Annotated in this window: 55 protein-coding genes and 2 pseudogenes (1 of these 57 only partly in view); 37 read left to right on the plus strand and 20 right to left on the minus strand. The window is 70.0% G+C overall.

What is annotated here, in order from left to right; genetic code table 11:
- Positions 1-231: 231 nt before the first annotated feature.
- Positions 232-1224: a porphobilinogen synthase gene (hemB, locus tag KCH87_RS39130; RefSeq protein ID WP_210592649.1), complete on the plus strand. Its 993-nt coding sequence runs from the start codon at positions 232-234 to the stop codon at positions 1222-1224.
- 28 nt (positions 1225-1252) lie between these two features.
- On the opposite strand, the gene KCH87_RS39135 is transcribed toward hemB, so the two are convergent.
- Positions 1253-1975, minus strand: coding sequence for a DUF4232 domain-containing protein (locus KCH87_RS39135; RefSeq protein ID WP_210592650.1), 723 nt, complete (start codon positions 1973-1975; stop codon positions 1253-1255).
- Between the two features lie 213 nt (positions 1976-2188).
- Here KCH87_RS39135 and KCH87_RS39140 point away from each other — a divergent pair, with 213 nt between their 5' ends.
- Complete coding sequence (locus tag KCH87_RS39140; protein ID WP_210592651.1) at positions 2189-3523, plus strand: helix-turn-helix transcriptional regulator; 1335 nt, start codon at positions 2189-2191, stop codon at positions 3521-3523.
- Here KCH87_RS39140 and KCH87_RS39145 read toward each other — a convergent pair.
- Positions 3520-3714 carry a hypothetical protein gene (locus KCH87_RS39145; RefSeq protein WP_210592652.1) on the minus strand — a complete coding sequence of 65 codons (195 nt, stop codon included), beginning with the start codon at positions 3712-3714 and terminating at the stop codon, positions 3520-3522. The two genes, KCH87_RS39140 and KCH87_RS39145, sit on opposite strands and share 4 nt — an antisense overlap.
- A gap of 476 nt (positions 3715-4190) precedes the next feature.
- Here KCH87_RS39145 and KCH87_RS39150 point away from each other — a divergent pair.
- Positions 4191-4848 (plus strand): annotated as a pseudogene (locus KCH87_RS39150) (arylamine N-acetyltransferase).
- A gap of 1 nt (position 4849) precedes the next feature.
- On the opposite strand, the gene KCH87_RS39155 reads toward KCH87_RS39150, so the two are convergent.
- Positions 4850-5638 carry a DUF4253 domain-containing protein gene (locus KCH87_RS39155; RefSeq protein WP_210592653.1) on the minus strand — a complete coding sequence of 263 codons (789 nt, stop codon included), beginning with the start codon at positions 5636-5638 and terminating at the stop codon, positions 4850-4852.
- Positions 5639-5834: 196 nt separating this feature from the next.
- Here KCH87_RS39155 and KCH87_RS50860 point away from each other — a divergent pair.
- Both KCH87_RS50860 and KCH87_RS39165 read left to right on the plus strand, forming a co-directional pair.
- Positions 5835-7748, plus strand: a pseudogene (locus KCH87_RS50860) (P-loop ATPase, Sll1717 family).
- A gap of 48 nt (positions 7749-7796) precedes the next feature.
- Positions 7797-7958, plus strand: a complete 162-nt coding sequence (locus tag KCH87_RS39165; protein WP_210592654.1) for a hypothetical protein — start codon at positions 7797-7799, stop codon at positions 7956-7958.
- A 275-nt stretch (positions 7959-8233) separates the two neighbouring features.
- On the opposite strand, the gene argS is transcribed toward KCH87_RS39165, so the two are convergent.
- Positions 8234-9988, minus strand: coding sequence for an arginine--tRNA ligase (gene argS, locus KCH87_RS39170; protein ID WP_210592655.1), 1755 nt, complete (start codon positions 9986-9988; stop codon positions 8234-8236).
- A gap of 244 nt (positions 9989-10232) precedes the next feature.
- Between argS and lysS the strand changes: the two genes are divergently transcribed.
- On the plus strand, positions 10233-11975 hold the full coding sequence (lysS, locus tag KCH87_RS39175; RefSeq protein WP_210592656.1) for a lysine--tRNA ligase: 1743 nt from the start codon (positions 10233-10235) through the stop codon (positions 11973-11975).
- A gap of 65 nt (positions 11976-12040) precedes the next feature.
- On the opposite strand, the gene KCH87_RS39180 is transcribed toward lysS, so the two are convergent.
- Entirely contained in the window at positions 12041-13303 is a 1263-nt protein-coding gene (locus KCH87_RS39180) for a DUF2637 domain-containing protein (RefSeq protein ID WP_210592657.1), read from the minus strand.
- Positions 13304-13503: 200 nt separating this feature from the next.
- Between KCH87_RS39180 and argG the strand changes: the two genes are divergently transcribed.
- Positions 13504-14919, plus strand: a complete 1416-nt coding sequence (gene argG / locus KCH87_RS39185) for an argininosuccinate synthase (protein WP_210592658.1) — start codon at positions 13504-13506, stop codon at positions 14917-14919.
- Between the two features lie 163 nt (positions 14920-15082).
- On the opposite strand, the gene KCH87_RS39190 is transcribed toward argG, so the two are convergent.
- Together KCH87_RS39190 and KCH87_RS39195 are read right to left on the minus strand one after the other, a co-directional pair.
- Positions 15083-15937 carry a DUF3558 domain-containing protein gene (locus tag KCH87_RS39190; RefSeq protein WP_210592659.1) on the minus strand — a complete coding sequence of 285 codons (855 nt, stop codon included), beginning with the start codon at positions 15935-15937 and terminating at the stop codon, positions 15083-15085.
- A 107-nt stretch (positions 15938-16044) separates the two neighbouring features.
- Entirely contained in the window at positions 16045-16893 is an 849-nt protein-coding gene (locus KCH87_RS39195) for a DUF3558 domain-containing protein (RefSeq protein ID WP_210592660.1), read from the minus strand.
- A 215-nt stretch (positions 16894-17108) separates the two neighbouring features.
- On the opposite strand from KCH87_RS39195, the gene KCH87_RS39200 reads away from it, so the two are divergent.
- Positions 17109-18302 (plus strand): RtcB family protein, encoded by a 1194-nt coding sequence (locus KCH87_RS39200; protein ID WP_210592661.1) that lies wholly within the window; start codon positions 17109-17111, stop codon positions 18300-18302.
- Positions 18303-18324: 22 nt separating this feature from the next.
- Here KCH87_RS39200 and KCH87_RS39205 read toward each other — a convergent pair whose 3' ends face one another.
- A complete protein-coding gene (locus tag KCH87_RS39205; protein ID WP_210592662.1) occupies positions 18325-18483 on the minus strand; it encodes a hypothetical protein in 159 nt (52 codons plus the stop codon).
- Positions 18483-19250: an SDR family NAD(P)-dependent oxidoreductase gene (locus KCH87_RS39210; protein ID WP_210592663.1), complete on the minus strand. Its 768-nt coding sequence runs from the start codon at positions 19248-19250 to the stop codon at positions 18483-18485. The genes KCH87_RS39205 and KCH87_RS39210 overlap by 1 nt, the downstream gene beginning before the upstream one ends.
- A 163-nt stretch (positions 19251-19413) precedes the next feature.
- Here KCH87_RS39210 and KCH87_RS39215 point away from each other — a divergent pair, with 163 nt between their 5' ends.
- Positions 19414-19848, plus strand: coding sequence for an ester cyclase (locus KCH87_RS39215; protein WP_210592664.1), 435 nt, complete (start codon positions 19414-19416; stop codon positions 19846-19848).
- 24 nt (positions 19849-19872) lie between these two features.
- Here KCH87_RS39215 and KCH87_RS39220 read toward each other — a convergent pair whose 3' ends face one another.
- Complete coding sequence (locus KCH87_RS39220; protein ID WP_210592665.1) at positions 19873-20208, minus strand: YnfA family protein; 336 nt, start codon at positions 20206-20208, stop codon at positions 19873-19875.
- A gap of 116 nt (positions 20209-20324) precedes the next feature.
- Between KCH87_RS39220 and KCH87_RS39225 the strand changes: the two genes are divergently transcribed.
- Positions 20325-20795: a hypothetical protein gene (locus tag KCH87_RS39225; protein ID WP_210592666.1), complete on the plus strand. Its 471-nt coding sequence runs from the start codon at positions 20325-20327 to the stop codon at positions 20793-20795.
- A 43-nt stretch (positions 20796-20838) separates the two neighbouring features.
- Complete coding sequence (locus KCH87_RS39230) at positions 20839-21312, plus strand: MarR family winged helix-turn-helix transcriptional regulator (protein ID WP_210592667.1); 474 nt, start codon at positions 20839-20841, stop codon at positions 21310-21312.
- Here the strand turns inward: KCH87_RS39230 and KCH87_RS39235 are convergent.
- Complete coding sequence (locus KCH87_RS39235; RefSeq protein WP_210592668.1) at positions 21309-21716, minus strand: helix-turn-helix domain-containing protein; 408 nt, start codon at positions 21714-21716, stop codon at positions 21309-21311. The genes KCH87_RS39230 and KCH87_RS39235 overlap by 4 nt on opposite strands.
- 124 nt (positions 21717-21840) lie before the next feature.
- On the opposite strand from KCH87_RS39235, the gene KCH87_RS39240 reads away from it, so the two are divergent.
- Positions 21841-22725, plus strand: coding sequence for an NADP-dependent oxidoreductase (locus KCH87_RS39240; RefSeq protein ID WP_210592669.1), 885 nt, complete (start codon positions 21841-21843; stop codon positions 22723-22725).
- A 6-nt stretch (positions 22726-22731) separates the two neighbouring features.
- Here KCH87_RS39240 and KCH87_RS39245 read toward each other — a convergent pair whose 3' ends face one another.
- Positions 22732-23565, minus strand: a complete 834-nt coding sequence (locus KCH87_RS39245) for a helix-turn-helix domain-containing protein (RefSeq protein WP_210592670.1) — start codon at positions 23563-23565, stop codon at positions 22732-22734.
- A gap of 62 nt (positions 23566-23627) precedes the next feature.
- Here KCH87_RS39245 and KCH87_RS39250 point away from each other — a divergent pair, with 62 nt between their 5' ends.
- The 5 genes from KCH87_RS39250 (at position 23628) to KCH87_RS39270 (ending at position 28174) form a co-directional block, all read left to right on the plus strand.
- Positions 23628-24239: a TIGR03086 family metal-binding protein gene (locus tag KCH87_RS39250; protein WP_210592671.1), complete on the plus strand. Its 612-nt coding sequence runs from the start codon at positions 23628-23630 to the stop codon at positions 24237-24239.
- A gap of 71 nt (positions 24240-24310) precedes the next feature.
- On the plus strand, positions 24311-25396 hold the full coding sequence (locus KCH87_RS39255) for an LLM class flavin-dependent oxidoreductase (protein WP_210592672.1): 1086 nt from the start codon (positions 24311-24313) through the stop codon (positions 25394-25396).
- Complete coding sequence (locus tag KCH87_RS39260) at positions 25393-25980, plus strand: FMN reductase (RefSeq protein ID WP_210592673.1); 588 nt, start codon at positions 25393-25395, stop codon at positions 25978-25980. The genes KCH87_RS39255 and KCH87_RS39260 overlap by 4 nt, the downstream gene beginning before the upstream one ends.
- Before the next feature lie 73 nt (positions 25981-26053).
- The gene (locus tag KCH87_RS39265; RefSeq protein ID WP_210592674.1) at positions 26054-26770 is read left to right on the plus strand and encodes a response regulator transcription factor; all 717 of its coding nucleotides are present in this window, start codon (positions 26054-26056) and stop codon (positions 26768-26770) included.
- Positions 26771-28174, plus strand: coding sequence for a HAMP domain-containing sensor histidine kinase (locus KCH87_RS39270; protein ID WP_210592675.1), 1404 nt, complete (start codon positions 26771-26773; stop codon positions 28172-28174). It abuts the gene before it with no gap.
- 29 nt (positions 28175-28203) lie between these two features.
- Here KCH87_RS39270 and KCH87_RS39275 read toward each other — a convergent pair whose 3' ends face one another.
- A complete protein-coding gene (locus tag KCH87_RS39275) occupies positions 28204-29076 on the minus strand; it encodes a helix-turn-helix transcriptional regulator (protein WP_210592676.1) in 873 nt (290 codons plus the stop codon).
- Positions 29077-29178: 102 nt separating this feature from the next.
- Here KCH87_RS39275 and KCH87_RS39280 point away from each other — a divergent pair, with 102 nt between their 5' ends.
- From KCH87_RS39280 to KCH87_RS39300, 5 genes are all read left to right on the plus strand, one after another.
- Positions 29179-30108 carry an SDR family NAD(P)-dependent oxidoreductase gene (locus KCH87_RS39280; RefSeq protein WP_210592677.1) on the plus strand — a complete coding sequence of 310 codons (930 nt, stop codon included), beginning with the start codon at positions 29179-29181 and terminating at the stop codon, positions 30106-30108.
- 213 nt (positions 30109-30321) lie between these two features.
- On the plus strand, positions 30322-31530 hold the full coding sequence (locus KCH87_RS39285) for an ArgE/DapE family deacylase (protein WP_210592779.1): 1209 nt from the start codon (positions 30322-30324) through the stop codon (positions 31528-31530).
- 175 nt (positions 31531-31705) lie between these two features.
- Complete coding sequence (locus tag KCH87_RS39290; protein ID WP_210592678.1) at positions 31706-33007, plus strand: phytase; 1302 nt, start codon at positions 31706-31708, stop codon at positions 33005-33007.
- A 104-nt stretch (positions 33008-33111) separates the two neighbouring features.
- A complete protein-coding gene (locus tag KCH87_RS39295) occupies positions 33112-33705 on the plus strand; it encodes a DinB family protein (RefSeq protein WP_210592679.1) in 594 nt (197 codons plus the stop codon).
- 187 nt (positions 33706-33892) lie between these two features.
- The gene (locus KCH87_RS39300) at positions 33893-34219 is read left to right on the plus strand and encodes a hypothetical protein (protein ID WP_210592680.1); all 327 of its coding nucleotides are present in this window, start codon (positions 33893-33895) and stop codon (positions 34217-34219) included.
- 83 nt (positions 34220-34302) lie between these two features.
- On the opposite strand, the gene KCH87_RS39305 is transcribed toward KCH87_RS39300, so the two are convergent.
- Positions 34303-35544, minus strand: a complete 1242-nt coding sequence (locus tag KCH87_RS39305; RefSeq protein WP_210592681.1) for a DUF418 domain-containing protein — start codon at positions 35542-35544, stop codon at positions 34303-34305.
- A gap of 247 nt (positions 35545-35791) precedes the next feature.
- On the opposite strand from KCH87_RS39305, the gene KCH87_RS39310 reads away from it, so the two are divergent.
- Together KCH87_RS39310 and KCH87_RS39315 are read left to right on the plus strand one after the other, a co-directional pair.
- Entirely contained in the window at positions 35792-36466 is a 675-nt protein-coding gene (locus tag KCH87_RS39310; RefSeq protein WP_210592682.1) for a response regulator transcription factor, read from the plus strand.
- Between the two features lie 76 nt (positions 36467-36542).
- A complete protein-coding gene (locus KCH87_RS39315; protein WP_210592683.1) occupies positions 36543-37664 on the plus strand; it encodes a sensor histidine kinase in 1122 nt (373 codons plus the stop codon).
- Positions 37665-37741: 77 nt separating this feature from the next.
- Here KCH87_RS39315 and KCH87_RS39320 read toward each other — a convergent pair whose 3' ends face one another.
- From KCH87_RS39320 to KCH87_RS39330, 3 genes are all read right to left on the minus strand, one after another.
- A complete protein-coding gene (locus KCH87_RS39320; protein WP_210592684.1) occupies positions 37742-38464 on the minus strand; it encodes a dienelactone hydrolase family protein in 723 nt (240 codons plus the stop codon).
- Positions 38465-38843: 379 nt separating this feature from the next.
- Positions 38844-39695: an alpha/beta hydrolase gene (locus tag KCH87_RS39325; RefSeq protein WP_210592685.1), complete on the minus strand. Its 852-nt coding sequence runs from the start codon at positions 39693-39695 to the stop codon at positions 38844-38846.
- Positions 39696-39900: 205 nt separating this feature from the next.
- Positions 39901-40512: a hypothetical protein gene (locus KCH87_RS39330; RefSeq protein ID WP_210592686.1), complete on the minus strand. Its 612-nt coding sequence runs from the start codon at positions 40510-40512 to the stop codon at positions 39901-39903.
- A 347-nt stretch (positions 40513-40859) separates the two neighbouring features.
- Between KCH87_RS39330 and hemL the strand changes: the two genes are divergently transcribed.
- From hemL to KCH87_RS39380, 10 genes are all read left to right on the plus strand, one after another.
- The gene (hemL, locus tag KCH87_RS39335) at positions 40860-42176 is read left to right on the plus strand and encodes a glutamate-1-semialdehyde 2,1-aminomutase (protein WP_210592687.1); all 1317 of its coding nucleotides are present in this window, start codon (positions 40860-40862) and stop codon (positions 42174-42176) included.
- The gene (locus KCH87_RS39340) at positions 42173-42853 is read left to right on the plus strand and encodes a histidine phosphatase family protein (protein ID WP_210592688.1); all 681 of its coding nucleotides are present in this window, start codon (positions 42173-42175) and stop codon (positions 42851-42853) included. The genes hemL and KCH87_RS39340 overlap by 4 nt, the downstream gene beginning before the upstream one ends.
- Before the next feature lie 208 nt (positions 42854-43061).
- A complete protein-coding gene (locus tag KCH87_RS39345; protein ID WP_210592689.1) occupies positions 43062-44294 on the plus strand; it encodes a hypothetical protein in 1233 nt (410 codons plus the stop codon).
- Between the two features lie 66 nt (positions 44295-44360).
- Entirely contained in the window at positions 44361-44951 is a 591-nt protein-coding gene (locus tag KCH87_RS39350; protein WP_210592690.1) for a TlpA disulfide reductase family protein, read from the plus strand.
- Position 44952: 1 nt separating this feature from the next.
- A complete protein-coding gene (locus KCH87_RS39355) occupies positions 44953-45723 on the plus strand; it encodes a cytochrome c biogenesis protein CcdA (RefSeq protein WP_210592691.1) in 771 nt (256 codons plus the stop codon).
- A gap of 3 nt (positions 45724-45726) precedes the next feature.
- The gene (locus KCH87_RS39360) at positions 45727-47451 is read left to right on the plus strand and encodes a cytochrome c biogenesis protein ResB (protein WP_210592692.1); all 1725 of its coding nucleotides are present in this window, start codon (positions 45727-45729) and stop codon (positions 47449-47451) included.
- Positions 47448-48527, plus strand: coding sequence for a c-type cytochrome biogenesis protein CcsB (ccsB, locus tag KCH87_RS39365; RefSeq protein WP_210592693.1), 1080 nt, complete (start codon positions 47448-47450; stop codon positions 48525-48527). The genes KCH87_RS39360 and ccsB overlap by 4 nt, the downstream gene beginning before the upstream one ends.
- 76 nt (positions 48528-48603) lie before the next feature.
- Entirely contained in the window at positions 48604-49209 is a 606-nt protein-coding gene (locus tag KCH87_RS39370) for an RNA polymerase sigma factor (protein ID WP_210592694.1), read from the plus strand.
- Positions 49206-50093 carry a CU044_5270 family protein gene (locus KCH87_RS39375; protein WP_210592695.1) on the plus strand — a complete coding sequence of 296 codons (888 nt, stop codon included), beginning with the start codon at positions 49206-49208 and terminating at the stop codon, positions 50091-50093. Before KCH87_RS39370 ends, KCH87_RS39375 begins: the two co-directional genes overlap by 4 nt.
- A gap of 39 nt (positions 50094-50132) precedes the next feature.
- Positions 50133-50534: an SRPBCC family protein gene (locus tag KCH87_RS39380; RefSeq protein ID WP_210592696.1), complete on the plus strand. Its 402-nt coding sequence runs from the start codon at positions 50133-50135 to the stop codon at positions 50532-50534.
- Here KCH87_RS39380 and KCH87_RS39385 read toward each other — a convergent pair.
- Positions 50521-51498: an isopenicillin N synthase family oxygenase gene (locus tag KCH87_RS39385; RefSeq protein ID WP_210592697.1), complete on the minus strand. Its 978-nt coding sequence runs from the start codon at positions 51496-51498 to the stop codon at positions 50521-50523. The two genes, KCH87_RS39380 and KCH87_RS39385, sit on opposite strands and share 14 nt — an antisense overlap.
- Positions 51479-51928, minus strand: a complete 450-nt coding sequence (locus KCH87_RS39390; protein ID WP_210592698.1) for a nucleoside deaminase — start codon at positions 51926-51928, stop codon at positions 51479-51481. The genes KCH87_RS39385 and KCH87_RS39390 overlap by 20 nt, the downstream gene beginning before the upstream one ends.
- 99 nt (positions 51929-52027) lie before the next feature.
- Here KCH87_RS39390 and KCH87_RS39395 point away from each other — a divergent pair, with 99 nt between their 5' ends.
- Complete coding sequence (locus KCH87_RS39395) at positions 52028-53317, plus strand: PucR family transcriptional regulator (RefSeq protein WP_210592699.1); 1290 nt, start codon at positions 52028-52030, stop codon at positions 53315-53317.
- 10 nt (positions 53318-53327) lie between these two features.
- Here KCH87_RS39395 and KCH87_RS39400 read toward each other — a convergent pair whose 3' ends face one another.
- Complete coding sequence (locus tag KCH87_RS39400) at positions 53328-53855, minus strand: MarR family winged helix-turn-helix transcriptional regulator (RefSeq protein ID WP_210592700.1); 528 nt, start codon at positions 53853-53855, stop codon at positions 53328-53330.
- Between the two features lie 72 nt (positions 53856-53927).
- On the opposite strand from KCH87_RS39400, the gene KCH87_RS39405 reads away from it, so the two are divergent.
- Together KCH87_RS39405 and KCH87_RS39410 are read left to right on the plus strand one after the other, a co-directional pair.
- Positions 53928-54797, plus strand: coding sequence for an alpha/beta fold hydrolase (locus KCH87_RS39405; RefSeq protein WP_210592701.1), 870 nt, complete (start codon positions 53928-53930; stop codon positions 54795-54797).
- 39 nt (positions 54798-54836) lie between these two features.
- Positions 54837-55449 carry the 5' portion of an NAD(P)-dependent oxidoreductase gene (locus KCH87_RS39410; protein ID WP_210592702.1) on the plus strand. The gene runs 293 nt beyond the window's last position, so only the first 613 of its 906 coding nucleotides appear in the window; it begins with the start codon at positions 54837-54839; its stop codon lies off the right edge, out of view.

Genomic DNA, 55449 nt, shown 5'->3' on the forward strand with positions numbered 1-55449 from the left:
AGGGGGGGGAGGGGGAGGGGGTGGGGGGGGGGGGGTGTCCGTCCTCGGAACGGCGCGGAATCGGTCTCTTACCAACTCGCCCGCGTTGACGCGCCAACCGCTGCGGGCGGACACCCCCGCCACGGCCCCTTGCCGCCGTGGGCCGCTGCGGGTGCGTCGTGGCTTTTCGTCGTGGGGTCTCCCGACGGCTCGTCGGCAAAGGCGGGGGGCGGTCGGGCGTAGCCTCGTTGCATGACGAAGTACGGTTCTTTTCCCGGTGCGCGTCCTCGTCGGCTGCGGACCACGCCTGTCATGCGGCGGATGGTTGCCGAGACTCGGCTGCATCCGGCCGACTTCATCCTTCCCGCGTTCGTGCGGGAGGGAGTGAGCGAGCCGGTGGCGATCGCGGCCATGCCCGGGGTTGTGCAGCACACTCGGGACAGTCTGAAGAAGGCGGCTGCCGAGGCTGTGGCGGCGGGGGTGTCCGGGATCATGCTGTTCGGGGTGCCGGAGGAGTCCAAGAAGGATGGGATCGGGACTCCTGGGACCGATCCGGACGGGATTCTCCAGGTCGCCCTCCGGGATGTGCGGGCCGAGGTCGGCGACGAGCTGTTGGTGATGTCCGATCTGTGTCTGGATGAGACCACTGATCATGGGCATTGCGGGGTGCTTGATGATCAAGGGCGGGTGGACAATGACGCCACCCTTGAGCGGTATGCCGAGATGGCTCAGGTGCAGGCCGATGCCGGGGCGCATGTGGTGGGGCCCAGCGGGATGATGGACGGGCAGATCGGGGTCGTCCGGGACGCTCTTGATCAGATCGGGCGGGAGGATGTGGCGGTTCTTGCCTACACCGCCAAGTACTCCTCCGCTTTTTATGGGCCGTTCCGGGAGGCTGTTGCCTCGTCGTTGCAGGGTGACCGGAAGACCTATCAGCAGGATCCCGCCAATGTGCGCGAGTCGCTGCGGGAGCTGGCCCTTGATCTGGAGGAAGGGGCCGACATGGTGATGGTGAAGCCTGCCGGGCCCTATCTCGACGTTCTGGCGCGGGTCGCGGATGCCGTGGATGTGCCGGTCGCCGCCTATCAGATCTCCGGCGAGTACTCGATGATCGAGGCCGCCGCCGAGAAGGGCTGGATCGACCGGGACCGGGCGATCCTGGAGACGCTGACCGGGATCAAGCGGGCCGGTGCGCGGAACATCCTCACCTACTGGGCGACCGAAGTGGCCCAGAAGGTGAGGTAGTTGGCCGCCTTCGCCTTATCGGGGGCGGTCAGCTCAGGGCGCCCGCCATCTCCTGCTGCCAGTAGGTGACGGACATCGAGCTGTCGTAGAAGACGTCCTTGGCCGGCAGCGTCGGAGTTGCGGAGGCGCCGCCGGAGCTGTTCGGGGTCTTGCCCTGAAACGCGACCGTGAGCTTCTTGGCGGTGGTGCCGCCGTCGCCGCTGCCGTCGGCCGAGGCGAGGAGGACGCCCGCGTAGCCGGAGTCGCCGGGGTTGAGGGTCGGCACGGCCTGCGGCTTGCTGGCGTCCGTCGGCTGGGGCACCCACTGCATCTCGTCGAAGCGGATCACCGGGTAGTACATCAGCGAGCAGGGCTTCGAGCCGGTGTTGGTCACCGTGAGCAGCATGGTGTTGAGCGGCCGGGAGACGGGGCGGGCGGTGGTCCTGGTGTTGGAGCCGTTGCAGATGGTGAGGTTCGGCGAGGACTGCTCGGTGGTCTTGTCGCCGTCCTGCTGAGTGGGCTGCTCGGTGTGTGAGGTGCTCCCGGAGTTCGAGTCCGAGTCCGAGTCCGGGTTCGAGTTCGAGTTCGGGTTCGAGTTCGGGTTCGGGTTCTGCGTCGACTGCTGGGAGCCCGAAGACTTCGACGTCGCCGTATTGGGCGTCGATGCACCCTCGTCCTTGGTGCCCGTCCCGTTCTCGCAGGCGGTGAGTGCGAGGGTCGCGACGGTGATGCCTGCGGCGGCCAGGAGGCGGGCGTGGCGGAAGGTGCGCATGGTTGGTTCCTTGTCCGTATGAGCGGGTTCGGTGCCCGCCGCCTGTCCCTTGCCGGGGGCGGCGTGCTGTGGATGAGGAGAGCCTGTGGGATATTTCGTCCCAGCCGCAGCGTTCGGCGGGCGATCAGGGACACTGGAACGCCTGTAGGGGTCTGACGTGGGGAAACGTCCGTTCCCTGGAACGGGGAACGGGACGATGGGGTTGGAGGAACGGTGTCGGAAGGCACTGCCGCGGGCGGTTTCGCGGCGCTTCTGCGGGGGCTGAAGGACCGCTCCGGGCTGAGCTACGGGGTGCTGGCCAAACGGCTGCATATGAGTACGTCGACGCTGCACCGGTACTGCAACGGGGACGCCGTACCCACGGACTACGCGCCCGTCGAGCGACTCGCCCGCCTCTGCAAGGCGTCGCCCACGGAGCTGGTGGAGCTGCACCGGCGGTGGGTGCTGGCCGACGCGCTGCGGGGCTCCCGCAAGGGGGCGGAGGACGCGATCGCGGGGGTGGCCGAGTCGGAGACGGTTCCTGTGGGTGATGCGGCCCCTGCGGGTGGTGCGGTGGAGGTGGCTGCGGCCGGTGGGTCCGCGGGCGGCTCTGAGCATCGCGAGGGCCCCGATGAGAGCTCCGGCGGTCCTGCGCGGTGGCCGTCGCCCCGACGTCTCCGTCGCCGTACGGCCGTCCTCTCCGGCGTCGCCGTGGCCGCCGTCCTCGGTGCCGTCGCCTTCGCCGTGAATCCTCTGTCCGAGGGTGAGGGCGACGACGGCCGGCGCAGTCCCGTCGGCTCGGCGTCGAAGGAGGGCGTCTCCGCCCCGCCGACGAAGACCTCGCCCAGGCCCACCGCGAAGGACACCGGGCCCGGCGGGAAGACCACGCCGTCCGCCTCCCCCTCCGCGTCCCGTACGGGCGGGGGTGACACCGGCGCACCGGCCGGTGATGATGCCGACGCCGGTCCGCCTCTGACCGTGGCCACACGGCCGTACACCTGGGAAGGCCCCTGCTCCCAGCACTACCTGATCGACGAGCCCTCGACCAAGGTGCCTCCGCCGCCCTTCGAACAGGACGCGACGGCGTGGGTGTCGGCGGAAGGGGCGGTGTCGGCGGGGGAGCAGTTGGTGACGCTGACCGTGCAGGGCACCGGGAAGCAGACCGTGGTCCTGGACCGGCTCACGGTCCATGTGGTCGGCAAGGACACGCCGCCGGCCTGGAACGACTATGTGATGGGCGTCGGTTGCGGCGGCAGCGTGCCGACCCGGCCCTTCACCGTCGCCCTCGACGCGGCCCGTCCGGTCGTGGTGGCCGGGTCCGGGCAGCGGGACTTCCCGTTCAAGGTGAGTGAGTCGGACCCGGAGGTCTTCCGCATCACGGCCGACGCCTCGGCGTACGACGTGCGCTGGTACCTGGAGTTGGACTGGTCCAGCGGTTCACAGAAGGGCACGTCGGTCATCGACGACGGCGGTGAGCCGTTCCGCACGAGCGGCAACAACGGCCGTCCCGCGTACGAGTTCCCGCTCGGCGGCGAGGAGTGGGTCGAGTCGCCCGAGCAGGGGTCCTAGCGGGTCGTCGGTGATGTGGAGGCCGGGGGCGGGGTGACGGCAGGCGTCGAGCCGGTCATGGCCGACGGGCCCTCGTCGCGCAGGCCCTCGCCGTCCTCGCACCCGGCGAGCATGCCCGTGAGTACGAGGGTGGCGAGCGCGGCCGTCGTCGCGGCGAGCAGCCGGGTACTGGCGGCGGGGCGTGCGGACATGGTGGCCCTTTCGGTGGTGGCTGCTGGGACCTCTGGGGAGGGCTTCAGCTTGCGTGGTGATCGGCCCCGGCCGCCAGTGCCGGCCGGGGATTCGGGACGCGGGATCGGTGGGATGGCTTCTGACCTGCGTGGATGCGCCTTCCCTGGGACGGGGTGCGGGACGGCCGCGCGTGCTGTGCCGCTGTCCGGATCGGGGAAACCTGCTTGTAGGCGGCATGTAGTTCCTCAGGGTGCAGGCAGAAACCGAGCGTCATCGTCCCGAAGAGCCGCCACGTGACCGTCGTCGAGCCCGCGCCGCCGTCCCGCCGCGCGGGCGCGCTCCATCGGTGGTTCGCCGGTACGGGACATCCCCACGGACTTCTTCAGCCACCTCGCCCGACATCCCGGGCTGTCCGCGGAGTTCAACGCGGCGATGAGCCAGGCCGCCGGGGCGGACTGACCGCGGATTCACCGTGGGTCTTCCCTAGGGTGAGGTCATGTCCGACACGGTGAAGTTCGACCTCGACGCGTATCTCGGGCGGATCGGCTGGGCGGGGGAGCGGCGGGCCGACGCGGCGACGCTGCGTGGTGTGCATCTGGCGCACATGCGGGCCATTCCGTTCGAGAACCTGGAGGCCCTGACCCGTACCGCCCCCTCTCTCGACCCCGCCGACCTGCTGGCCAAGCTGGTCCACGGCCGCCGCGGACCGCATCGAGTGCCGCCCGCGCACCCACATGGCGCTGCTGGAGCCGGTGCCGCTGACGGCGGGCGTGGAGTTCACGGATGCCGGACGCCGGCACCGGCTGGTCCACGTCCCGCACGACGGGCCCCTGGAGATGTGGGTGCTGGAGGCGTACCACGGGGACTCCTGGGAGGGGCAGTACGCGTTCACCCTGGAGCCGTTCGAGGAACCCGACTTCGAGGTCATCAACTGGCACATCGGCACCAACCCGCGCTCCCCCTTCACCCAGCGCCTCTACGTCCAGCGCGTCACCCCGGACCGCCACCTCCTCCTCAACGGACGCGTTCTGACAGAGACCCGCGCGGACGGCACCGTCACCGAGCTTGAGATTGCGGAGGAGACGGAGGTACGCCGGATCCTGGACGAGGAGTTCGGGATCACGGCCCCCGACGGGGCGACGCTGCTGACGTGACTCAGTCCCACCAGAAGTGCCAGGCCGGCTGGTTGAGCAGCCGGCGCTCGGCGTAGGCGCGCAGGGTGGTGTCGCTGCCCTGCCAGATGTTGTCCGGGCAGAACGCGAAGTGCTCGGCGGCCAGTGCCTCCGCCTCGGCCGGTGTCGAGGGCGGCGCCGCGACCGACACGAGCAGATGGTCGAAACCGAGCGCCACGACCCGTATGCCGAAGCGGTCCTCCCAGGAACGGAGCACGGCGCACAGGCGGGCCACGTCGCCCTCATGATTCGCCGGGCCCGTCCAGCCGATCACCGCGGGAATGTCGGCGCTGCGGCGGGCGGGCACGAGGGCGAGACACGGGTTCTTCAGCGGCCCGCCGCCGTCCAGGAGCGAGTCCGCGATGTCGGCGGCGACGGAGTCCGGGTCGGCGGCAGTCTCAGGGAAATCCGCGAGCCCCGGCCATTCCTCCCCCTCCGCCGCGCAGTCCTCCCAGAGCTCCTCCAGCACCTCGTCCGCGTCATGATCGCCCGGGTACGACGGCTCCCCGGGCATCAGATCCCAGTCCTCCGGACCGCCTTGACTCCCGTCGACCTCTATCAGCGCCGGCAGCAGCCCGGCCCGCGCGGCGGGCGCGCCCAGCTTCGTCCACACACCGACCGACGCCGGGGTCTCGGCATGCCACAACAACGGCTCGTGCCAAGGGCCTTCGTCGGTCGCGTCGATCAGTCGCCCCGGCGGCAGCGCGAGCCCGAGTGCCCGGCCACTCGGGTCTGCCGCGAGCGTGGGCAGCGGGTTGGGAAGAGTTGCCATGTCAGCGACTGTAGAGGCAGCCACTGACAGTGGACTTCGCCGGGCGGAGGTCGTCGCTCCTCGCTGCTCCGAGTGACATGTGGGGGGTGAGGAAAAGGGAGTTGGGGAAAGCGGTGTGGTGTGGGTCCGTTCGTCCCGAGAACGTGTGCGATGCCGATACCGTGTCGGCCGACGGGACGACACCTTGGGGGACGGGATGGCTGACGGGCCCGTACTCGCGCAGCTGCACTTCGGGCGTGAGGACGCCGAACGGGATGTGACGGAGGGGCTGTTGCTCCGCGGCGGCTTTCTGCCCAACGCGGCGTACCGCGCCGCGTTGTCCGGGCGGAAGATGCTGATCATCGGCCGCAAGGGGTCCGGCAAGAGCGCGATCTGCATGTGGTTGTCGGCGGACGGCGGCCGGCATGCCGGGACCGTGCTGGTCACCCCTGACGAGACCGCCGGTGAGGAGATCCGGCGGTTCGAGCTTCAGGGGCTGCCGGGGGACTCGGCGAAGTCGTTGATCTGGCGGTACGTGTTCGCCGTACATGCCGCTCGCCACTTGGTGACGCACGCCAAGGACGCACACCGGCGCAGGCCCGACTCGGTGAAGGCGCTGGTGCGGTTTCTGAAGCAGAACGGGGAGCTGGCGGGCGGGCGGCTCGGGGACCGCCTCGCGCAGGGCGCGCGGGGACTTCAGACCTCGCTGTCCCTGGAGGCGTTCGGGGTCAAGGCGGGGCTGGACCTCGCGCAGGCGCCGTCGGAGGGGGCTCAGGCCGCCCGGCAGCTGGAGGTCGTCGAGCAGGGCGTGGCGCAGGCCTTCGCCGACCTCGGCTGTGCCGGTGCGCACGGACCGCTGCTGCTCATGGTCGACCAGCTGGAGCAGGTGTGGTCGGCGGAGACGGACAGCAACTCGATGGTGATCGGGCTGCTGCTCGCCGCCAAGCACGCGGCGAGCCTGTACGGCGGTGCCGTGCGGTTCCTGCTGTTCCTGCGCGCGGACATCTACGACTCGCTGTCGTTCGGTGAGGGCGACAAGTTCCGCGGCGACGAGCTGCGGATCACCTGGACCGAACAGGCCCTGCGGGATCTCGCCCTGGCCCGCGCGCGGGCTTCCGCGGGGGCGGAGATGACCGCCGAGCTGCTGTAGGGCGAGCTGTTCCCCGCGGCCGTGGAGGGCGAGGAGACCGCCGCCTATCTCTTCCGGCGCTGTCTGCCCCGGCCGAGGGACGCCATCCAGTTCCTCAACCTCTGCCAGGAGACGGCCTGGCTGATCAACGGGCGGGACCGGATCACGGAGGCGGACGTCGTCCAGGCGGGGCGGCAGTTCTCCGACTGGAAGCTCAAGGATCTCGCGCTGGAGTACCTCGTCGCGCATCCGTTCCTCAAGCACCTCTTCCCGCTCTTCCAGAACACCGGGTACGTCGTCCCGCGGGCCGCCCTCGACAGCCGTTTCGAGGCGGCGGCCGAGTCACTGCACCGGCTGTTCCCGGCGTACGCCGACGCGCTGACGCTCCCCGGCATCATCGACGTCCTCTTCGCCGTGGGCTTCCTCGGGGTACGCCGAGGCAACGACGTGGTGTTCGCCGGGGGTGACGACCTGCCCGTGCAGGCCCATGAGACGGAGTTCCACGTCCACCCCTGCTTCCGGGCGGCGCTCGGGGCGACCAGCGCGATCGATCTGCGGCACTTCGAGCCCCTCGTCGCGACCAACCGCCTGGTCCAGGGCATCCCCCAGGGTTTCGCCGACAACGTGGGGGCCACGGTCATCGCCCGCGACCACCGGCTGGTGCTCGAACTGCGGCGCTCCTGCCACTCCATCCTGGCCCAGACCAGTAGAGCGGTGAACCTGGCACCCGACGCCCGGGACGAGATCACCCAGCAGATCAACCGGGTGCTCGACGAGGTCAACACCATGGCGACGCACACCGGCTCGACCTTCTATCTGGAAGACCGGCTCCTGGTCACCACGCACTACTTCGACACCCTCGCCGCCCAACTCCTGGCCGGCGGGCTCGACGACACCACCGGCGCCGGCGAGGTCGTCCGCCGTATCGAGGAGGAGTCACGGCGGTTGCGGCGCCTGGCTGGTGGGTCGTACGGAAGCTCGGGCAGCTCGGCGAGGAGCTGAGCCACGTCGGAACGGTGAGCAGCCGCAGAGCGGTCGGGGAGGTCACAGGTGCTGGAGGGCGTACTGCTCGCCGGGCGGTTTCGGATCGGCGGTGTGCTGGGCTCGGGCGGTATGGGGCAGGTCTGGTCCGCGCAGGACGAGCGGATGCGGCGGAACGTCGCGGTCAAGGCGATCTCTACTCCCTGGGCTGTCTCCTCTTCCACGCGGTGACCGGCCGTCCGCCCTTCACCAGCGAAGCCCCGTTGGCCGTGATGCGCATGCAGGTGGACGACGCACCGGTCGCGCCGAGCGCGCGCGTCGCGGGCCTGCCCGAGGCGCTGGACGACCTGCTCATGAGCCTGCTCGCGAAACAACCCGACGATCGGCCGCAGGACGCGGCCGCCGTCCACGACGCACTGAGCGCGCTGCTGGTCGAACACGCCGCCGCGCTGTCCGGCGGCAAGCCGCTGGACGTCCTCGGACCGGGGTACGAGGGCTCGCGTGCGTCAGAGCCGCTCGGGCGTCCTGATCCCCAGCAGCGCCATCCCCTGGTGCAGCGTCCGGGCCGTCACGTCGCACAGGAACAGGCGGTTCTCCACCTGCTGGGGCGTCTCCGCCTTCAGGACCGGGCACTTGTCGTAGAACGACGTGTAGAGGGACGCCAGTTGGTACAGGTAGGCGGCCAGCTTGTGCGGTGTGTACTCCGCGGCCGCCTCGAAGACCGTGTCACCGAACGCGTCCACGTGCAGGCCCAGTTCGCGCTCTGCCGGGGCGAGTCCGAGCTCGGGGTGCGCGGAGGGCCGTACGTCTCCCGCCTTGCGCAGGATCGACTGGATCCGGGCGTACGCGTACTGGAGGTACACGGACGTGTCGCCGTTCAGCGACACCATCTGGTCCAGGTCGAACTTGTAGTCGCGGCTCGGCGACGTCGACAGATCCGCGTACTTCACCGCGCCGATGCCGACCTGTACGGCCCGCTCCTGGATCTCGTCCTCGGTGAGGTCCTGTGCCTTCTCCCGCACGACCTCGGCGGCCCGCTGCACCGCTTCGTCCAGCAGGTCCTCGAGCTTCACCGTCTCGCCCTCACGGGTCTTGAACGGCTTGCCGTCCGCGCCGAGAACCGTGCCGTAGCCCATGTTGTGCGCGGTGACCTCGTCGGTCAGCCAGCCCGCCCGGCGGGCCGTCTCGAAGACCATCCTGAAGTGCAGGGACTGGCGTACGTCCACGACGTACAGCAGCGTCGTCGCATGCAGGTCGAAGACACGGTTCCGGATGGCGGAGAGGTCGCTCGCCGCGTAGCCGAAGCCGCCATCCGCCTTCTGCACGATCAGTGGCACCGGCTGGTCGTCCTTGCCGCGGATCTCGTCGAAGAAGACCACGAGCGCACCCTCGGAGCGCACGGCGACGCCGGACTCCTCCAGCAGCCGTGCCGTCTGAGGCATCAGGTCGTTGTACGCGGACTCGCCGACGATCTCGTCGTCCCGGACCCGCATGTCCAGCTTCTCGAAGACCGAGTTGAAGTAGACCTTCGACTCGTCCACGAACTGCTGCCACAGGTCGAGGGTCTCCTTGTCTCCCGACTGGAGAGCCACGACCCTCTTCCGGGCCCGCTCCTTGAACTCCTCGTCGGAGTCGAAGACCGTGCGCGACGCCTTGTACACCCGGTTCAGGTTCGACATCGCCTGCTCGCCGTCGACGTCCGTCGCCGGGGCCAGCTCGCCGGGGTTCTCGATCAGGTACTGGATGAGCATGCCGAACTGGGTGCCCCAGTCGCCGATGTGGTGCCGGCCGATCGTCTTCTCGCCGGTGAAGTCGAGCATGCCGCGGAGGGCGTCGCCGATCACCGCCGACCTGAGGTGGCCGACGTGCATCTCCTTCGCCACGTTCGGCTGGGCGTAGTCGATGACGGTGACGCCGGCGTTGTCCTTGGGCGGTACGCCGAGGCGGTCGGGGTCCGCGTAGCGCTTCGCGAGGTTGTCGGTGATCGCCTTGTCGGTGATCGTGATGTTGAGGAAGCCGGGGCCGGAGACCTCGATGTCCTTGATCACGTCACCGGCGACCACCCGGGAGACGACCTGTGTCGCCAGCTCCCTCGGGTTCGACTTCGCCTTCTTCGCGAGGGCCAGGATCCCGTTGGCCTGGAAATCGGCGCGGTCACTGCGTCGCAACAGCGGGTCGACGTCCGCCTCCGGCAGGGTGGCCGAGAGGGCGTTCGTGAGGCGCTGGTTGACGAGATCGGTGAGCGACGTGACCGGGGCCATGGGGTGGGAGCCGTTCTCCTCGTGGGATCAGATAGACACGGTCAGTATCCCATGGGGGGTGTAGCGGTTTTTTGGCTGCGGGCCGGTGGGGGCTTGTCGCGCAGTTCCCCGCGCCCCTAAAGGCGGCTGCGCCGCCAAGGGGGCGCCGTCGTGAAAAGGCGTTTTCGTGGATGCCGTGCCGCCTGGGACAATGAAGCGGTCAGCCGTGCGACCGTACCGGCTGCCCCATGTCAGAAAGAAGGACGTGCCGATCGTGGCTCAGAGCACCGAGACCACCGACTGGGTCTCCCGTTTCGCGGATGAGGTCATCGAGGAGTCGGAGCGTCGGGCCCCGGGCAAACCGGTCGTCGTCGCGTCCGGGCTGTCACCGTCCGGGCCCATCCACCTCGGGAACCTGCGCGAGGTCATGACCCCGCATCTCGTCGCGGACGAGATCCGGCGGCGGGGGCACCAGGTCCGGCACCTCATCTCCTGGGACGACTACGACCGCTACCGGAAGGTGCCGGAGGGCATCGCAGGGATCGACAAGTCCTGGGCCGAGCACATCGGCAAGCCGCTGACCTCCGTGCCCGCGCCGAAGGGGTCGGTGTACCCGAACTGGGCCGAGCACTTCAGGGCCGCGATGATCGACGCCCTCGCCGAGATGGGCGTGGAGTTCGACGGGATCAGCCAGACCGCGCAGTACACCTCGGGCGTCTACCGCGAGCAGATCCTGCACGCCATGAAGCACAGGGGCGACATCGACGCGATCCTCGACCAGTACCGGACCAAGAAGGCGCCGGCCAAGAAGCAGTCGCAGAAGGCCGTCGACGAGGCCGAGCTGGAGGCCGCGGAGGGTTCGGGCGCGGCCGCCGAGGACGACGGCAGCTCCGGCTCCGCCGGGTACTTCCCGTACAAGCCCTACTGCGGCAACTGCGAGAAGGACCTCACCACCGTCACCTCGTACGACGACGACACGACCGAGCTGTCGTACACCTGCGACGCCTGCGGCTTCGCCGAGACCGTGCGGCTGAGCGAGTTCAACCGCGGCAAGCTGGTCTGGAAGGTCGACTGGCCCATGCGGTGGGCCTACGAGGGTGTCGTCTTCGAGCCGAGTGGGGTCGACCACTCCTCGCCCGGGTCTTCGTTCCAGGTGGGCGGGCAGATCGTCGGGATCTTCGGCGGCAAGCAGCCCATCGGGCCGATGTATGCCTTTGTGGGCATCAGCGGCATGGCGAAGATGTCTTCGTCGCGGGGCGGGGTGCCCACTCCCGCCGACGCCCTGAAGATCATGGAACCGCAGCTCCTGCGCTGGCTCTACGCCCGGCGCAGGCCCAACCAGTCCTTCAAGATCGCCTTCGACCAGGAGATCCAGCGGCTCTACGACGAGTGGGACAAGCTGGACGCGAAGGTCACCGACGGATCGGCTCTCCCGGCCGACGTCGCCGCGCACTCCCGCGCGGTGCGGACCGCCGGCGGTGAACTTCCGCGTACGCCGCGGCCGATGCCGTACCGGACCCTCGCGTCCGTCGCCGACATCACCGCCGGGTACGAGGACCAGGTGCTGCGGATCCTCTCCGAGCTCGACCCGGAGCAGCCGCTGGCCTCCCTCGACGAGGTACGGCCGCGGTTCGACAAGGCCGAGGCCTGGATCAACACGCAGGTCCCCGCCGACCAGCGCACCATCGTGCGGGACGAGCCCGACGTCGCCCTGCTGAAGTCCCTCGACGAGGCGTCCCAGCAGTCCCTGCGACTGCTGCTCGACGGGCTCGCCGAGAACTGGTCGCTCGACGGGCTGACCCACCTCGTGTACGGCGTGCCCAAGGTGCAGGCCGGCTTCCCCGCCGACGCCACGCCCAAGGAACTGCCCGCCGAGATCAAGACCGCCCAGCGGACGTTCTTCGCCCTGCTGTACCACCTGCTGGTGGGCCGGGACACCGGGCCCCGGCTGCCCACGCTGCTGCTGGCGGTGGGTCAGGAGCGGGTACGGGCGCTGCTCGGGGAGTGACCGCGCTGCTCGGGGAGTGATCAAGGGGCCCTCGCATGAGGGCCCCTTTTTCTCTGCGATTTTTTCTATGCGATGTGGTCCTCTTCCAGTTCCGCGTTGTAGCGGTTCGTGAAGCGGTTGACCATGCGCTTGGCCTCGTCCGGCGGGAGCGCGCTGCTGAACTCCGCCTCGACGTTCTCGCTGTATTCGCGCGGGGTCGGGTAGCCGGTGGTGCCTATCGACTTCTTGAAGACCAGGTAGTAGTCCTCCTCGGTCGGGTCGGCGGCGGGCGTACCCCCGCCCTCGCCGAGTTCGCGGGTACGGCCCGGGCTCACCGGGATGGGGAAACTGCCGGTTTCCTCCATCGAAGGTTCGGGGAGGGTGGGTTCCTCGAAGTACTGCTGCTGGGCGTACGCCGCTTGCGGGTCGTACGCCGGCTCGTACGTCGGGTCGTAGCCGCCCTGGTAGGCGATGTCCTGCGGGTCGCGGGCGTGGAGCCAGAGGTTCTGCTCCGGCTCGGGTGCGTAGGCAAGCTGCTCGGCGTCGGGAGCGTCCTCACGTCGCGGGAACTGCTCGACGGGAGGCGCCTCCTCCAGCGCGGGGGTGTCCGCAACCTCCGCCTTGAGTTCCTGCTTCGGCGCCGGAGGTATCAGTGCCGGCTCGATCCCCGCCGCCGCCAGGCCCGCCGGGGCCGTGTTCGCCAGCGGGACGCCGTACCTCGCCAGACGCAGCGGCATCAGGGACTCCACCGGGGCCTTGCGGCGCCAGCCGCGGCCGAAGCGGGAGCGGAGACGGGCCTGGTAGACGAGGCGCTCCTGTTCGAGCTTGATGACCTGGTCGTAGGAGCGGAGCTCCCACAGCTTCATCCGGCGCCACAGAAGGAACGTGGGGAGCGGGGAGAGGAGCCAGCGGGTCATGCGGACTCCCTCCATGTGCTTGTCCGCCGTGATGTCCGCTATGCGGCCGATCGCGTGGCGCGCGGCCTCGACCGAGACCACGAACAGGATCGGGATCACCGCGTGCATACCCACGCCCAGCGGGTCCGGCCAGGCCGCCGCGCCGTTGAAGGCGATCGTCGCCACCGTCAGCAGCCACGCCGTCTGGCGCAGGAGGGGGAAGGGGATCCGTATCCAGGTGAGGAGCAGATCCAGGGCAAGGAGGACGCAGATACCCGCGTCGATGCCGATCGGGAAGACGTAACTGAAGTCCCCGAAGCCCTTCTTGAGAGCCAGTTCGCGGACGGCGGCATACGAACCCGCAAAGCCGATACCGGCGATGATGACGGCACCGGCGACGACTACTCCGATGAGTATCCGGTGCGTGCGTGTCAGCTTCAGTGGCGCGGCCACCCCGTACTCCCCTCCCAGTGCGTGTTGTTGCGCGCAACAGGGTGGCACACCTGTGCGTCGGGTGCGTTGCCGGTATGGAAGTGGGCCGCCGCAGTGCGCGTGAACTGGATGGCGTCCCCCGAGATCGTCCGCCGCGGCGTGGCCGAACCCTCACATGCTGCGGATGGTATGACTCCGGGCCGCGGGTCTAGACTGCATACATGTCGAAGGTACTGAATAAACTTCCAGTCGGTGAGCGGGTCGGAATCGCGTTCTCCGGCGGTTTGGACACCTCTGTCGCAGTGGCGTGGATGCGGGAGCGCGGCGCCATGCCTTATGCCTATACGGCGGACATCGGCCAGTACGACGAGCCGGACCTCGCCGACGTGCCCGCGCGCGGCCGCGCCTACGGTGCCGAGCAGGCACGGCTCGTCGACTGCCGAGAGGCCCTGGTCGAGGAAGGCCTGGCCGCGCTCGCGTGCGGTGCCTTCCACATCCGGTCGGCCGGACAGGCGTACTTCAACACCACCCCGCTCGGCCGGGCCGTCGTAGGCACCCTGCTGGTGCGCGCGATGCGCGAGGACGACGTCTCCATCTGGGGCGACGGGTCCACCTACAAGGGCAACGACATCGAGCGGTTCTACCGCTACGGCCTGCTCGCCAACCCCGCCCTCAGGATCTACAAGCCCTGGCTCGACCAGGCCTTCGTCACCGAACTCGGCGGCCGGCACGAGATGTCCGCCTGGCTGGCCGAACGGGACCTGCCCTACCGGGACTCCGCCGAGAAGGCCTACTCGACGGACGCCAACATCTGGGGCGCCACCCACGAAGCCAAGCGGCTGGAATACCTCGACACCTCGCTGGAGATCGTCTCCCCGATCATGGGCGTCCGCTTCTGGGACCCCGAGGTCGAGATCGCGGCCGAGGACGTCACCGTGGAGTTCGAGGACGGACGGCCGGTGCGCATCAACGGGCGCGCCTTCGAGTCACCGGTCGACCTGGTCCAGGAGGCCAACGCCATCGGCGGCCGGCACGGGCTCGGCATGTCCGACCAGATCGAGAACCGCATCATCGAGGCCAAGAGCCGCGGCATCTACGAGGCCCCCGGCATGGCGCTGCTGCACATCGCCTACGAGCGGCTGCTCAACGCCGTCCACAACGAGGACACCGTCGCCATGTACCACGGCGAGGGACGCCGGCTCGGCCGCCTCCTCTACGAGGGCCGCTGGTTCGACCCACAGGCGCTCATGCTCCGCGAGAGCCTCCAGCGCTGGGTCGGCTTCCCCATCACCGGCAGCGTCACCGTGCGGCTGCGGCGCGGGAACGACTACACCGTCCTCGACACCACCGGGCCGCACCTCAGCTACCACCCCGAGAAGCTGTCCATGGAGCGCAGTGTCACCGCCGCGTTCGTCCCCGACGACCGCATCGGCCAGCTGACCATGCGCAACCTCGACATCGCCGACTCCCGGACCAAGCTGGAGCAGTACGCCGCGCACGGCCGGCTCACCGCGTGGAACGGCCTCATCGGCGAACTGCCCCCGGGTGGCGCGGAAGCCATTTCGGCCGGGGACGAGACCGCGCCGGTCGATCCCGATGCGCTGGATCATGCGGCGATCGAGTCCGGCACGGACTGACCTGCGGTCCGGCTGTGGTGTGGGCGCGCTGCAGCCGGGGCCTGTTCTTCGCGCCGCCAGCGCCAGGGCTCCGCTGGAGGTCCGGTGGTTTGGCTGCGGGTTCGTCGTGGCTGGGCGCGCAGTTCCCCGCGCCCCTTTGGGGCGCGGCAGAAACCGCGACTTATTAGTTGGCGGCGGACTTGGACGGGGACTTCGACGGCGAAGAACTTGCCGACCTGGAAGGTGACTTGGACGCCGAGGGCGCCCCGCTGCCGTTGGCCTTGGACACCGCCGCAACGGCCTCCTTGGCGGCCTTCTGTGCCGACTTGGAGAGGGTGTCGGCGCTCGGGGTCTTCTCGCCCGCCAGACCCGCGCCGTTGTAGTCGAGCGTCACCACGACGTTCTCGACCCGCACCACGACCGTCTGCTGCTTGAAGGACCCCTCCTTCTTCTTCAGGTCGTAGCGCACCGACGTCGCCTGGTCGCCCGTACCCGCGACCGGCTCGGACTTGACGCCCTTCGCACCGTCCACGCCCTGGGCGGCCTGGACCTGCTTGTCGTAGTACTCCTGAGCCAGCTCGTCGCCGGCGCCACGCGTGGTGTCCGAGTCGAAGCGGTTCAACGAGACATTGAGCCAGCGGAACTGCGAGCCCTTCACGCCGTTGTCGTCCAGGCTGCTCCAAGAGCAGTTGCCACGCGACGACGCATCGTCCGACTTACCCGCCTTGCCGGACTTGCTGGCCTTCGGTACGAGATCACCCAACGTCTTCTTCGACAGCACCGCACACGAATCCGGAAGCTTGCTGTACGCCGCCGCCTGCACCGTCGGCGACGCGCTCACGGACGCCGAAGCCCCGCTGTTCGCGCTCTTTCCGGCGTCGTCCGAGCCCGGAGTGGACCCGGAGTCGGAACCGGAGTCGGAGGAACAGCCGGCGGCGATCAGCATCACAGGGACTACGGCCGCGCCGACGAGGACGCGGTTGAGGCGCTTCGCGCGCTGATCGCGCTGTGCTGGTTGCTGCATGGTTCCTTCACTCATCACGCTTGCGGCTCCTGCGGTCGGATCGGGTCCGAGGGGCCACGGTACGCGGTGAAGGAGTTGTGCGTTCCTGGTTCACCCGCTTTGCAAACGGGCCGAACGGCACGCTATTCGGCGAGCGACTCCGCCAGCTCGGCGGCCAGTTTCCGTGCCCTGTCCTGCATTTCCTTGCTGTCCGGCACGATGCCGATCGTCGCCGGCTGCTCCTCGTACTGGATGGTCACCATCACATTCGACGTGCGGAACGCCACAGTCACCGTGCGCTGCCGGGCCGTCGAACCGGCACTGCTCAACGCGTCGTCCAGGAACGCCTCGTCGCCGAGACCCTCCAGGACACGAGGCTGAAGGTCGGACGGCGTGGCGGACGGGGACGTGCTGCCGCTGGAACTCGGATCGGCGGAGTCGGAACCCGACGCGGACCCGGAGGGGGACGAGGAGGCGGACGCGGAGTCCGACGGAGTCGCCGACTCCGACTCCGACGCGGAACCCGACGCCGAAACCGTCGGCTCGGGAAGGTCGGCCGCCTCCTCCCTCGTCGCGAACAGCGACTGCGCCTCACTGTCGTCGCTGACGGCGTTCTCGTACGACACCACCCGCTCGAAGTCGACCAGAAGATGGTCGGTCGCGTCCGTCGACTCGACCTTCCACCGACAGCCGACCTTCCGGTCCGTGTCGTACGTCAACGTCGGGGTGCCCGCGTAGGCGTTCTCGCGCTGCTCCCCGTTCGGGATCTGCTTGATGCCGGGCAGGAGCGAGTCGAGGGTCCCCTGGCTCACGACGCCGCACGGTTCCGGGAGTGTGCGGTAGCGGCCCGGCTGGGCCTCGGCGGCCGTGGTGCCGGTGTCGCCGGCGTTGGAGTTGTCCGTCGTACCGCCGTCCGCCGAGCCGCCGGTGCAGCCGGCCAGCAGCGCCGCGAGAAGCGCTGCGACGCCGGGTACGTACGCCTTCCGCTGCACGGTCAGGCTCCTCTCGACGGTGTCTCGTACCGGGCCCGCTTGCCCGCTCTGCCAGTGTCCCCGCTGGTTAATCGCTTGCCGCGCGGGGGTGCCCGCTGGAGACAATGTGTATCGCACGCAACACCGTGGACGCCGGTCCGTTGTCTCTTTCGTGGACCTTGGCGCGGGTTTTGCGGTTTGAGTCTTTTATTTTTTCATGGGGGATCGAGGGCGATATGTCGTACGTGGAAATGCCGGGCGCGAAGGTACCCATCCGTATGTGGACCGACCCGGCGACAGTCGAGGACGTGGCACTCCAGCAGCTCCGGAACGTGGCAACCCTGCCCTGGATCAAGGGCCTCGCCGTCATGCCGGACGTGCACTACGGAAAGGGCGCGACGGTCGGGTCCGTCATCGCCATGCGCGGGGCCGTCTGTCCCGCGGCGGTGGGGGTGGACATCGGGTGCGGGATGTCGGCGGTGAAGACGTCGCTGACGGCGAACGACCTGCCGGGGGATCTGTCGCGGCTGCGGTCGAAGATCGAGCAGGCGATTCCGGTGGGGCGGGGGATGCATGACAGTCCTGTGGAGCCGGGGCGGTTCCATGGGTTCGCTACCGGGGGGTGGGACGAGTTTTGGGGGCGGTTCGACGGGGTTGCCGAGGCGGTCAAATTCCGTCAGGAACGCGCCACGAAGCAGATGGGAACGCTCGGATCCGGAAACCACTTCACAGAGGTGTGCATAGGTGATGACGGATCGATCTGGCTCATGCTCCACTCCGGATCCCGGAACATCGGCAAGGAGCTGGCCGACCACCACATCGGCGTAGCCCAGAAGCTTCCGCACAACCAGGGGCTGATCGACCGCGACCTCGCGGTCTTCGTCGCGGACACCCCGCAGATGGCGGCGTACCAGAACGATCTCTACTGGGCGCAGGAGTACGCGAAGTACAACAGGTCGATCATGATGGCTCTCCTCAAGGACGTGATCCGCAAGGAGTTCAAGAAGGCCCGGGTCACCTTCGAACCCGAGGTGAGCTGTCATCACAACTACGTGAGCCGTGAGCGTTATGAGGGCATGGACCTGCTCGTCACCCGCAAGGGGGCGATCAGCGCCAGGGCCGGGGAGTACGGCATCATCCCGGGCTCGATGGGCACAGGTTCGTACATCGTGAAGGGCCTCGGCAACGACAAGTCCTTCAACTCGGCGTCGCACGGCGCCGGTCGGCGCATGAGCCGCAACGCGGCCAAGCGGCGGTTCTCGACGAAGGACCTGGAGGAGCAGACGCGGGGCGTGGAGTGCCGTAAGGACTCCGGTGTCGTGGATGAGATCCCGGGTGCGTACAAGCCGATCGAGCAGGTCATCGATCAGCAGCGGGACCTCGTGGAGGTCGTGGCGAAGCTGAAGCAGGTCGTGTGCGTGAAGGGCTGAGGCTGAGGGGGTTTCGGCCCTCTCACTTCGCGTGCGTCACCGCATAGATCATCACGAACGCGACGATGTGGATGCCGAAGAGGAAGTACGCGAGGTAGTACCAGACGATGCGTTCGCGTTTCTTTTCCAGGGCCAGTTGGCGCTGCTCGCGGTCGTGCTGCTCCTGTTCGCTCTCCGGCATCACAACTCCCTGTGCACCTTGGTGTTCGATGCCTGGGCGCGGGGGCGGACGATGAGGAGGTCGATGTTGACGTGGCTGGGGCGGGTTACCGCCCAGGTGATCGTGTCGGCTACGTCGTCGGCGGTCAGGGGCTCCGCGACGCCTGCGTAGACCTTCTCCGCCTTCTCCTTGTCGCCGTCGAAGCGGGTGAGGGCGAACTCGTCGGTCTTGACCATGCCCGGCGCGATCTCGATGACCCGGACCGGCCGGCCCACGATTTCCAGGCGGAGGGTTTCGGCGAGGACGTGGGCGCCGTGCTTGGCGGCCACGTAGCCGGCGCCGCCTTCGTAGGTGCCGTGGCCTGCCGTGGAGGAGAGGACGACCACCGTGCCGTCGCCGCTTGCGGTGAGGGCGGGGAGCAGGGCCTGGGTGAGGTTGAGGGTGCCGATGACGTTCGTTTCGTACATCTGGCGCCAGTCGGCCGGGTCGCCGGTGGCGACGGGGTCGGCGCCGAGTGCGCCGCCGGCGTTGTTGACGAGGACGCCGATCGTCTTGAAGGCGCTCGCGAACTCGTCGACCGCCGCGCGGTCCGTCACGTCCAGGGCGTACGCCGCTGCCGAGTGGCCCGCCTGGTTGATCTCCTCGGCCAGCGCCTCGATGCGGTCCTTGCGGCGGGCGGTGAGGACGACGCGGTAGCCCGCGGCCGCCAGTTGCCGTGCCGTCGCGGCGCCGATGCCGCTGCTGGCACCGGTGATGACGGCGATACGGGACGCGGCGGCGGGGGTCATACGGCAGCTCCAGGTGGGTCCAGGCGGTCTTCGTGCGCGTGTGTGCCTGTCCGCCAGGATAGGTGGGCCGCGGCGGTGTCCGGGCGCGGGTTCAAGGGGCGGGACGCCCGGTCCGGGGGAGACAATGAGGTGGGTGATCCTCTCCCCAGTGAGGAGGCGGGTCATGGGTGAAGCTCGTGACGTGATGGACCGGCTCACCGAGGCGGTCACCGGTTCGCCGGATCTCAAGGCGCTCGCCGAGGTCTACGCCGAGGATGCGGTGGCGATCACGCCGGACGGCGGAGAGATCCATGGGCGCGACCACATCGTGGAGTACTGGCGGCAGATGACGGACGCGGTTCCCGAGGGGACCTTCGAGACTGTGTACGCGTACGAGATCGGGGACACCGCCGTCGACGAAGGGTTCTTCAGCGGCAGGAACACGGGACCGATCCAGCTGCCGTCCGGGGAGTCGATGCCCGCCACGCAGAAGGAGATCAGGATCCGCGGGGTTGATTTCGCGACCGTCCGGGACGGCCGGATCGTCAGTTATCGCCTCTACTTCGACCAGATGGAGTTCCTGGAGCAGCTGGGGCTGCTGCCCGACCTGCCGGCCTGAGTCCGTCGGCCTGAGTCCGCCGCGTCACTGTCCTCGCGGCGCGTACATGATCACTGCCATGCCGGCGAGGCAGATCAGTGCGCCCGTCACGTCGTAGCGGTCGGGCTTGTAGCCGTCGGCGACCATGCCCCAGGCGATCGAACCGGCGACGAAGATGCCGCCGTATGCGGCGAGGATGCGGCCGAAGTGGGCGTCCGGCTGGAAGGTGGCGACGAAGCCGTAGGCGCCGAGGGCGAGGACGCCGCCGCCGATCCAGAGCCAGCCGCGGTGCTCGCGCAGGCCCTGCCAGACCAGCCAGGCGCCGCCGATCTCGAAGAGCGCGGCGACGACGAAGAGGGCTGCGGAGCGGACGATCAGCATGTCGGCAGCTTTGCATGCCCCGGTTCCGGGGTTCGCGTCACCTGTTGGACGGCGCCTGTCGCCCGCTCCACGTGGGATACATCCGTACGACCACCGTGGAGTGAGGAGTCGGCTGGATGAGAACGACGCGGGTTTTGGCGGCGTGCGGCGCCGCCCTGATGATGATCGGCGGCGCGGCTCCGCTCGCCGTCGCCGACGCGGTCCCCGAGGCCGATCTCGCCTATCACGGTGCCGCGTCCATCGCCGCCGGCCGGGTCGGCGTACGGTTCACGCCGCGCAATCACGGGCCGTCCGCCGTTTCCGACGCCTCGGTGCGGCTGCGCTGGTCGGAGCCGCTCGCCGACGGGCAGACGCTGCCGGGCGGGTGTGCGCGGGCCGGGGAGCGGGATGTGGTGTGCCGTGTCGGGGCGCTGTCCGCGGACGGGCTCGGTAAGCAGATCAGTCTGCGGGTCGGGCTGCGGGGCACGCCGTCCGAGGTGTTGCTGGAGATCGACACGGTGTGGAACGGCGGGGCGGTGGACCGCAACCGGGACAACGACCGGCAGCGGGTGCTGGTCCTGGACTCCGGGGACGAGTACTACTTCTAGACAGGTACTACTTCTGGACGGTGCAGACGAAAGGGCGGGCGGCATGACCGGCGACGCACGGACGCGGCTGCTCGACGAGCTGTCCGCGGTGTCCCGCCGCTACATGGCCTCGTACGCCCTGTTCAACCAGGCCGTCGCCGACCGCATCGGGCTGCACCCCACCGACCTGCAGTGTCTGAATCTGCTCACGCTGGAGGGCGGGTCGGTGACGACGGGCCGGATCGCGGCGCTCACGGGGCTGACCACCGGGTCGGCGACACGGCTGGTGGACCGGCTGGAGAAGGCGGGGTACGTCGTCCGGGAGCGGGACGCGGGCGACCGGCGGCGGGTGCTGGTGGCGCCCGTGCCGGAGAAGACCGCCGAGTTCGGACGGATGTGGGAGCGGCTGAGCGGCGGCTGGTCCGCCCTCTTCGACGAACTGGACGACGCCGAACTCGCCCTGATCATCGGGCACATGAGGCGGACGGTGGAGTTCAGCGGGGAGCAGGTCGCGCGGCTGCGGGCGGAGCGGGCCTAGCTGCTCCGGCTCTCCGCGTCGTACCGGTCCCGTGCCTCGTGGACCTGCTCGATGTGGGTCTCCGCCCAGTCCTTCACCGCGGTGAGCACGTGGGCGAGGCCGGTGCCGAGCGGGGTGAGTTCGTAGTCGACGCGGACGGGTACGGCCGCGGTCACCGTGCGGGAGAGGACGCCGTCGCGTTCCAGTGAACGCAGCGTCTGCGTCAGCATCTTGGGGCTCACGCCGGCGATCTTGCGGCTGAGGTCGCTGTAGCGCATCGGCCCGGTGGAGAGGGCGGCGATGACGAGGCAGACCCACTTGTCGCTGATGCGGTCGACGAGCTGGTGGGTGGGGCAGTTGCGGAGGAACGCGTCGTATTCGACGCGGGCCTGTTCACGCCGCTGGGCCGCGGTCCGGGTCGCCATGGCTCACCTCCGGGGTACGTACGCACCTTCAGGTAACTACTTACCAGGAGATAGTAGCTCTTCCTAGGGTTGTTGCAGCAGGGGAGATACCCCGGCCAGCAGTGACACTTGGGAGTTGTCAGTCATGCGAGCTGTTGTGGTGACGACCTTCGGCGGGCCCGAGGCCGTGGAGGTCGTGGAGACCGTGGTACCGGAGCCCGCCGCGCGACAGGTGCGGATCAAGGTCGCCGCGGCCGCGCTGAACCCGGTGGATGCCGGGGCGCGCTCGGGCGTCTTCGGCGGCGACGGCGAGCGGATCGGCCTCGGCTGGGACGTCGCCGGTACCGTCGACGCAACCGACGCGGGGAGCGCTTGGAGCGTCGGCGACGAGGTGGTGGCCCTGCATCACGGCCCGGTGAAGCCGCTGGGCACACACGCCGAGTACGTGGTCGTGGACACGGACGCGGTGGCGAAGGCGCCGGCGGGGGTCGACGCCGTACACGCCGCCACGCTTCCGCTGAACGCCCTGGCCGCCGTACAGGCCCTGGATCAGCTGGAGTTGACGCCGGAGCGGTCTCTGCTGGTGACGGGCGCCGCGGGCGCGGTCGGCGGGTACGCCGTCCAACTCGCCGCCCACCGCGGGATATCGGTGACCGGGATGGCCCGGGAGGCGGACGAGGAGTTCGTACGGTCCCTGGGCGCGGCCCACTTCACGACCGGTGACGGGGGCGGCTTCGACGCGGTGCTCGACGCGGCGATCCTCGGCGCGGCGGCCCTGGAGCGGGTGCGGGACGGCGGTGCCTACGTCGGCGTCATCCCCGGGACCGCACCGGCGTCCGTGCGCGGCATCCGGGTCGCCGAGCTCGGGGTCGTCGCCGACGGTGCACGCCTCGCGGAACTGGCCGCGCTCGTGGAGGAGGGCGTGCTGACGCTGCGCGTCGCCGGGACGTACCCCCTGGACGAGGCAGCCAAGGCGCACGCCCGGCTGGCGGAGGGCGGGATGCGGGGGCGGATCGTGCTGGTCCCGTAGCCCGCCTCAGTTCGCGTCGCCGTCGGAGCGCGCGCTCGCCGCGTACGTCGTCGGTGGGACGCCGATCGTGCCGGTGAAGTCCCGTACCAGGTGGGCCTGGTCGGCGTAGCCGAGGTCGGCGGCGAGGGCGGACCAGTCGACGTCGCGTCGGGCGCCAGCGAGTTCCAGGGCCTCGTGGATGCGGTAGCGGAGGATCACCCACTTCGGGGTGGTTCCGACGTACGCCGAGAAGAGCCGTTGCAGCGCTCGCACCGAGAGGCCTTGCGTGTGGGCGAAGTCGCCGACGCGGCGCACGGTGCGGTCGGCGCGGATGCGCTGGACGAGGTCCATGGCGAGGTCGGCCTGCGGGTCGGGCGTGGGGGCGAGGGAGAGCAGGAAGGCGTCGAGGGCGGTCAGCCGGGCTGCGTCGTCGGCCGGGCCCACGATCGAACGGGCCGTGTCGGGTGTGGCCTGCGGGAACACCTCCCCGGCGGGCAGCGCGCGGCCCGTCCAGTGCGACGCCGGTGCGTCGGGTGCGTACGGGCGGAAGCCGCCGGGGCGGAACTTCGCCCCGCACACCCGCCCCCGCCCGGTCAGCTTCCTGGTGAACAGGCCCAGCGGGATGCCGGTCACCTCGCCGTACGGCGGACCTTCTTCCTCGTCCCACTGGAAGGTGAGGTTCACCGAGGGGTGCGGGACGACATGTGAGGCGTAGGGCCCGGGCAGGTCCCAGTCGATGAACCAGTACGTCTCGACGTACCGGCGCAGCGGCTCGGCGGGCCGGTGGCGGCGGAACCGCACACGGGTCAGCAGCGCTGCCGGGTCGACGATCCCGCGGGTGTCGCGGCGGGGTGCGGCCATGGCCGGATCGTACGTCGCGTTTCTTCAAGCGGGGCAGGCCCTGGCGTCCCTACGGTCGGAGTATGGACATCGAGAGCATGCAGGAGAGCAAGTACGGCGTGGGCGAGCTGCTCGGCATGGCCCGTGACCGGGCCGTTCCGGTGCTGGTGGCGGTGCCCGATTCGGCGCTCGCCGCACCCACGCCGTGCGCCGAATACGACGTGAAGTCCCTGGTCAACCACCTCTTCCAGGTGGTCGTGGAGTTTCAGAAGCTGGCCGCCAAGGGGGAGTCGGACTTCGCCTCGACCCCTGACCGGGTCGGCGCGGGTCCGGACTGGCGCGAGCGGTTCGCGGGCGAGGCGGACCGGCTCGTGACGGCCTGGTCCGCGCCGGGTGCCGAGGACGGTGTGGCCGGGGCGTGGCAGATGCCCGCGAGGCTCGTCGGCTCGATGGCGCTGCTCGACCTGACCGTGCATGTGTGGGACCTGGCGCGCGCCACGGGCCAGGAGTATCCGGTGGCCGGCTGGGCGGAGCCGGTCGTCGAGCAGTTGTCGGGCACGGTCGCCACGCTCGCGCCGACCGCCCGGACGACGGGCGTGTTCGCGGATCCGGTGCCGGTGGGGGCGGATGCGTCGCCCTTCGAGCGGCTGCTCGCACAGACCGGGCGGGACCCGTACTGGGTGTCGGCGGTGTGAGGGAATAGGAGGCGCGGGGGCGCCGTTCTCCGGTATAGTTGAACCATCAACAATCCGGAGGATGAGCGACCATGCAGTTCGGGATCTTCAGCGTCGGCGATGTCACGCCGGACCCGACGAACGGCCGTACGCCGACCGAGCGCGAGCGCATCAAGGCCATGGTCGCCATCGCGCTGAAGGCCGAGGAGGTCGGGCTCGACGTCTTCGCGACCGGCGAGCACCACAACCCGCCCTTCGTGCCCTCCTCGCCGACCACGATGCTCGGCTACATCGCGGCGCGGACCGAGCGGCTGGTGCTCTCCACCTCCACCACGCTCATCACCACCAACGACCCGGTGAAGATCGCCGAGGACTTCGCGATGCTCCAGCAGCTCGCGGACGGCCGCGTGGACCTGATGATGGGCCGCGGCAACACCGGCCCGGTGTATCCCTGGTTCGGTCAGGACATCCGGCAGGGCATCAACCTCGCCATCGAGAACTACGCCCTGCTGCACCGGCTGTGGCGCGAGTCCGTCGTGAACTGGGAGGGGAAGTTCCGCACGCCCCTTCAGGGGTTCACCTCCACGCCCCGCCCGCTGGACGGCGTACCGCCCTTCGTCTGGCACGGCTCGATCCGCTCGCCCGAGATCGCCGAGCAGGCCGCGTACTACGGCGACGGCTTCTTCCACAACAACATCTTCTGGCCGGCCGACCACACCAAGCAGATGGTCGAGCTGTACCGGACCCGGTACGCCCACTACGGACACGGCACGCCCGAGCAGGCGATCGTCGGGCTCGGCGGGCAGGTGTTCATGCGCCGCAACTCGCAGGACGCCGTCCGCGAGTTCCGGCCCTACTTCGACAACGCGCCGGTCTACGGTCACGGGCCCTCCCTCGAGGACTTCACCGACCAGACCCCGCTGACCGTCGGCTCGCCGCAGCAGGTGATCGAGAAGACGCTGAGCTTCCGCGACTACGCCGGGGACTACCAGCGCCAGCTGTTCCTGCTGGACCACGCCGGGCTGCCGCTGAAGACCGTGCTGGAGCAGCTCGACATGCTGGGCGAGGAGGTCGTGCCGGTGCTGCGCAAGGAGTTCGCCGCGGTGCGCTCCGCGGATGTGCCGGACGCGCCGACCCACGCTTCTCTCAAGGCTTCTCAGGAGGTGACCACCGTATGAAGCTCGTCGTCGTCTCGGCGGGGCTGAGCGTCCCGTCGTCCACCCGGCTGCTGGCCGACCGGCTGGCCGCGGCCGTCGACCGGACCTCCCCTGCCGACGTCCAGGTGGTGGAGCTGCGCGAACTCGCCGTCGAGATCGCGCACAACTTCACCAGCGGCTTCCCCGGGCGGAACCTGTCCGCCGCGATCGACGCCGTGACCGGGGCCGACGGGCTGATCGTCGTCACCCCCGTCTTCTCGGCGTCGTACAGCGGACTGTTCAAGTCCTTCTTCGACGTGATCGACCCGGACGCGCTCGCGGGCAAGCCGGTGCTGATCGCGGCGACGGGCGGCAGCGCCCGCCACTCCCTGGTCCTGGAGCACGCCCTGCGCCCCCTCTTCTCCTATCTCCGGGCCATCGTCGTCCCGACCGCCGTGTACGCCGCCTCGGAGGACTGGGGCGCGGACGGTCTGGACGGGCGGATCGAGCGGGCGGCGGGGGAGCTGGCGGGGCTCATGACCGGGGCCCCGAAAGCGGCACGGCCCGCCACGGACGAGATCGTTCCGTTCGAGCAGCAGCTTGCGGCGTTGCGTCCGGCAGGGTGAGACGTCAGTAAGAAGGATCGCCCGGGCCCGCTCATCAGGTCGTACGATCCCCGGGCTTTGCCACACTGGTCTGGTGCCCCAGACTGTTCTGCTCGCCGAAGACGACCGCGCCATCCGTCACGCCCTGGAACGGGCCCTGACTCTGGAGGGCTACCAGGTCACCGCGGTCGCTGACGGGGTGGAGGCGCTGGCGCAGGCGCATCGCACGCCGCCGGACGTGCTGGTGCTGGATGTGATGATGCCGGGGATCGACGGTCTTCAGGTGTGCCGGGTGCTGCGGGCGGAGGGGGACCGGACGCCGATCCTGATGCTGACGGCGCTCGTGGAGACGCAGGACCGGATCGCGGGACTGGATGCGGGCGCCGACGACTATGTCGTCAAGCCGTTCGACGTCGAGGAGGTCTTCGCGCGGCTGCGGGCGCTGCTGCGCAGGACCAGTGCGGCTCCCGTCGAGGTGCCGGCGAAAGCCGCGGAGCCGCAGCTTCCCGAGCGGCTCCTGGAGGCCGCCGGGCTGCGGATGGACGTACGGGCGCGGCGGGCGTGGCGTGGGCAGCGGGAGCTGGAGCTGACGCGCACCGAGTTCGAGCTGCTGGAGCTGCTGGTGCGCAACGCCGGGATCGTGCTCGACCACTCCACGATCTACGACCGTATCTGGGGCTACGACTTCGGGCCCGGCTCCAAGAACCTCGCCGTCTACGTCGGCTATCTGCGCCGCAAGCTCGACCAGCCGAGCGCTCCGCAGCTGATCCACACGGTGCGGGGCGTGGGTTACGTGCTGCGGGAGGACTGAGTGGTCCGGCCCCGGCGGCTGCGGCTGCTGTCGCTGCGGACGACGTTCGCGGTGTCGTTCGCGGCCGTGACCGCCGCGGTCACCGTCCTGGTCGGCATCCTGTCGTACGGCGCCGCCGCCCGGCTCGTCCGCGTGGACCAGCAGACCGTGTTCGACGAGGTCGTACAGGATCTGCGGGACACGCTGGAGCAGGACCGGATGACGCCGGGCGACTTCTCGTCGTCGGCGCCGGGACATGATCTCGTACGGCCCGCCCGGACCGATGTGCAGGTGCTGGGGCCGGACGGTGCCGTGGTCGACCCGGGGAGACCGGGGCTGCCCGTCACCGACGCCGACCGGCGGATCGCCGCCCGCTCCGCCGCCGGGGCGCTGACCGAGCACGCGGACGTCGACGTCGGGAACGACGTGTACCGGGTCGCGACCGTCGCGCTCGGCGGCGGGCGGGGTGCGGTGCAGGTGGCGCAGGAGTTCAGCGACACCGAGGATCTGCTGCGGGCGCTTCAGCAGCGGACGCTGATCCTGATGGCCGCGGTCGTCGTCGGCGCCGGGCTGTTCGGCTGGTGGCTGGCCCGCCGCATCACCCGCCGCCTCGTCATCCTCACCTCCGCCGCCGAGGACGTCGCCCGCACCCGGCGGCTCGGCATCCAGGTCCCCGTCACCGGCTATGACGAGGTGGGCCGCCTGGGCCGCGCCTTCGATCGCATGCTGGGGCGCCTCGCCCAGTCCGAGGAGGACCAGCGGCGGCTGGTGCAGGACGCGGGGCACGAGCTGCGGACGCCGCTGACATCGTTGCGTACGAACATTTCTTTGTTGAGGCGGATCGATGAGCTGCCGACCGAGACGCGGGACGAGCTGGTCGCCGATCTCGGTCAGGAGGCGCGTGAACTGACCGATCTCGTCAATGAGTTGGTGGACCTGGCGGCCGGGCAGTCGGACACGGAACCGCCGCAGCGCGTCGATCTCGCCGACATCGCGGAGGACGTCGCCGTGCTGGCGCGGCGACGCACCGCGCGGGAGATCGTGGTGCGGGCGAGCGGCGACACGACGACGGACGGGCGGCCGGCGATGCTGCAACGCGCGCTGTCCAACCTCGTCGAGAACGCGGCGAAGTTCGACCGGGAGGGCTCGGCGCCGATCGAGATCGCCGTCTCGGGGCCCGCCCGGCCCGGCACCATCCGGGTCGAGATCCTCGATCGCGGGTCCGGTATCGCGGACGAGGACCTGATGCGGATCTTCGACCGGTTCTACCGTGCTGCGGATGCGCGGGCCCTGCCGGGGTCCGGGCTGGGGTTGTCGATCGTGCGGGAGGTGGCGTTGGCGCATGGGGGTGCGCCGTTCGCCTTTCGGCGGGAGGGAGGCGGGTCGGTGATCGGGTTCACCGTGGGCGGGCATGATCGGGGCTGAGCTGACGGGCGCCCCTTGATCACAACCGACTACGCGCCCCGGCCATCGCCATGGGTCTGTTCGACGAGCGTCTGGGTGCCCAGAGCGATGGCGAGTGCGAGGCGCTCGGCGTCCTCGGTGCCGGGCTCGGCGGTGTAGACCGTGATGCGCAGATCGTCCAGGGCGACGATGAGCGGGTCGCAGTCCAGCGTGATCCGGCCGACCGCCGGATGACCGATCACCTTGTGTCGTGACGGGTCCGGGAGCGGAGCCGGGGCGTCGGAATCCCAGAGTTCGGCGAAGCGGGGGCTCATGCCCGCGAGTTCACCGATGAGCTGCCGGAGCGCTCGATCGGCGGGATACCGGGAGGCGGTCAGACGCAGGTCGGCGACGAGCCGCGCCTCGTGATCGGCCTGTTCTCCCGCGGTGTGTACGACGCGGGTCCCGGGTCCCACGAGGTTGCGCCAGATGGCGTTGCGTTCGATCCCGCGCCAGGCCGACGTGTCGCCCATGAGCGCGTCGTAGGGCGCGTTGGCGAGCACGAGTGTCCAGCAGGCGTCGTACACGGCGACCGGGGTGCAGGCCAGCCGGTCGAGCAGCCGCTGCACGCTCGGCGTGACGCGCGTCGGCACGACGCCGGGCCCGGGAGCAGTCTGGCCGGCCAGCCGGAACAGGAGGTCGCGCTCCGGGTCGGACAGCCGCAGCGCCTGCGCGAGCGCCTCCACCACCTGCGCCGAGGGCGCGGTCGCCCGCCCCTGCTCCAGCCGGGTCAGATAGTCGGGCGAGATCCCGGCGAGCCCGGCCAGTTCCTCGCGTCGGAGCCCGGTCGCCCGGCGGCGCCGTCCGGCCGGAACGCCGACGGTCTCGGGCGCCATGCGATCACGACAGCGGCGCACCATCCGGCCGAACTCCCATGACTCCATGCGTTCCAGTGTGCGTGGAGGTGCCGACGGTGTCCTGGCCCTGGCATTCCTACGACAACGGGACGACTGGCTGACCGTCCTTCGTTCTCCGACGCTCGACTCATGACAACGACACTGATCACGGGCCCGACCCGGGGCCTGGGCCGGTCCGCCGCCCTGGCGATGGCGGACCGCCCGGACGGCGAACGTCCCGACCTGCTGCTGGTGGGCCGTGGCGGTAAGGCACTCATGGACGTCGCCGACGAGGTCCGTGCGCGCGGGGCGAGGGTCCACGCGATCGCCTGCGACCTGTCCCGGCTTGCCGACGTACGGGCCGCGGCGGCCACCGTACGGGACCTGCTCGACGCCGAAGCGGTACGGCCGCTGCACGCGCTGGTCGCCAACGCCGGCCTGATGTCGGCCGACACCCGTGCCGCCTCCGCCGACGGCTACGAGATGACCTTCGCCGTGAATTACCTCGCGCACGCCCAGCTCATCGGCGACCTGCTCGGCTCGCTCGCCGAGCCCGCCCGGATCGTGCTGCTCGGCTCGAACACCTACCACGCCAATGTCTGGCGGCGGCTCATGGGCGTGCCCGAGGCGAAGTGGCGCGACCCAGTCGAGATCGCCCGGCCCGTGACCGGAGAGAGGAAGCCGGGCATGAAGGCTTCCGGTGTCGCCTACTCCAACGCCAAGCTGGCGATCCTTTACTACGCCCATGAACTCCAGCGCCACACCGGGCCCAGCATCAACGTCTCGGTGTTCGAACCCGGCTGGATGCCTGGCACCGCACTGGGCCGGGGTACGCCGGCGGCCGTCCAGGCGATCTCGCGTGGCCTGGCGCGCCTGCCCGGGGTCTCCACTCCGGAACGCTCCGGGCCCGCGCTGGCGTCGGTCGCGCTCGATGGCAGGTGGGCGCATCTGCGCGATGGTGCGTTTGTCGTTCGGGATGTGGTGAGAGAGGTGCGGCCCGTGGCCGAGGATCGCGAGCGGGAGCGGCGGCTGTGGGTGGCTACCGCGCAGCTTCTTGAAGGAGCGGGTAGGCCGGGCTGATTCGAAAGCGCGCGCTCTGGGGCGGGGCTTTCTGTTCGTTGGCGGGTGCGGGTTTGATGGGGCTGGTCGCGCCCACGCGGCGCAGCCGCATATCGATACAGCCCCGCGCCCCTGAAGGGGCGCTGGTCCGCCCCTTGGAAGGGATTCCGCCGCGTGTTGAGTCGTGAAGAAGCCTTGGTGCTCTCGGAGATCGATGAGGGCGTCGTTGCCCGGATGTTGCTTGAGTTGATCGCTGTTCCGAGTGTGACCGGGAGTGCGGCTGAGTCGGAGTTGCAGCATCAGATGGCGGGGCGGTTGGAGCGGCTCGGGCTGGATGTTGACCTGTGGCCGTTGGATCTGGGCGCGCTGCGGGAGCATCCCGGCTTTCCCGGGTCGGAGGCGCCGCGCGAGGAGGCTTGGGGGCTGGTCGGGCGGACGGTGGATGGGGGTGACGGTCCGGAGTTCGTGTTGCAGGGGCATGTTGATGTCGTGCCGGCGGGGGATCCGGCCGCGTGGGAGGGGGATCCCTTCGTGCCGCGGGTCGTCGGCGATGTTGTGCACGGGCGCGGGGCCTGTGACATGAAGGCCGGGCTGGCGGCGCATCTTGCTGTGCTGGGGGCGATACGGGCCAGCGGGGTGCGGTTGCGAGGGCAGATCGCTGCGCACTTCGTGGTGGGGGAGGAGGACGGGGGGCTCGGTGCGTTCGGGACGTTGCAGCGGGGGTATCGCGGGGACGTCTGCGTCATCGGTGAGCCGACCGCCGGGACCCTGGTCACCGCGAACGCGGGTGCGCTGACCTTCCGGATCGCGGTGCCCGGCAAGGCGGCGCATGCGAGTTCGCGGGAGCGGGGTGTCAGCGCGATCGACACGTATGTGACATTGCACCGGGCGCTGGCCGGCCTGGAGGCCGCCCGCAACACCGACCCCGACCCCCTCATGGCCGAGTACCCCATCCCGTACGCCCTCTCCGTCGGCACCCTCCAGGCCGGCGACTGGGCGAGCAGCGTGCCCGATCTGCTCGTCGCCGAGGGGCGGTTGGGGGTACGGCTCGGGGAGGACCCCGCCGAGGCGCGGGCCTCCCTCGAACGCCGCGTCGCCGAGGTGTGTGCCGCCGACCCGTGGCTGCGGGATCATCCGGCGACGGTGACATGGCCGGGTGGGCAGTTCGCCAGCGGGCGGCTGGCGCCGGGGCATCCCCTTCCGGATGCGATCCGCGCCGCCTACGCCGACGCGGTCGGCGGTGACTCGGGTCTGCGGGAACGCGGGGCGCCGTACGGCAGCGATCTGCGGCTGTACGCCGGGGCCGGGGTGCCGACCTTGCAGTACGGGCCGGGGGACATTGCGGTGGCGCACAGTGCGCGGGAGTACGTGTCCGTGCGCGAAGTGGTGGAGGTGGCGCGGACGTTGGCGGTGGCGGTGTTGCGGACGGTCGGGGTGAAGTGACGGGGCGGGAGTCGTCCGGGTGGGAGCGCAGGGCGAGAGTTGGGGTGCTCCACACCAACTCGGCCTCCCCGTAGGGCACTTGCGACGCCTTCCGGACAGCCGACGTCCCTCTGGACGCCAACTTCCTCACCCACTATCGGCATGTCCTCGACATTCCCGACGTAAGGAAGCGCCCGTGAGAACGACGCCCCGCGCCGCACACAGAGCCGCCGCCCTCGCCGCCGGCACCGCACTGGCCACCCTCCTCGCGGCGGCCCCCGCCGGGGCCGGGGCCGGGCTGCCGGTGGTGACCGCGCGCAGCGAGTCCGCCCCGCTCTTCGACGACGAGGCCGGCGGGAACGCCGACGCGGACGACCCGGCGATCTGGCGGAACCCCGCCGACCCCGGGCGCAGCCTCGTCATGGCGACCGCCAAGGAGGGCGGGCTGCGGGTCTACGACCTGGACGCGCACCTGGTGCAGTCGATCGCCGCCCCGAAGCCGCCGTCGGCGGACGACGCGCCGGGCCGGTACAACAACGTCGACCTCGTCACCGGCCTGCGCACCCCGGCCGGCCGGGCCGACGTCGCCGTGGTCAGCGACCGCGGCAACGACCGGCTGCGGATCTACCGCGTCGACGCCTCCCGCCCGGGCGCCCCGCTCACGGACATCACCGACCCGGCGGCCGCCCCGGTGTTCTCCGCCGACCAGGGCGAGATCAACGACCAGCGCACCACGTACGGGCTGGCGACGTGGCAGGACGGGCGCACCGGCCGTACGTACGCCCTGGTCAGCCAGCGGGAACGCACCCGCCTCGCCCTCCTCGAACTCCTCCCCGCCGCCGACGGCAAGGTCGGCTACCGCAAGGTCCGCACCCTCGACCTCCCCTCCTCCTTCCGCCTGCCCGACGGCACCACCTGGAACCCCTGCCTGGAGCCCGGTGAACTCCCGCAGGTCGAGGGCATGGTCGTCGACCCGGCCACCGGCACGCTGTACGCCGGACAGGAGGACATCGGCATCTGGCGGCTGCGCGCCGACCTCACCGGCACGCCCGTCCTGCTGGACAAGACCAAGGAGTACGGCGTCCCGGGCACGTACGACGAGGCGACCGAGGAGTGCACACCGGGCGCCGACCCCGGCTTCGGCGGCAAGCATCTGTCGGCCGACGTCGAGGGCCTGACGCTCTTCCAGGAGCGGGACGGCGACGGCTACCTCCTCGCCTCCAGCCAGGGCGACAACACCTTCGCCCTGTACGACCGTGAGGTCGGCGAACGGAACGAGTACGAGGGCGGGTTCAAGGTCGGCGCCGCGTCGTCGACGCTCGACAGTGTCGAGGAGTGCGACGGCGCCGCCATCCTCAACGCCCCGCTGGGCAGCCGCTACCCGCGCGGCCTGCTCGTCGTCCAGGACGGCGCCGAGACCCCGGCCGCGGAGGACCGTACGGCCACCGGCTTCAAGTTCGTCGACCTCGGCGCGGTGGTGGACGCCGCCGACATGTGAGGTCGTGAGGTTGGTCGTGTACGGCCGCCGGGTACCGTCCGGCGGCCGTACGACCGTACGGAAAAGCCGGTGAACAAAGATCGCGCCCGCAGCAGACTGGCCCCATGACCGCATCCGATGCCAAGGCCGACCTGCACTTCTACCTCCAGTCCGCCCGTGATGCCCTGCTGTGGAAGCTCGAAGGACTCTCGGAGTACGACATCCGCCGCCCACGGACGCCGACCGGCACCAACCTCCTGGGCCTGGTGAAACACGTCGCCACTGTGGAACTGGGCTATCTCGGCGACACGTTCGGACGGCCGTCCGGCGAGCCGTTGCCCTGGATCGAGGACGGTGCCGAGCCCAACGCGGACATGTGGGCCACCGCCGACGAGTCACGCGAGCAGATCGTGGAGCTCTACCGCCGGGCGTGGGCGCACGCGGACGCGACGATCGACGCGCTGGCGCTGGACACGGTCGGCAGGGTGCCGTGGTGGCCCAGCGGCAGGGACGAGGTGACGTTGCACCATGCCGCGGTCCGCGTGATCGCCGACACGCACCGGCACGCCGGGCACGCGGACATCATCCGGGAGCTCACGGACGGCGCCGCCGGCATGAACAAGGGCAACGACAGCCTGCCGTCCGGCGACTCGGCATTCTGGGAGAACCATCGAAGCCGACTGGAGCGCGCGGCCCAGGAGGCCGACGGCGACGCGTGACCGGGATCCGGGGCGCTGCGTCTCAGGAGAAACTCATCCGCTCCCCATGGTGAGACCAGGGATAGGCCACAGTATGGTCAAGCGCCCAATGGGAGCGTGAGGTTCCGGCGGCGCCGCGTCTCTGGAGGTATCCGTGTTGCGCGACATGTCCGATGTGAAGTGCCGATGTACGTGTCCGGGAGCGACGGTGTGGGTGACCGGGCCGTCGGTGGCCGACCGGCGCGCGGCCGCCTATGCGCTGGCCGAACGACTGCTGGCCGGACAGCGCCGGGTCGAGGTGCTCGACCGGCTCAACGACCATGACACGGATGCCGAACGCATCGGCCTGATGGCCGAGGTGCTCGCCCGCAACGGCATCGTGGCGATCGTCCCGTGCGCCGATGAGGGCGTGCCAACGGTGCGTGCACGCCACGCGGCGAGCGGAACGCGGTACGTCGAGGTGTGCGTCGGCGGGCGGGAGGGGCCAGAGGATTCGGCGGAGGCGGCGCTCGGGGTGCTGGCCGGGCAGGGCTGACGATCCCGCGACGGGCGTTCGGCGCGTGAAGGGGCCCCCAATGCCACTTCCCCCCGGTCGACCGCTGCGGGAGCCGGCCCCGCTCACCGGACCAGTTCGGCCGGCTTGGTGGCCTTGCCGAGCAGCCACTCCAGGGGGCCGCGGCGGAAGTGGCGTGACCAGAGGGTGGCGAACGCGGTCACGGCGGCGATGAAGCCGAGCAGCATGTGGAGGGTGGGGCCGGGGAGTTCCTCGATGCCGAGGACGTGGATGCCGGCGATGTGGAAGACGTAGGCGGTCAGGGACATCGAGCCGACCGCGATCACCGGGCGGGCGAGGCGGTGGAAGCGGGGGAAGGCGTCCACGGCGGCGAGGCAGCCGGCCAGCACCGCGATCGCCACGCCGGTGTTGGCCATGATCGACAGGGTCGTCTCGCTGTGCGGGGAGGCGACCAGAAGGCCGGCCGGGGTGCTGCCGTCGGCGTAGCCCCAGGTGTCGGACCACCAGGCGGACGCGGCCGATCCGTCCTCGCCCCAAGCCAGAGGACTGAGTGCCGTGAGCGCGCCGGGAACCAGGTGCAGGGCGAGGAAGGAGCCGCCGTAGCCGATGACGGCCAGCGAGACGCCGGTGATCGCCAGGCGTATGCGTACGGCGGTGGCGGTCAGGTCGAGGCGGGCCACCGCCATGCCGGCGATGACGAAGGGGACCCAGGCCAGGGCCGGGTAGCTGCCGGTGAAGAGGAGCGGGACGATGCCGTCGGCGTCGGCGGGCCAGGCCCAGAGGCCGCTCGCGCCGTCCGCGGGCAGCGCGTGCAGGATGACGTACAGGACCTGCGGCAGCACCAGGGCACTGCCCGCGGCGATGATCGCCAGCGGGCCCGCGCTCAGCCGGTACAGCGGCAGGACGAGCAGGAAGAACAGGCCGTAGAAGGCGAGGATCACCTCGACCGGCGTGCCGGCCAGGGTGAGCGCGGTGCCCAGGACCAGCAGCACCAGCGCCCGGATCACCACCTTCGCGACCGCCTGCCGGCCCGCCCGGCCCGTCTTCGGGGTGCGGCGTCCGGTGATCAGCATGATCGAGAAGCCGGCCAGGAAGGCGAACAGCGCGGAGGCGCGGCCGTGCGCCAGTTCCATGAGGTACCCGGTGATGCCGCCCCGGGACGGGTCGGGGCCGACGTGGGCCGCGTACATGCCGAAGACCGCAAGCCCCCGGGCGAGATCCACGCCGATCAGACGGCCCACCGGGACTCGGCCCGTTCCGGCGGTCTTGGGCGGTTCGTTGTCCGAGGCCCCGGGGCGGGCGGTGGCCGGCGCCGCGAGCGCCATGTCGTCTGCGTGCTGGGTCATGGTTCCCAGGCTCGGGAGCGGCCCGGGGGCCGGAGTATCCGGCACCTGTCCGGTCCCACCCCGCCGTCCGGTCACCGCCTCCCCCCGTCCGGCGGGAACCCTCCCCCCAGGTGGCTGGAGTCACTCCCCGGAGCCGCCTCGCGAGGCGGCTCCCGCTCTACGGTCGGAGCGGTGACAATCGACTATCGAGACCGACGTGCGGCCGACGACGTGCGCACACCGACCAGTGACTGACGAGGCAGGGCGCGTGATCCGGGTAGTGGTGGTCGACGACGAGGCTCTGGTGCGGTCCGGCTTCAAGCTCATCCTGGGCGCGGCCGACGACATCGAGGTGGTCGCGACGACGGCGGGCGCGGAGGCCGTCGACACCGTCCGGCGGGAAGACCCCGACGTCGTGCTCCTCGACATCCGGATGCCGGACGTCGACGGGCTGACCGTGCTGCGCCGGCTGCGTGCGCTGCCGCAGCCGCCGGTGGTGGCGATGCTCACGACGTTCGACGCCGACGAGTACATCGTGACCGCGCTGCGTTCCGGTGCGGCCGGATTCCTGCTCAAGGACACCGAGCCCGATCAACTTGCCCAACTGGTACGGACGTTGGCGGCAGGCGGGGTCGTGATGTCACCGAAGGCGTCCCGTGCCGTCTGGCAGAGTCACCCCGGAGCCTCTGCGGTCGCCGACGAGGAGGCCACCCGCGTCGGCCGGCTCACCGAGCGTGAGCGCGACGTCCTCGTACTGATCGCGGAGGGGCTGTCCAACGCCGACATCGGAAGCCGGATCCACCTCAGCGCGGGCACCGTCAAGGACCACGTCAGCGCGATCCTCACCAAGCTGCGGGTCGGCAGCCGGGTGCAGGCGGCGCTGCTCGCCCAGCGGGCGGGGCTGCTTGGTGATGGGCAGTGGTGTTCGGGGCCGGGGCTATGAGCGCGCGTTGCGTCTGGTGGGCGTGGATGCGGGTGGGGCTGCTTGGTGATGGGCAGTGGTGTTCGGGGCCGGGGCGATGAGCGCGCCCAGAGACTGGTGGGCGCGGATTCCCGCCCCGGTCATCGATGCCGTGGTCGTCGTGGCCGCGGCCGGGGACGGCGTGGTCAACCTGGGGGAGGGCGGCTCCGTCGAGCAGGCCATGGTCGCGCTCGGCTGCGCCGCGCTCGCCGTACGACGCTACTTCCCGCTTCCGGTCTTCCTGCTCACCCTCCCCGCCAGCCTCATGCTGGACATCGTCGTCGCCCCGTTCGCGGCCCTGTTCACACTGGCCGAGCGGTCCCGCAACCGCCGCCTGCTCGTCGTGTGCGCGGTGCTGTTCGCCGTCGCCTCCGCCGCACCCTGGCCGCTGGACGACATCTCCTCGCACGAGCGCACGTGGACCCTGGTCTACTTCTTCTACACACTCGCCACCGCCGCCGCCCCCGTCCTGCTGGGCCAACTGGTCCAGGCCCGCCGGGATTTGGCCCGCCGCCTCGCCGAGATCGAGGAAGCCCGCGAACACGAACGCCTGCTGCACTCCCAGGCCGTCCTCGCCCGCGAACGCGCCCAGCTCGCCCGCGAGATGCACGACGTCGTCTCGCACCAGGTCAGCCTGATCGCCGTACAGGCCGGCGCCCTGCAAGTCGCCGCCAAAGAACCGGACTTCAAGGAGGGCGCCCGCGCCATCCGCTCGCTCAGCGTCGACACCCTCGACGAACTGCGCCACATGGTCACCCTGCTGCGGGCCTCCGGCGGCCGGGCCACCGAGCTCACCCCGCAGCCGACCCTCTCCGACCTGCACAAGCTCGTCACGACCAGCGGCATCGACGCCGAACTGACCGGTGACCTCTCCCCGGACGTCAGCACCACCGCCCAGCGCGCCGTCTACCGCACGGTCCAGGAAGCCCTCACCAACGTCCGCAAACACGCCCCCGGCGCGACCGCCACGGTCCACCTCTGGCACGACCCCGACGCATACGGCGTGACCGTCACGAACACACCCCCCACCCGCCCCTCGCTGCCCCTGCCCGGCGCCCACCAGGGCCTGATCGGCCTCAAGGAACGCGCCGAACTCCTCGCCGGCACCTTCGAATTCGGGCGCACGCCGGACGGCGGCTACGAGGTGAGCCTGCGGATTCCGGCGCATGGGGACGCCTGAGACCCGCGAAAACTCCTATCCGTAGTTCTCACGGATCAACGCCGTTTCCCTGGCTCATGCGGCCTGACGGCCCGGCCTCACCGCAGGTGCCGCCCGAAGAACCGGTTCCCGTCCTCCGCCTCGAACCACGGGGTGCCGGTGTGCCCGCCCAGATTGGCGTGCAGCGTCTTCTCCTTGCTGCCGAAGGCGTCGAACAGGTCCAGGGCCCGTTGCCGGGGGTTCCCTTCGTCGTCCCACTGGAGCAGGAACAGCAGCGGAATGGTGACCTGCCGGGCCTCCTCGCGCTGGGCGCGGGGCACGAAACCCCCGGCGAAGAAACCGGCGGCCGTGATGCGCGGCTCGACCACCGCCAGCCGAATGCCGAGGGCGGTCCACCCCGAGTACCCGACCGGTCCGCCGATCTCGGGCAGCGACAGGAGGGCGTCCAGGGTGGTCCGCCATTCCGGGACCGCCTTTTCGACCAGCGGGCCGACGAGGGACTCGAAGATCTCGTCGACCGGCTCGCCGCCCTGCATCGCCCGGCGGAGGTCGGCGCGGACCTGCTCGTCGGCGGCGGAACGGGGCCGGTCACCGCACCCGGCTGCGTCGATGGAGGCCACCGCATAGCCGTACGCCGCGCAGTGCCGGGCCCGGGCCACCAGCCGGGGTTCCCTCTTGGGCAGGCCGTTGTTGTGGGCCATCAGGATCAGCGGAGCCGGTGCGGCGGATTCAGGCGTCCACAGGGTGCCGGGGATCTCGCCGAGGGTGAATTCGCGCTCGAGGACGCCGTCGTCGAGGCGCTGTTCGGAAGTGAACTGCATGGTCGTGCCTTTCGGGAGTGCGCTTGAACGGCGCTCCCGGACGACCTATCGCCCGACCGTGACCCCGGAGGGGAGCACCCATGTCGATACTGCGTTCACGGGTACCACCTCCTCGTTCTCTCGCACGGCCTCCGGAAAACTAGCAGCGGTCGCCGTGGCCCGCCAACGGGTTTTTCCGGCCGCCCGACAGCGCCTTCCGCGTGCTGTGGGGCTCCCAGGACGTGCACGTCTTCCGCGACGGGATCAAGCGTCTGCGCACGCCACCGGCCGACGGGTGCGCGAACTGCCCATCACCGCCGAGGCGTTGCTTTGAGCCGAGCTTTGGGCAGCGGTGCACGCCCCGGTCCGTGGTGGTGGACCGGGGCACTTGTCGCGAGCGTCAGCTGGTCGCTCGGGCGGCGTCCACTATGAGGTCGGCGACGACCTTGGGGTGACTGATCATCACGACGTGGGACGAGCGCGGGACTTCGACGATCTTGCGCGCGTTCGCACGGCTGTACATCCAGCGCTCGCACGCCGGCGGGATCGCCTTGTCCTGGCCGGCGACCAGCCCCCACGACGGGATCGTTTTCCAAGCCGCGGCCGTGGTCGGGAAGATGAAGGAATCGGCGTCGAACGGCCGCTGCGTGGCCTGAAGCACCCGGAAGTCAGCGGTAGGTATGTCGGTGGCGAAGGCCGCCTGGCCGTCCTTGCTCAGGTACAGATCGATTCCGGTCGTGCCGTCGGCCTTCGTGTACGGGACCGGCACGCTCACCGGCTCGACCTCGCTGCCGGGGAACTTGGTGATGAGTTCCCCCTGCGTCTCGCCCACGTCGGGCACGAACGCCGCGATGTAGACCAACGCCTTGACGTTGGCCTTCCCGGCAGCGGCATTCGTGATGACCGTTCCGCCCATGGAGTGCGCGACCAGCACGACCGGCCCGCTGATGGAGTCCAGCAGGCTCCCGATGTACGGGGCGTCGGTCGGAATACCTCGCAGCGGGTTCGACCCACAGACCGTGGTGTAGCCCTTGTCCTGCAACTTCTCGATGGTGGCGTTCCAGCAGGACGAATCGGCGTAGCCGCCATGCACCAAGACGATCGTGGGCTTCACCTTCTGCTGCTCCTCACCGGTACCGGTCGGGGCCGTCGCCGCGCCGGCCGTTCCTTCTGAGCCGGCAATCAGCGCCGCCGACCCGGCAAGCGCCGCTCCGGCGGCCAGTACGTGACGTCGGGAAACATCGGTCCTCATGGGACTCCTCAGTTCGGCCCGGTCGGCGGGCTCAGCCGCCCACGGGGCGGCTTGATCGGTGTACGCCATGGAGGCTATGAGGAGTGCTTTGCGGTGGCATCGGCAGTGTGACCTAGATTTCGGGCAAACCGGGTCGACGACATCCCTCGGAGACATGAAAGAGGCGGGGTCCGGAAACCCCGCCCGCACACCACGAAACCCCAGCTCAGGGCCAAACCAAGCAATAAGGCTGATGCCCCGCCTCATGCAACCGATGGCTGAAGTCCTGCCACTCATGCAGCAGTTGGTACACGTTGAACGCGTCCCGAGGCCCGCCCCGGTCCGGCACCGTGGACCAGATGAACGCCGCCGCGCCGACCGCTTCCTCGCCGATGCCCCGTAGGGGATCGACGACCGTCATCGGGAGCTTGACCACCGCGTAGTCGGGATGCAGGACGACCAGCTCAAGCGGCGGCACCTTGTTGAGGGGGACGCCCTCGATGCCGGTGAGGACCATCGCGGCCATCGTTTCCGGCTTGATCTTGGTGAACATGCCGTTCATGCCGAGCTCGTCGCCGCCGAGTTCTTCGGGGCGCATCGAGATCGGGACGCGGGCCGCGGTCGCGCCGTCAGGTGCGCCGAAGTACTTGTACGTCACCCCCACCCGACCACCATTCCTGCTCCCCGCCCGCCGCTCGTGCCCCTCGGGCTCCATCTGTCCACCCTGAGTCTGCCGTGATTCAGCCGCTTCCTCCGCGTCGCGCCGGTGCCTTCCCCGCCGGGCACGTCGAGGACCCAGGTCATCAGTCCCCTCGCCCAGTCCGCCACCGCGATGCATATCTCCACCCGACTGCTTTTCTAGGACGCGTGGCCCCCGCCGCGCAACCCGATCATCGTGTCAGTGACCTCCCCCACGGCCGCCCGCCGAAACGTGCGTTGAAACACCTGTCCGCAGGATCTTCGCAGCCCCTGAACAAGCCTTGCCACAGCATGGCCGGTGAGGGCTCCCGTATGAATACGTACGGGATCCGGCATGGGCTTGTGTGTGTCAGGTCTCAGTTTCGCAGACGGCTGGACGGGTGGGGGCCGTCGCCCGGTTCTCCCGCCGCCTACCCTTGGGAAGTCACTGGCAACCGGAGACCGAGAAGCCCAAGAACCCGGAGAAGGTCGGAGAAGTCGCAGGACATGAGCGAACTGCCTTATTCATACGATGCGCCTGTCTCGCAGGCTCTGTTCGACCGTGCGGCCGCCGTCACGCCCGGCGGCGTGAACTCCCCGGTCCGCGCCTTCCGGGCGGTGGGCGGGACACCTCGCTTCATGGTGTCCGGCAGCGGGCCCTACCTCACCGACGCCGACGGCCGCGAGTACGTCGACCTGGTCTGTTCCTGGGGACCCATGATCCTCGGGCACTCCCACCCCGAGGTCATCGCCGCCGTCCGGGACGCCGTCTCCCGCGGTACGTCCTTCGGTGCCCCCGGCGAGGGCGAGGTCGCGCTCGCCGAGGAGATGGTCGCCCGGATCGAGCCCCTGGAGCAGGTGCGGCTCGTCTCCAGCGGGACCGAGGCCACCATGTCGGCCATCCGGCTCGCCCGCGGGTTCACGCGACGCACCAAGGTGATCAAGTTCGCCGGGTGTTACCACGGTCACGTCGACTCGCTCCTCGCTGCCGCGGGAAGTGGCGTGGCCACCTTCGCCCTGCCCGACACCCCCGGCGTCACCGGCGCCCAGGCCGGCGACACCATCGTGCTGCCGTACAACGACCTCGAGGCCGTGCAGGAGGCCTTCCACCGGCACCCCGGCGAGATCGCCTGTGTGATCACCGAGGCCTCGCCCGGCAACATGGGGGTGGTGCCTCCGGGGCCCGGGTTCAACCAGGGACTGAAGAACGCCTGCCGGGAGAACGGCGCCCTCTTCATCTCCGACGAGGTCATGACCGGCTTCCGGACCAGCAGGGCCGGCTGGTACGGCATCGACGGCGTCAAGCCCGACCTCATGACCTTCGGCAAGGTCATGGGCGGAGGCTTCCCCGCCGCCGCCTTCGGGGGGCGGGAGGACGTGATGGCCCACCTCGCGCCCGCCGGGCCCGTCTACCAGGCCGGCACCCTCTCCGGGAACCCGATCGCCACCGCCGCCGGGCTCGCCCAGCTGCGTCTCCTCGACGACGCCGCGTACGACACCGTCGACGCCGTCTCGGCGCAGATCCAGGGCCTGGTCACCGAGGCGCTCACCAAGGAAGGCGTTGCGCACCGGCTACAGACCGCCTCCAACATGTTCTCCGTCTTCTTCACGGACCGGACGGTGCGTGACTACGAGGACGCCAAGAAGCAGGAGTCCTTCCGCTTCACCGCGTTCTTCCACTCGCTGCTGGCGAACGGCGTCTATCTGCCGCCGTCGTCCTTCGAGTCGTGGTTCGTGTCCACGGCCCATGACGAACGTGCCGTGCAGCGGATCGCCGACGCTCTCCCGGCGGCGGCCCGAGCGGCGGCGGAGGCCCAGGCATGAGCAACCCCGACATCACCGTCGTACACGTCATGCGGCACGGCGAGGTCGCCAACCCGGACGGGGTGCTGTACGGGCGGCTGCCCGGCTACCACCTGTCGGAGCTCGGGCGGCAGATGGCCGACCGGGTCGCCGAGCACCTCGCCCCCCGCGACATCACCTACGTCTGCTCCTCCCCGCTGGAGCGCGCACAGGAGACGGCCACGCCGATCGCCAAAGCGCACGGCCTCGACCTCGCCACCGACGAGCGGCTCATCGAGGCCGACAACGTCTTCCAGGGCAAGACCTTCGGTGTCGGCGACGGGGCGCTGCGCCGGCCCGAGAACTGGAAGCACCTCGTCAATCCGTTCAAGCCGTCCTGGGGCGAGCCCTACGTCGACCAGGTCGTACGGATGATGGGGGCGCTGGACGCCGCCAAGGACGCCGCCCGTGGGCACGAGGCCGTGCTGGTCAGCCATCAGCTGCCGGTCTGGATCGTGCGGTCGTACGTCGAGCGGCGGCGGCTGTGGCACGACCCGCGCAAGCGGCAGTGCACGCTCGCGTCCCTGACGACCTTCACGTACCAGGACGACCGGATCGTCTCCGTCGGCTACACCGAGCCTGCGCGTGATCTTGTGCCGGCACATCTCCTTGCAGGAGCCAAGCCGGTTAAGGGCAAGGACAAGGCCTTCGGCGCGTAGCGCTCCGCGGGTTGTGCGGGGGTTTTGCCGGTAGTTGTTCGGCTGCCTGGCCGGTGGGGGTTGTTCGCGCAGTTCCCCGCGCCCCTAAAGGCCTGTTGTTGCGCCGTTGTTGCAATTGTTCCGGAATGCTGGCAATTATCCGGAACCTCCCCCTTCCTCGCGTCCTCTGACTGGGTGACCACCAGAGAACGTGATGATCGGGGACGCAATGCGCACTCTCACCCGAAGGGGAGCACTCGGACTCGGCGCCGGTGCCGCGGCCGCCGCCGGACTGGCCGGCTGCGGCACCTTCACCCCGTCAGAGGGGTCGACGGGCGTCGGAGGTTCCGGGAAGAGCCCTTCAGGCAAGCCGACGGCCACCGCGCGGCCGATCGGCGACGGCTCGACCTCCTTCACCGGCAAGCAGCCCCACCAGCCGTCGAAGCCCGAGCCGTTGGAGCCCGGCCAGACCCCGCCGCAGTTCGTCATCTTCTCCTGGGACGGGGCAGGGGAAGTCGGCAACGGCCTCTTTCCGCGCTTCCTCGAACTCGCGAAGCAGCACGAGGCGCACATGACCTTCTTCCTCTCCGGGCTGTATCTGCTGCCCGAGAGCAAGAAGCGGCTCTACGACCCCCCGAACAACGCGCGTGGCGCCTCCGACATCGGCTACCTCACCGACGAGCACATCAAGGAGACGCTGAAGAACGTCCGGCAGGCCTGGCTCGACGGGCACGAGATCGGCACCCACTTCAACGGCCACTTCTGCTCCGGCTACGGCACGGTCGGCAACTGGACGCCGCAGCAGTGGAAGAGCGAGATCCAGCAGGCGAAGGCGTTCGTGAAGGAGTGGCGGACCAACACCGGGTGGACCGACATGCCCGCCCTGCCCTTCGACTACGAGAAGGAGCTCGTCGGCGGTCGCACGCCCTGTCTCCTCGGCCAGGACAACCTGCTGCCCGTGGCCCGTGAACTCGGCTGGCGCTACGACGCCTCCTCGCCCGGCGGCCGTCAGGTCTGGCCGGAGAAGAAGCAGGGCATATGGGACCTGCCGCTTCAGCAGATACCTTTCCCCGGACATTCGTTCGAGGTCCTGTCCATGGACTACAACATGCTCGCCAACCAGTCGATCAACTCGACCAACGCGCCCTCGTACAACTACCCGGGGTGGCAGCAGCAGTCGGCGCAGGCGTACATATCCGGATTCAAGCGGTCGTACGAGACAAATCGCGCACCCTTCTTCATCGGCAACCACTTCGAGCAATGGAACGGCGGGATCTACATGGACGCCGTGGAAGAAGCGCTGAAGTACATCGCGCGCGAGAAGGAGAAGGGCGAGGACGTACGGCTGGTCTCCTTCAGGCAGTTCGTGGACTGGATGGACGTACAGACGCCGGCCGTCCTCGACAAGCTGCGCACCCTCGACGTCGGACAGGCGCCCGCCGCGGGGTGGAAGCAGCTCTGAAATGGGAGTTTCCGCCCGGAAGGGGGGTGCGCAAGATCCCCGGAACGGACATGCGAAACTTTTCACATGAGTGCCGCCCGCCGCGCCCCCCTGACCCTCACCGGTGCCGCCGTCGCCGCGTTGCTGCTGTCCGCCTGCGGCTCCGGAGGGACCTCCGGCGGAGGCGGCAACACCAACTTCGTCATGGGCGAGGACGGCGTCTCGACCGTGCAGCAGGGCGAGCGGGCCGCGGCCCCCGACCTGTCCGGCGGCACCATCGACGGCAAGCAGCTCGACGTCGCCTCGTACAAGGGCAAGGTCGTCGTGCTGAACGTGTGGGGTTCCTGGTGTGCCCCGTGCCGCGCCGAGGCGCCGGGCTTCGAGAAGGTCTACAAGGACCTCAAGGGCCAGGGCGTGCAGTTCGTCGGCATCAACACCCGTGACACCAGCACCAAGAACGCCCTCGCCTTCGAGAAGCAGTACGGCGTCACCTACCCCAGCCTGTACGACCCCACGGGCAAGCTGATGCTCCGCTTCGAGAAGGGCACGCTCAACCCGCAGGCGATCCCCTCCACGCTCGTCCTCGACCGGGACGGCAAGATCGCGGCCCGTTCGCTGGCCGCGCTCAGCGAGGACAAGCTGCGCAAGATGCTCAACCCGGTCCTCGCGGAGAAGTGACGTGACCGGAGTGTCCACGCTGGCCGCGACGGGCGTCAACGGCACCGTGCTCAACGGCGCCCTGCTGATCGCCCTGCCCATCGCGCTGCTCGGCGGCCTCGTCTCCTTCTTCTCCCCGTGCGTCCTGCCACTCGTCCCCGGCTATCTGTCGTACGTCACCGGAGTCGCCGGCACCGACCTGGCCGAGGCCCGGCGCGGGCGGATGGTCGCCGGCGCCTCATTGTTCGTGCTGGGCTTCACCGCCGTGTTCGTCTCCAGCGGCGCGCTGTTCGGGTACTTCGGCGCCGACCTCCAGGAACAGCACGGCTGGCTGAACAAGGTGCTCGGCGTGCTCATGATCGCCATGGGCGTCTTCTTCATGGGCCTGATGCCCTGGCTGACCCAGCGCGAGTTCCGCTTCCACAAGCGGCCGGTGACCGGGCTCGTCGGCGCCCCCTTCCTCGGCGCGCTGTTCGGCATCGGCTGGACGCCGTGCATCGGCCCGACCCTCGCCTCGGTGATCGCGCTCTCCTCCCAGCAGGGCAGCGCGGGCCGCGGGGCCATACTGACCGTCGCGTACTGCCTGGGCCTCGGCGTGCCCTTCGTCCTGGCGGCGATCGCCTTCCGCAAGGCGCTCGGCGCCTTCGGCTGGGTCAAGCGCCACTATGTCTGGGTGATGCGGATCGGCGGCACCATGATGATCGCGACCGGTCTGCTGCTGCTGACCGGCGCCTGGGACAGTCTCGTGTCGGAGATGCAGAACTGGTCCAACGGCTTCACTGTGGGGATCTGATCGATGAGCAAGACGACCACCTCCGACGCGACCCCGGCCGAGGCCGAGGACCGGGACCTGAGCGCCGCCGGCTCCCAGCTCTCCACCGCCCCCAAGGAAGAGCTGCCGGGCCTGCCCTCCCTGGGCGTCATCGGCTGGGCCCGCTGGTTCTGGCGCCAGCTCACCTCCATGCGGGTCGCCCTGCTCCTCCTCCTGCTGCTGGCGCTGGGCGCGATCCCCGGCTCGCTGATCCCGCAGAGCGGAACCGACGCCACCAAGGTCGCCGACTTCCGCGACCGGCACGACATCCTCGCGCCGGTCTACGACAAGCTCGGCCTCTTCCACGTCTACAGCTCGGTGTGGTTCTCCGCCATCTACATCCTGCTGTTCGTCTCCCTCGTCGGCTGCATCGTGCCCCGGACCTGGCAGTTCGTCGGCCAGCTGCGCGGCCGTCCGCCGGGCGCGCCCAAGCGGCTGACCCGGCTGCCCGCGTACACGACCTGGCGAACTCGGGCCGAGCCGGAGCAGGTGCGCGAGGCCGCGCTCGCGCTGCTGAAGAAGCGGCGCTTCAGGGCCCACCCCGCCGGTGACGCGGTCGCCGCCGAGAAGGGCTATCTGCGCGAGGTCGGCAACCTCGCCTTCCATATCGCGCTGATCGTGATGCTGATCGCCTTCGCCTTCGGCCAGCTGTTCAAGACCGAGGGCAACAAGCTGGTCGTCGAGGGCGACGGCTTCTCCAACACCCTCACCCAGTACGACGACTTCAAGTCCGGCACCCTCTTCGACACCGACGACCTGGCGCCGTTCAGCTTCAACCTGAAGAACTTCACCGGCACCTACGAGGCCTCCGGCCCCAACAAGGGCACCCCGCGCATCTACCAGGCGGACATCAGCTACAGCGAAGGCGCCTACGGCAAGGAGACGAAGACCAGGGTCAAGGTCAACGAACCGCTGGAGATCGGCGACTCGAAGGTCTACCTCACCGCCCATGGCTACGCGCCCGTCGTCACCGTCCGGGACGGCAAGGGCGACGTCGTCTACAGCGACGCCGTACCCCTGCTGCCGCTCGACTCCAACGTCACCTCCTCCGGCGTGATCAAGGTCTACGACGGCTACAAGAACGCCAAGGGCGTCAGCGAACAGCTCGGCTTCCAGGCCTTCTTCCTGCCCTCCTACGTCAAGGGCAACGAGGTCTCCTCCACCTTCCCGGCCCTGCTCAACCCGGTCCTGAACCTGGAGCCCTACCACGGCGACCTCGGCGTCAACTCGGGCATCCCGCAGAGCGTGTACCAGCTCGACAAGTCCCATATGAAGAACTTCAAGGACTCCAAGGGCGCGCAGCTGCGGGAGAACCTGAAGCCCGGCGAGACCATGAAGCTCCCGAACGGCGCCGGCTCGGTCACCTACGAGGGCACCAAGGAGTGGGCGAACTTCCAGGTCACGCAGCAGCCCGCCAGCGGCTGGGCGCTCGCCGGTGCCATCACCGCTATCTTCGGTCTCGCCGCCTCCCTGTTCATCCAGCGCCGTCGCGTCTGGGTGCGCGCTACGCGCAGCGCGGATGGGGTGACGGTCGTGGAAATGGCCGGCCTCGGCCGCAGCGAGTCCGCCAAGGTGCCCGAGGAACTCGGTGATCTGGCCGGGATCCTGTACGACCAGGCGCCGGGGGCCCCCGACCCTGACGACGACTCCGATGACCCCTCCACATCCCCCGACCCCCAAGTCGTACCTGCCGAAGGGGCTGAGCAGTGACTCTCGCCGCCGCCACCAACGAAAACCTCGCGAACCTCAGCAACACGCTGATCTACTCCGCGATGGCCGTCTACACCCTGGCCTTCTTCGCGTACATCGCCGAATGGCTGCTCGGCAGCCGCAGCAGGGTCGGCCGGACCGCCGCCGCGCTCACCGGGCAGAAGACCGCGGCGAAGGCTCCGGCCGTCACCGTGAAGAACGCGGGTGGCACCGCCGTACTGGAGCGGCCGAAGGTCGTCGTGCGGGCCGCGGCCGGTGCGCGTGACGTGCCCGACGGGCCCGGGGCGCACGGCGGGGACGAGCAGGGCGACCTCTACGGGCGTATCGCCATCTCCCTCACCGTCCTCGCGTTCCTGATCGAGTTCGCCGGGGTGCTCTCCCGTGCTCTGTCGGTGCAGCGGGCGCCGTGGGGCAACATGTACGAGTTCAACCTCACCTTCTCGACGGTCGCCGTCGGGGTGTACCTCGCACTGCTCGCGCTGAAGAAGAACATCCGCTGGCTCGGGCTCTTCCTGATCACCACGGTCCTCCTCGACCTCGGCCTCGCCGTCACTGTCTTGTACACCGCCAGCGACCAGTTGGTTCCCGCCCTTCACTCGTACTGGCTGTACATCCACGTCTCGACGGCGATCTTCTGCGGCGCGGTCTTCTACGTCGGCGCGGTCGCCACGATCCTGTACCTGTTCAAGGACTCGTACGAGAACAAGCTCGCCACCGGCGGCACGCCCGGCCGCTTCGCGACCTCCGTCCTGGAACGGCTGCCCGCCTCGGCGTCCCTCGACAAGTTCTCCTACCGCGTCAACGCGGCCGTCTTCCCCCTCTGGACGTTCACGATCATCGCGGGCGCCATCTGGGCGGGCGACGCCTGGGGCCGCTACTGGGGCTGGGACCCCAAGGAGACCTGGTCCTTCATCACCTGGGTCGCCTACGCGTGCTACCTGCACGCGCGCGCCACGGCCGGCTGGAAGGGCCGCAAGGCCGCCTACCTGGCCCTTGTCGCGTTCGGCTGCTGGCTGTTCAACTACTACGGCGTCAACATCTTCGTCTCCGGCAAGCACTCCTACGCCGGCGTGTGACACGCCTACGGTGAAGGCCGGTTCCTGTGACGCGAGTCACGGAACCGGCCTTCGTCGTACGGACAGGTAGAGAGACGTGGATACGAATCTACGGAAACGCATCCGTGCGGGGGACCACGACGCCTTCGGCGACCTCTTCGACGCGTACGCACGCTCCGTCTACAACCATGCCTTCCGGCTCACGGGGGAGTGGAGCACGGCCGAGGACGTCGTCTCGCTGACCTTCCTGGACGCCTGGCGGCTGCGCGACCGGCTCGACGAGGAGGGCGGCTCCCTGCGGCCCTGGCTGCTAGGCATCGCCACCAACGTCACCCGCAACACCCGCCGCGCCGCCCGAAGACACACGGCGGCCGTCGCCCGGCTGCCGCCCCCGGAGACGGTCCGCGACTTCGCCGACGAGGTCGCGGGCCGACTGGACGACGCGGCGCAACTGGCCGTCGTACAGACCGCGTTGGCGAAGCTTCGGCGGGCCGAGCGTGAGGTGCTGGCGCTGTGCGCGTGGTCCGGGCTGGGCTACGAGGCGGCGGCCGAGGCGCTCGGGGTGCCCGTCGGGACCGTACGGTCCCGGCTCTCGCGTGCGCGGACAAAACTCGCGAAATATATGGAACTGCCTTACGCGCACGGACAGATGACAGGTGACCGCACCACCGCGGTCGGGCCCATCAGGGAGGGAGACCGATGAACCAGCTTCCCGAACTTCCGGAACGGGATCTTCCGCCGGGCCGTCACCGACTCCTCAAGGAGCATCTGATGACCGAGATCCGGCAGGCGGACGAGGCCCCCGCACGCAGGTCGTGGCTGCGCCCCGCGCTCGTGGCGGGAGCCGTCGCGGCCGTCAGCGCCGTGACCCTGACGATCGCCGTGCCGTCCGACGAGCAGCGGCCCGCGCCGGCCGCCTCGCAGAACGCCACCGGGCGCGCCGGGGAGGCGACGGCGCCGACGATCCGCGACGACCAGTTCGTGTACATCAGGAGCAAGGTCAGCTGGACCGGGTACGACATGGGCAAGAAGACCGCGACCATCGAGCCGCTGCGCGAGCGTGAGGTGTGGCTGTCGGTGGACGGCAGCAAGAAGGGCGAGGCGAACGACCCCTACCGCGGCCTCGAGCACCAGCTCCTGGAAGCCGACGCCGAGTCCCTCACCGCCTACCGCAACCTCCAGAAGCTGCCGACCGACCCCGACAAGATGTACGACTGGCTGAACCGCGAGAGCCAGGGCGGCAGCAGCAAGGAAGCGGCCAGTTTCGCCCTGGTCGGAGACCTTGTCCACGAGTCGCTGATCCCCCCGGCGCAGGCCGCCGCCCTCTACCGTGCGGCCGCCAGGATCCCCGGCGTTTTCGTGATCGACGACGCGGTGGACGCCGCCGGACGGCACGGTGTGGCGGTCGCCCGCATCGACGAAGGGCAGCGCCAAGAGCTGATCTTCGACAAGGAGACGAAGGAATTCCTCGGCGAGCGGCAGGTGGCTGTGGAGGACGGCTCCATGGGCATCAAGAAGGGTGACGTCACCTCCCGCACCGCCGTCCTGGAGCGGACGGTCGTCGACAAGCGGGGCGAGCGCTCCTAACCACGTGCGGAACCCCTCTCCGAGGGTCAGGCTGGTGTCATGAGCGGTTCCATCGAGCAGGGCGCCGGCCGGACCCGCGGGAGCACGCACATACTCCACTTCCTGGTGCGGATCCCGAGGCCCATGGAGACGGTCTGGCCCGCCCTGGCCACCGCGGACGGCCTCGCCACCTGGTTCACCCCGGCCGACGTCCTCGAACCCCACCTGGGCGGCGCGGTCACCCTCCACGGCATCGGCTCCGGGCGGATCACCGCCTGGGACGTGGAGCGGATCGCCGAGTACACGGTGGAGGGCGGCGCGCGCCTCAGGTTCCACCTGGAACGCGACGGCGACAACGCGAGCGCTCTCCGCTTCACCCACGAGTTCCGGGGCGGGCAGGAGTCGGAGCAGCGGTGGCGGGCCCGGTTCGAGCGGCTGATCGAGAACCTCAGTCGACCGTGATCGAGTCCAGCTTCTCCCGCAGATACACATGCGAGTCGACCGGCCCGTACGCCACTCGTCCCACCGGTGCCGGTACGGACTCCACGAGCGTGCCCGGGGTGCACTCGCCGAAGTAGACGAGGGACATCAGCTCCTCGGCGGGCGTGTCGGCGGGCGGCGGCAGGACGCGGTGGCGGCCGGAGCGCCAGCGGTCGCCGGTCCAACGGGCCATCAGGTCACCGATGTTGATGGTGAACGCGTCGGGGTCGAAGGGGGCGTCCTCCCAGCCGCCCTCGTCCGTCCAGACCTGGAGCCCGCCCTTGCCGGCCTGCCGGTCGAGGATCGTCACCGTCCCGAAGTCGGTGTGCGGGCCGATCCGGAACTGGCCGGGTTCGGGCTCGCCGACGACCTCGGTCCCCGGGTACCAGTTGATGTTGAAGCCGTACGTCGGGTGGTCCATGTGCCGGGAGAAGAAGTCGGGTTCGAGGCCGAGGGCGTCACCGAGGAGGGAGAGGAGCGCCTTCTCCAAGTCCGCCATCCGCGCCAGATACTCCTCGCACAGTTTCTGGAGTTCGGGCACTTCCGCCGGCCACACGTTCGGCGCGTACCACTCCGCGTTGATCTCCGGGTCCTCGAATGGCTCGTGCGTCGCGAAGGTGAGCGACTCCTTCAGGTCCGGCGGGGTCTCGGTCCCCTCCGAGTACCCGTTGGCCTCCGCTCCCGGCCCGAGCCAGCCACGCCCGCCGACCTTCACGGCGTAGGCCTGCTTGACGTCGACGGGCAGCGCGAAGAACGCCTTCGCGGCCACCCGGATCCGGGAGCGCAGTTCCGGGTCCACATCGTGCCCGGTGACGAGGAGGAACCCGGCGGTCTGTAGCGCCTCGTCGACGGTGCGGGCGATCCGCGCCCGGACCTCCGGGTCGCCGTCGAACCAGGGCTTCAGGTCGATCGTGGGGATACGGGGCTCAGACACCGATGTCCTCATTCCACAGGGCCGGATTGTTCTTGATGAAGTCGCGCATCATCTCGACGCACTCGGGATCGTCAAGGAGCACGATCTCGATGCCGTGTTCGGCCAGCCAGTCGTGGCCGCCGTGAAAGGTGGTCGCCTCGCCGATCACCACCCGTGAGATGCCGAACTGCCGGACCAGACCCGAGCAGTACCAGCAGGGCGAGAGGGTCGTCACCATTGTGGTGCCGCGATACGACCGCTGCCGTCCCGCGGCGCGGAACGCGGCCGTCTCCGCGTGCATGGACGGATCGTCGTCCTGGACGCGCCGGTTGTGGCCGCGCCCGAGGAGGGTGCCGTCGGCGCCGTAGAGCGCGGCGCCGATCGGGATGCCGCCCTCGGCGAGCCCGGCGCGTGCCTCGTCGATCGCGGTGGTGAGCCAGGTGCGTGCCTGTGCCTGATCCATGGGTCCACTCTGCTGGCGCGGAAACACCAGGGCAACGTGCGGAAAGTACTCTCCGGGCAGCCCGCAGCCGGACGGAATGTCAGCGCCCTGGAGGTTCCCGTGCCCGCACTCACCCTCCGTGAAGTCCTGGCCCTCGACCCGGTCCGCGCGGCCGAGCCCGAGCTGCTGGCCGGCGCGGGCGCGCTGGACCGCCCGGTGCGCTGGGTGCACTCCAGCGAGGTCTACGAGGGCGCGAACTTCCTAGACGGCGGCGAGCTGCTGCTGACCAACGGCTTCGGACTGACGGACGCCGACGACGGGGTCCGCCGGCGGTATGTGCGCGAGCTGGCGGCACGCGATGCGGCCGGGCTGGCCGTGGAGGTGGGCCGCTCCCTGCCGATCATGCCTCCCGAGGTGATCGACGAGGCGGGCCGCGTGGGCCTGCCGCTGCTGGCGCTGCACCGGGTCGTGCCCTTCGTACGGATCACGGAGGCCGCGAACCGGGCGATCGTGGCGCGGGGTCTGTCGGGCCGGCATTCGGTCGTACGGCCGTGGGGTGACGACCACACCGCCGCGCTGCTGGCCGATCTGGCCGACCGGGCGGCGTTGAACCAGCCGGAAGTGGAGGCGCGGGCCGCCCTCGCCGGATTCCACCCGGGCCCGGGATCCCGCCTGATCGGCGTCTCCGTGCACGGCACGCGCGAGACGGGCGCCGTGGACCGGGCGGTACGGCTGCTGGGCGGGGCGGGCGTGCTGCGGGCCGCCTTCCCCGGGGACGTACTGGCGTTGCTGGCCCTGCCTGCGCAGTCCCGCCCGGGCAGCGCACGGGACCCGGTGCGGGCGGTCCAGGAAGCGTTCCGTACGGCAGCCGACAACGGCCTGACGGTGGCGGTCGGCCACGCGGTCGGCCACTCGGTCGCCGCCGGCAGCGGCTGGCTGCGCTGGAGCGACACGCTGCGGGCGGCCCGTACGACGCTGGAACTGGCGCTGACGGTCCCGGCCGCGGAGCCGGGAGTACCCGAGGGCCCGCTCGTCACCTCCTCCCGCGCCCTCGCCCTGGAACGGGAGCTGACGCGGGGCGGCGTGGACGCCAACCGGGAACGGCTCGCGGGCATGGTCCAGCACGCACTCGGCCCCCTGCTCGCCTGGGAGGCGGCCCACCCGAGCGACCTCGTACGCACCCTGGAGGTCCACCTGCGCCACGGCTGCTCACCCACGCGCACGGCTGCACTGCTGCACATCGGCCGGCAGTCGCTGTACCAGCGCCTGGAGCGGATCGAGTCCCTGCTCGGCCTGGAGATCGACGATCCGGATCTGCTGGGTGAGCTGCTGGCGGCGGCTTGTGCGCATCGGGTGGTGCGGGGGATGGGGGCGGCGGCTTCGGGGGATGGACTGCGGACGGTTGCGTGAGCCCAGGGGATCAGGGGATCACGGGCGGGTGTGCAGCAGGAGCCGGGCGGTGGCCCTCTGAATGTGGGTGCCGGACCTCGGCGAGTTTGGCCAGTGTCTCGGCGATGCCCGGCAGGAGGTCGGCCGGGATGTGGTCGAGGACCCGGCGCCGGGCGCTGGCGAGGTGGGCGGGCTGAGCCGCGTGCATGGCCCGTAGTCCGGCATCGGTGAGGACGGCTTCACTGCCGCGTGCGTCCAGGGTGTGGCGTTCCTTGCGCACCAGGTCGTGGCGGGACAGGCCTTCGATGATGCGGGTGATGCGCGGCGGGGTGACGCCGGAGGCCTCCGCGAGCGCGGACATGCGCATACGGCGGTCGGGCGCCTCGCTCAGCAGCAGCAGGACGGCGAACTCGGTCATGGTCACGCCGGTGCGGGCCATGTCCTGCTCCAGAGCGCGCGGCAGGGAGTGGACGAGACGTCCCAGGCTCTGCCACAGCAGAAGCTCATCAGCAGTCAGTGGATCACTGGTGGGACTGGTGTCAGCGGCGGTGGGCTCCATGCGACCACTGTATTTGACTAGTTAAGCAAGCAGTGTGATGCTTGCTTAACTAATTAAGTATGAGGTGATCGTATGTCTCCCCGAGCATCCGCACCGGGCGGATTCGAGCACGCTGTCGCCGATGTCGGCGGGGTCCGACTCCACTACGTGGCCGGCGGGTCCGGGCCAGCCGTCGTCCTCGTGCACGGCTGGCCGTTCAGCTGGATCGAGTGGCGGGCGCTGATGCCCTTGCTCGCGGCAAGAGGCTTCACGGTCATCGCGCCCGACCTGCGAGGATCCGGCGACTCACAGATCCCGGCCGGCCACTGGACCAAGCGCGAGGAGGCCGAGGACCTGCACCGCCTGCTGAGGCACCTGCGCCACGACCGGGCTTTCGTGGTCGGCACCGACGTCGGCGCGATGACCGCCCACGCCTGGGCCCAGAGCCATCCCGACGACGTGGTCCGGCTGGTGCTCAGTGAGACGTTCCTGCCCGGCTACGGCCTGGAGGAACACATGAACCCCGCCACCGGCGGCTCGTGGCACTTCGGCTTCCACGCCCAGAGCGACCTGGCCGCCATGCTCACCGCCGGCAAGGAGGAGCAATACCTGTCCGGCTTCTGGTCGATGATGACCGGCGGCGGCATCACCGCCGCCGACCGCGCCGACCTGCTGCGCGCCCACACCCGCCCCGACGCGATGCGCGGCGGCTTCGAGCACTACGCCACCCTCGTCCAGGACGGACAGGCGGCCCGCACCGGCGGCCGCCTGGCCATGCCCGTCCTCGTCCTGAACGGTGAGCACGGCCTGCCCCAGAACGTCCTCCTGGAGGGCGCCCGCGCAGCCGCGGCCGACGTGCGCCACGACACCGTCCCCGGGGCCGCGCACACCTTCGCGGCCGACAACCCGGCCTGGACGGCCGACCGGCTCGCCCGGTTCTTCACCACCACTCCCGCAGCCTGACCCGCGAAACACCACGACACAGCACACGGAGTACTCCCCATGCAGATCCTCGTCATCGGCGCCACCGGCTACGCCGGCCGCCGCGTCTCAGCCGCTCTGGCCCGCGCCGGGCACACCGTCCTGGGCCTGGCGCGCGACACCTCCGCCCCCGCCGCCCGCGCTCTCACCGTGGACGAAGTCACCCCCGTCGAAGGGGACTTCGCCAAGCCGGAGACCTGGCGCGGACACCTCGACTCCACCGACGCGGTCGTCCACCTGCTGATGGACATGAGCGACCCCGTCGGCGGTGACCAGTCCCTGTTCGCCGAGCTGCTCGCCGCCCAGGAGCGTGACGGCCGCCGCCGCCACCTGGTGTTCACCACCGGCATCTCCTCCTACGGCCGCACCGGCCTGCCCCTCATGGACGAGAACACCCCCGGAAACCCCGAGAGCCCCATCGGCTTCCGCTTCGCGCTGGAGAAGGAACTGGCCGCCTCCGGCCTCGCCCACACCGTGGTCCGTCCCGGGTTCATGTACGGAGGCCCCGCGAGCACCTCCATGACCGGCCAGTGGTTCGCCGCCGCCGAGGCGGGCAGTCCCGTCTTCTACGGCGACACCGCCAAGCGCTGGAGCTGGGTGCACGTCGACGACCTCGCCGACGCCTACGTCCGCA

This window comes from Streptomyces sp. GESEQ-35 (genome assembly GCF_017948485.1).
Lineage (GTDB): Bacteria > Actinomycetota > Actinomycetes > Streptomycetales > Streptomycetaceae > Streptomyces.

Excerpts from the sequence above, each read along its gene's own strand:
- KCH87_RS39235 (WP_210592668.1), bottom strand. The coding sequence starts at position 21,716 with ATGGCGACCCGGACCGCGGCCCAGCGGCGTGAACAGGCCCGCGTCGAA.
- KCH87_RS39400 (WP_210592700.1), bottom strand. The coding sequence starts at position 53,855 with ATGGAGCCCACCGCCGCTGACACCAGTCCCACCAGTGATCCACTGACT.
- KCH87_RS39405 (WP_210592701.1), top strand. The coding sequence starts at position 53,928 with ATGTCTCCCCGAGCATCCGCACCGGGCGGATTCGAGCACGCTGTCGCC.
- KCH87_RS39340 (WP_210592688.1), top strand. The coding sequence starts at position 42,173 with ATGAGCAACCCCGACATCACCGTCGTACACGTCATGCGGCACGGCGAG.
- KCH87_RS39250 (WP_210592671.1), top strand. The coding sequence starts at position 23,628 with ATGGACATCGAGAGCATGCAGGAGAGCAAGTACGGCGTGGGCGAGCTG.
- KCH87_RS39260 (WP_210592673.1), top strand. The coding sequence starts at position 25,393 with ATGAAGCTCGTCGTCGTCTCGGCGGGGCTGAGCGTCCCGTCGTCCACC.
- KCH87_RS39375 (WP_210592695.1), top strand. The coding sequence starts at position 49,206 with ATGAACCAGCTTCCCGAACTTCCGGAACGGGATCTTCCGCCGGGCCGT.
- KCH87_RS39240 (WP_210592669.1), top strand. The coding sequence starts at position 21,841 with ATGCGAGCTGTTGTGGTGACGACCTTCGGCGGGCCCGAGGCCGTGGAG.
- KCH87_RS39225 (WP_210592666.1), top strand. The coding sequence starts at position 20,325 with ATGAGAACGACGCGGGTTTTGGCGGCGTGCGGCGCCGCCCTGATGATG.
- KCH87_RS39190 (WP_210592659.1), bottom strand. The coding sequence starts at position 15,937 with ATGAGTGAAGGAACCATGCAGCAACCAGCACAGCGCGATCAGCGCGCG.
- hemB (WP_210592649.1), top strand. The coding sequence starts at position 232 with ATGACGAAGTACGGTTCTTTTCCCGGTGCGCGTCCTCGTCGGCTGCGG.
- KCH87_RS39245 (WP_210592670.1), bottom strand. The coding sequence starts at position 23,565 with ATGGCCGCACCCCGCCGCGACACCCGCGGGATCGTCGACCCGGCAGCG.
- argG (WP_210592658.1), top strand. The coding sequence starts at position 13,504 with ATGTCGAAGGTACTGAATAAACTTCCAGTCGGTGAGCGGGTCGGAATC.
- KCH87_RS39215 (WP_210592664.1), top strand. The coding sequence starts at position 19,414 with ATGGGTGAAGCTCGTGACGTGATGGACCGGCTCACCGAGGCGGTCACC.
- KCH87_RS39275 (WP_210592676.1), bottom strand. The coding sequence starts at position 29,076 with ATGGAGTCATGGGAGTTCGGCCGGATGGTGCGCCGCTGTCGTGATCGC.
- KCH87_RS39350 (WP_210592690.1), top strand. The coding sequence starts at position 44,361 with ATGAGTGCCGCCCGCCGCGCCCCCCTGACCCTCACCGGTGCCGCCGTC.
- KCH87_RS39200 (WP_210592661.1), top strand. The coding sequence starts at position 17,109 with ATGTCGTACGTGGAAATGCCGGGCGCGAAGGTACCCATCCGTATGTGG.
- KCH87_RS39325 (WP_210592685.1), bottom strand. The coding sequence starts at position 39,695 with ATGAGGACCGATGTTTCCCGACGTCACGTACTGGCCGCCGGAGCGGCG.
- KCH87_RS39390 (WP_210592698.1), bottom strand. The coding sequence starts at position 51,928 with ATGGATCAGGCACAGGCACGCACCTGGCTCACCACCGCGATCGACGAG.
- argS (WP_210592655.1), bottom strand. The coding sequence starts at position 9,988 with ATGGCCCCGGTCACGTCGCTCACCGATCTCGTCAACCAGCGCCTCACG.
- KCH87_RS39205 (WP_210592662.1), bottom strand. The coding sequence starts at position 18,483 with ATGCCGGAGAGCGAACAGGAGCAGCACGACCGCGAGCAGCGCCAACTG.
- KCH87_RS39380 (WP_210592696.1), top strand. The coding sequence starts at position 50,133 with ATGAGCGGTTCCATCGAGCAGGGCGCCGGCCGGACCCGCGGGAGCACG.
- KCH87_RS39285 (WP_210592779.1), top strand. The coding sequence starts at position 30,322 with ATGTTGCTTGAGTTGATCGCTGTTCCGAGTGTGACCGGGAGTGCGGCT.
- hemL (WP_210592687.1), top strand. The coding sequence starts at position 40,860 with ATGAGCGAACTGCCTTATTCATACGATGCGCCTGTCTCGCAGGCTCTG.
- KCH87_RS39345 (WP_210592689.1), top strand. The coding sequence starts at position 43,062 with ATGCGCACTCTCACCCGAAGGGGAGCACTCGGACTCGGCGCCGGTGCC.
- KCH87_RS39320 (WP_210592684.1), bottom strand. The coding sequence starts at position 38,464 with ATGCAGTTCACTTCCGAACAGCGCCTCGACGACGGCGTCCTCGAGCGC.
- KCH87_RS39305 (WP_210592681.1), bottom strand. The coding sequence starts at position 35,544 with ATGACCCAGCACGCAGACGACATGGCGCTCGCGGCGCCGGCCACCGCC.
- KCH87_RS39295 (WP_210592679.1), top strand. The coding sequence starts at position 33,112 with ATGACCGCATCCGATGCCAAGGCCGACCTGCACTTCTACCTCCAGTCC.
- KCH87_RS39360 (WP_210592692.1), top strand. The coding sequence starts at position 45,727 with ATGAGCAAGACGACCACCTCCGACGCGACCCCGGCCGAGGCCGAGGAC.
- KCH87_RS39280 (WP_210592677.1), top strand. The coding sequence starts at position 29,179 with ATGACAACGACACTGATCACGGGCCCGACCCGGGGCCTGGGCCGGTCC.
- KCH87_RS39330 (WP_210592686.1), bottom strand. The coding sequence starts at position 40,512 with ATGCATCGCGGTGGCGGACTGGGCGAGGGGACTGATGACCTGGGTCCT.
- KCH87_RS39385 (WP_210592697.1), bottom strand. The coding sequence starts at position 51,498 with ATGAGGACATCGGTGTCTGAGCCCCGTATCCCCACGATCGACCTGAAG.
- KCH87_RS39255 (WP_210592672.1), top strand. The coding sequence starts at position 24,311 with ATGCAGTTCGGGATCTTCAGCGTCGGCGATGTCACGCCGGACCCGACG.
- KCH87_RS39230 (WP_210592667.1), top strand. The coding sequence starts at position 20,839 with ATGACCGGCGACGCACGGACGCGGCTGCTCGACGAGCTGTCCGCGGTG.
- KCH87_RS39210 (WP_210592663.1), bottom strand. The coding sequence starts at position 19,250 with ATGACCCCCGCCGCCGCGTCCCGTATCGCCGTCATCACCGGTGCCAGC.
- KCH87_RS39155 (WP_210592653.1), bottom strand. The coding sequence starts at position 5,638 with ATGGCAACTCTTCCCAACCCGCTGCCCACGCTCGCGGCAGACCCGAGT.
- KCH87_RS39315 (WP_210592683.1), top strand. The coding sequence starts at position 36,543 with ATGAGCGCGCCCAGAGACTGGTGGGCGCGGATTCCCGCCCCGGTCATC.
- KCH87_RS39135 (WP_210592650.1), bottom strand. The coding sequence starts at position 1,975 with ATGCGCACCTTCCGCCACGCCCGCCTCCTGGCCGCCGCAGGCATCACC.
- KCH87_RS39145 (WP_210592652.1), bottom strand. The coding sequence starts at position 3,714 with ATGTCCGCACGCCCCGCCGCCAGTACCCGGCTGCTCGCCGCGACGACG.
- KCH87_RS39220 (WP_210592665.1), bottom strand. The coding sequence starts at position 20,208 with ATGCTGATCGTCCGCTCCGCAGCCCTCTTCGTCGTCGCCGCGCTCTTC.